This window comes from Kocuria himachalensis (assembly GCF_054784195.1).
On sequence record NZ_BAAGPL010000013.1, the window covers coordinates 12283 to 57930 of the forward strand.

36 protein-coding genes, 1 tRNA gene and 1 pseudogene are annotated in these 45648 nt (G+C 74.2%); 19 read left to right on the plus strand and 19 right to left on the minus strand.

All coding sequences use genetic code 11. The features are described 5' to 3' along the window. Window positions 1-41 precede the first annotated feature (41 nt). On the plus strand, window positions 42-1211 hold the full coding sequence (locus ACYVM4_RS08635; protein ID WP_460668254.1) for an endo-1,4-beta-xylanase: 1170 nt from the start codon (window positions 42-44) through the stop codon (window positions 1209-1211). A gap of 82 nt (window positions 1212-1293) precedes the next feature. Here the strand turns inward: ACYVM4_RS08635 and ACYVM4_RS08640 are convergent, their stop codons facing one another. Then, the gene (locus ACYVM4_RS08640) at window positions 1294-2460 is read right to left on the minus strand and encodes an ROK family transcriptional regulator (RefSeq protein WP_368822611.1); all 1167 of its coding nucleotides are present in this window, start codon (window positions 2458-2460) and stop codon (window positions 1294-1296) included. A 149-nt stretch (window positions 2461-2609) separates the two neighbouring features. On the opposite strand from ACYVM4_RS08640, the gene xylA reads away from it, so the two are divergent. The 3 genes from xylA to ACYVM4_RS08655 all read left to right on the plus strand — a co-directional run bounded on the left by xylA (window position 2610) and on the right by ACYVM4_RS08655 (window position 6444). Beyond that, window positions 2610-3833 (plus strand): xylose isomerase, encoded by a 1224-nt coding sequence (gene xylA / locus ACYVM4_RS08645; RefSeq protein ID WP_460668255.1) that lies wholly within the window; start codon window positions 2610-2612, stop codon window positions 3831-3833. 156 nt (window positions 3834-3989) lie between these two features. Beyond that, entirely contained in the window at window positions 3990-5414 is a 1425-nt protein-coding gene (xylB, locus tag ACYVM4_RS08650; protein WP_460668256.1) for a xylulokinase, read from the plus strand. After that, complete coding sequence (locus ACYVM4_RS08655) at window positions 5404-6444, plus strand: aldose epimerase family protein (RefSeq protein ID WP_460668257.1); 1041 nt, start codon at window positions 5404-5406, stop codon at window positions 6442-6444. Before xylB ends, ACYVM4_RS08655 begins: the two co-directional genes overlap by 11 nt. Before the next feature lie 4 nt (window positions 6445-6448). Here ACYVM4_RS08655 and ACYVM4_RS08660 read toward each other — a convergent pair whose 3' ends face one another. Next, window positions 6449-6955: a PTS sugar transporter subunit IIA gene (locus ACYVM4_RS08660; RefSeq protein WP_368822607.1), complete on the minus strand. Its 507-nt coding sequence runs from the start codon at window positions 6953-6955 to the stop codon at window positions 6449-6451. 206 nt (window positions 6956-7161) lie between these two features. Between ACYVM4_RS08660 and ACYVM4_RS08665 the strand changes: the two genes are divergently transcribed. Genes ACYVM4_RS08665 through ACYVM4_RS08675 form a run of 3 tightly spaced genes read left to right on the plus strand, consistent with a single transcriptional unit; the run spans window position 7162 to window position 11355 of the window. Beyond that, window positions 7162-7926, plus strand: a complete 765-nt coding sequence (locus ACYVM4_RS08665) for a LamB/YcsF family protein (RefSeq protein WP_460668258.1) — start codon at window positions 7162-7164, stop codon at window positions 7924-7926. After that, complete coding sequence (locus ACYVM4_RS08670) at window positions 7923-9623, plus strand: 5-oxoprolinase subunit B/C family protein (protein WP_460668259.1); 1701 nt, start codon at window positions 7923-7925, stop codon at window positions 9621-9623. The genes ACYVM4_RS08665 and ACYVM4_RS08670 overlap by 4 nt, the downstream gene beginning before the upstream one ends. A gap of 4 nt (window positions 9624-9627) precedes the next feature. Continuing rightward, the gene (locus ACYVM4_RS08675) at window positions 9628-11355 is read left to right on the plus strand and encodes an acetyl/propionyl/methylcrotonyl-CoA carboxylase subunit alpha (RefSeq protein ID WP_460668260.1); all 1728 of its coding nucleotides are present in this window, start codon (window positions 9628-9630) and stop codon (window positions 11353-11355) included. Between the two features lie 25 nt (window positions 11356-11380). Here the strand turns inward: ACYVM4_RS08675 and ACYVM4_RS08680 are convergent, their stop codons facing one another. Further along, window positions 11381-12343, minus strand: a complete 963-nt coding sequence (locus ACYVM4_RS08680) for an ABC transporter substrate-binding protein (RefSeq protein WP_460668261.1) — start codon at window positions 12341-12343, stop codon at window positions 11381-11383. A gap of 114 nt (window positions 12344-12457) precedes the next feature. On the opposite strand from ACYVM4_RS08680, the gene ACYVM4_RS08685 reads away from it, so the two are divergent. Next, a complete protein-coding gene (locus tag ACYVM4_RS08685) occupies window positions 12458-13192 on the plus strand; it encodes a GntR family transcriptional regulator (protein ID WP_460668262.1) in 735 nt (244 codons plus the stop codon). Here the strand turns inward: ACYVM4_RS08685 and ACYVM4_RS08690 are convergent. Together ACYVM4_RS08690 and ACYVM4_RS08695 are read right to left on the minus strand one after the other, a co-directional pair. Further along, complete coding sequence (locus ACYVM4_RS08690) at window positions 13155-13979, minus strand: putative hydro-lyase (RefSeq protein ID WP_460668263.1); 825 nt, start codon at window positions 13977-13979, stop codon at window positions 13155-13157. The genes ACYVM4_RS08685 and ACYVM4_RS08690 overlap by 38 nt on opposite strands. Further along, complete coding sequence (locus ACYVM4_RS08695) at window positions 13970-15223, minus strand: NRAMP family divalent metal transporter (protein WP_460668264.1); 1254 nt, start codon at window positions 15221-15223, stop codon at window positions 13970-13972. Before ACYVM4_RS08695 ends, ACYVM4_RS08690 begins: the two co-directional genes overlap by 10 nt. A gap of 202 nt (window positions 15224-15425) precedes the next feature. On the opposite strand from ACYVM4_RS08695, the gene ACYVM4_RS08700 reads away from it, so the two are divergent. Then, window positions 15426-16379, plus strand: a complete 954-nt coding sequence (locus ACYVM4_RS08700; protein ID WP_460668265.1) for a DNA-3-methyladenine glycosylase family protein — start codon at window positions 15426-15428, stop codon at window positions 16377-16379. 38 nt (window positions 16380-16417) lie between these two features. On the opposite strand, the gene ACYVM4_RS08705 is transcribed toward ACYVM4_RS08700, so the two are convergent. The 6 genes from ACYVM4_RS08705 to ACYVM4_RS08730 form a co-directional block, all read right to left on the minus strand. Beyond that, window positions 16418-17449 (minus strand): ABC transporter ATP-binding protein, encoded by a 1032-nt coding sequence (locus ACYVM4_RS08705; protein ID WP_460668266.1) that lies wholly within the window; start codon window positions 17447-17449, stop codon window positions 16418-16420. Next, window positions 17442-18509, minus strand: coding sequence for an ABC transporter ATP-binding protein (locus tag ACYVM4_RS08710; protein ID WP_460668267.1), 1068 nt, complete (start codon window positions 18507-18509; stop codon window positions 17442-17444). Before ACYVM4_RS08710 ends, ACYVM4_RS08705 begins: the two co-directional genes overlap by 8 nt. After that, window positions 18506-19474: an ABC transporter permease gene (locus ACYVM4_RS08715; protein ID WP_460668268.1), complete on the minus strand. Its 969-nt coding sequence runs from the start codon at window positions 19472-19474 to the stop codon at window positions 18506-18508. The genes ACYVM4_RS08710 and ACYVM4_RS08715 overlap by 4 nt, the downstream gene beginning before the upstream one ends. Beyond that, the gene (locus tag ACYVM4_RS08720) at window positions 19467-20390 is read right to left on the minus strand and encodes an ABC transporter permease (protein ID WP_368822596.1); all 924 of its coding nucleotides are present in this window, start codon (window positions 20388-20390) and stop codon (window positions 19467-19469) included. Before ACYVM4_RS08720 ends, ACYVM4_RS08715 begins: the two co-directional genes overlap by 8 nt. Before the next feature lie 83 nt (window positions 20391-20473). Continuing rightward, on the minus strand, window positions 20474-22111 hold the full coding sequence (locus ACYVM4_RS08725) for a peptide ABC transporter substrate-binding protein (RefSeq protein WP_368822595.1): 1638 nt from the start codon (window positions 22109-22111) through the stop codon (window positions 20474-20476). 226 nt (window positions 22112-22337) lie between these two features. Continuing rightward, window positions 22338-23498 carry an AI-2E family transporter gene (locus tag ACYVM4_RS08730; RefSeq protein ID WP_460668269.1) on the minus strand — a complete coding sequence of 387 codons (1161 nt, stop codon included), beginning with the start codon at window positions 23496-23498 and terminating at the stop codon, window positions 22338-22340. Window positions 23499-23753: 255 nt separating this feature from the next. Here ACYVM4_RS08730 and ACYVM4_RS08735 point away from each other — a divergent pair. From ACYVM4_RS08735 to nrfD, 4 genes and pseudogenes are all read left to right on the plus strand, one after another. Then, a pseudogene (locus ACYVM4_RS08735) lies at window positions 23754-24008 on the plus strand (heparan-alpha-glucosaminide N-acetyltransferase domain-containing protein); the annotation flags it as partial. A 351-nt stretch (window positions 24009-24359) separates the two neighbouring features. Next, the gene (gene fdh, locus ACYVM4_RS08740) at window positions 24360-27737 is read left to right on the plus strand and encodes a formate dehydrogenase (RefSeq protein WP_460668290.1); all 3378 of its coding nucleotides are present in this window, start codon (window positions 24360-24362) and stop codon (window positions 27735-27737) included. After that, complete coding sequence (locus ACYVM4_RS08745; RefSeq protein ID WP_460668270.1) at window positions 27737-28741, plus strand: 4Fe-4S dicluster domain-containing protein; 1005 nt, start codon at window positions 27737-27739, stop codon at window positions 28739-28741. Before fdh ends, ACYVM4_RS08745 begins: the two co-directional genes overlap by 1 nt. Further along, window positions 28738-29832: an NrfD/PsrC family molybdoenzyme membrane anchor subunit gene (nrfD, locus tag ACYVM4_RS08750; RefSeq protein ID WP_460668271.1), complete on the plus strand. Its 1095-nt coding sequence runs from the start codon at window positions 28738-28740 to the stop codon at window positions 29830-29832. Before ACYVM4_RS08745 ends, nrfD begins: the two co-directional genes overlap by 4 nt. 20 nt (window positions 29833-29852) lie before the next feature. Here nrfD and selD read toward each other — a convergent pair whose 3' ends face one another. Further along, window positions 29853-30872, minus strand: a complete 1020-nt coding sequence (gene selD, locus ACYVM4_RS08755) for a selenide, water dikinase SelD (RefSeq protein ID WP_460668272.1) — start codon at window positions 30870-30872, stop codon at window positions 29853-29855. A gap of 41 nt (window positions 30873-30913) precedes the next feature. Between selD and ACYVM4_RS08760 the strand changes: the two genes are divergently transcribed. The 4 genes from ACYVM4_RS08760 (at window position 30914) to ACYVM4_RS08775 (ending at window position 35302) form a co-directional block, all read left to right on the plus strand. Continuing rightward, window positions 30914-31008 (plus strand) — tRNA-Sec (locus ACYVM4_RS08760). A gap of 61 nt (window positions 31009-31069) precedes the next feature. After that, window positions 31070-32407 carry an L-seryl-tRNA(Sec) selenium transferase gene (selA, locus tag ACYVM4_RS08765; RefSeq protein WP_460668273.1) on the plus strand — a complete coding sequence of 446 codons (1338 nt, stop codon included), beginning with the start codon at window positions 31070-31072 and terminating at the stop codon, window positions 32405-32407. Between the two features lie 2 nt (window positions 32408-32409). Further along, the gene (gene selB, locus ACYVM4_RS08770) at window positions 32410-34197 is read left to right on the plus strand and encodes a selenocysteine-specific translation elongation factor (protein ID WP_460668291.1); all 1788 of its coding nucleotides are present in this window, start codon (window positions 32410-32412) and stop codon (window positions 34195-34197) included. Between the two features lie 121 nt (window positions 34198-34318). Further along, window positions 34319-35302 (plus strand): aldo/keto reductase, encoded by a 984-nt coding sequence (locus tag ACYVM4_RS08775; protein ID WP_460668274.1) that lies wholly within the window; start codon window positions 34319-34321, stop codon window positions 35300-35302. Window positions 35303-35363: 61 nt separating this feature from the next. Here ACYVM4_RS08775 and ACYVM4_RS08780 read toward each other — a convergent pair whose 3' ends face one another. From ACYVM4_RS08780 to ACYVM4_RS08810, 7 genes are all read right to left on the minus strand, one after another. Then, complete coding sequence (locus ACYVM4_RS08780; RefSeq protein WP_460668275.1) at window positions 35364-36371, minus strand: electron transfer flavoprotein subunit alpha/FixB family protein; 1008 nt, start codon at window positions 36369-36371, stop codon at window positions 35364-35366. 67 nt (window positions 36372-36438) lie between these two features. Beyond that, window positions 36439-37263: an electron transfer flavoprotein subunit beta/FixA family protein gene (locus ACYVM4_RS08785; RefSeq protein WP_460668276.1), complete on the minus strand. Its 825-nt coding sequence runs from the start codon at window positions 37261-37263 to the stop codon at window positions 36439-36441. Window positions 37264-37317: 54 nt separating this feature from the next. Continuing rightward, window positions 37318-38139 (minus strand): HpcH/HpaI aldolase/citrate lyase family protein, encoded by an 822-nt coding sequence (locus ACYVM4_RS08790; RefSeq protein ID WP_460668277.1) that lies wholly within the window; start codon window positions 38137-38139, stop codon window positions 37318-37320. Window positions 38140-38173: 34 nt separating this feature from the next. Then, window positions 38174-38662, minus strand: coding sequence for a MaoC family dehydratase (locus ACYVM4_RS08795; protein WP_368822584.1), 489 nt, complete (start codon window positions 38660-38662; stop codon window positions 38174-38176). Between the two features lie 10 nt (window positions 38663-38672). Beyond that, complete coding sequence (locus ACYVM4_RS08800) at window positions 38673-39833, minus strand: acyl-CoA dehydrogenase family protein (RefSeq protein ID WP_460668278.1); 1161 nt, start codon at window positions 39831-39833, stop codon at window positions 38673-38675. Then, a complete protein-coding gene (locus ACYVM4_RS08805; protein ID WP_460668279.1) occupies window positions 39830-41965 on the minus strand; it encodes an acetyl/propionyl/methylcrotonyl-CoA carboxylase subunit alpha in 2136 nt (711 codons plus the stop codon). The genes ACYVM4_RS08800 and ACYVM4_RS08805 overlap by 4 nt, the downstream gene beginning before the upstream one ends. Next, the gene (locus ACYVM4_RS08810) at window positions 41962-43569 is read right to left on the minus strand and encodes a carboxyl transferase domain-containing protein (protein WP_460668280.1); all 1608 of its coding nucleotides are present in this window, start codon (window positions 43567-43569) and stop codon (window positions 41962-41964) included. Before ACYVM4_RS08810 ends, ACYVM4_RS08805 begins: the two co-directional genes overlap by 4 nt. A gap of 122 nt (window positions 43570-43691) precedes the next feature. Here ACYVM4_RS08810 and ACYVM4_RS08815 point away from each other — a divergent pair, with 122 nt between their 5' ends. Continuing rightward, window positions 43692-44366 (plus strand): TetR/AcrR family transcriptional regulator, encoded by a 675-nt coding sequence (locus ACYVM4_RS08815; RefSeq protein WP_460668281.1) that lies wholly within the window; start codon window positions 43692-43694, stop codon window positions 44364-44366. Further along, window positions 44363-45556 carry an acyl-CoA dehydrogenase family protein gene (locus ACYVM4_RS08820; RefSeq protein ID WP_460668282.1) on the plus strand — a complete coding sequence of 398 codons (1194 nt, stop codon included), beginning with the start codon at window positions 44363-44365 and terminating at the stop codon, window positions 45554-45556. Before ACYVM4_RS08815 ends, ACYVM4_RS08820 begins: the two co-directional genes overlap by 4 nt. The last annotated feature ends 92 nt before the right edge of the window (window positions 45557-45648 follow it).

A 45648-nucleotide genomic window follows, 5' to 3' on the forward strand; every position in this document is an offset into this window, starting at 1 on the left:
CGCCCCTCCCCTCCCCCTCCCCCCACGAAGGAACCCCTGACATGAGCAGACGAGCCCCCCTCCTCCGCGCCGGAGCGGCCACCGCCGTCGCCGCCCTGTGCTTCACCGCGGTCCCCCAGGCCGCGACCGCCGCCCCCGAGACCCGCCCGCCCGGCCTGGCCGAGCAGGACACCCTGCGCTGGAACACGCCCAAGGACTTCCGCATCGGCAGCGCCGTGGCCGGCGGAGGCCACCACACCTCCGCCGACTACCCGGAGCCGTTCCCCTCCGACCCCGAGTACCGCTCGGTCCTGGCCCGGGAGTTCAGCTCCCTGACCCCCGAGAACCAGATGAAGTGGGAGTTCATCCACCCCGAGGAGGGCGTGTACGACTTCGGCCCCGCCGACGACATCGTCGACTTCGCCGAGGCCAACGGGCAGGTCGTGCGCGGCCACACCCTGTTCTGGCACAGCCAGAACCCCGACTGGCTCGAGAACGGGGACCACACCCCGGAGGAGCTGCGCGCCATCCTCAAGGACCACGTCGACACGGTGGTCGGCCACTACGAGGGCCGCATCCAGCAGTGGGAGGTCGCCAACGAGATCTTCGACGACAACGGGAACCTGCGCACGGAGGACAACATCTGGCTGCGCGAGCTGGGCCCGGACATCATCGCCGACGTCTTCCGCTGGGCCCACGACGCCGACCCGAACGCCCAGCTGTTCTTCAACGACTACAACGTGGAGGGCATCAACGCGAAGTCCGACGCCTACTACGCGCTGATCCAGGACCTGCTCGCAGAGGGCGTGCCGGTCCACGGCTTCGGGATGCAGACCCACCTCGGCCTCCAGTACGGCTTCGACGGGCGCATGCAGCAGAACCTCCAGCGCTTCGACGACCTCGGCCTGGAGACGGCGGTCACCGAGATCGACGTCCGCGGGCCGGTCGACGGGGACGACCGGATGAGCGACGCGCTGCGCCAGAAGCAGGCCGACTGGTACCGCATGGCCCTCGAGGCGTGCCTGGCCGTGGAGGACTGCAACTCCTTCACCGTGTGGGGCGTGCTCGACGAGCACTCCTGGGTGCCGAACACCTTCCCCGGCTACGGGGACGCCCTGACCATGGAGGGCGACCACGAGCGCAAGCCGGCCTACGACTCCCTGCAGGAGACCCTGGTCCGGTCGCAGCCGGGCGGCGAGGCGAAGTGGAAGCACCACCCCGCGTTCCGGTGAGCTGAGCGCCCGGCCCGGTCCGGCCCGCGACGGGGTCCGCTCGCACGAGCGGACCCCGCCGTCGTCCCCGGGCGGGTGCGGGTCAGTGCCGGTCGATCCAGCGGGCCGGGGAGGCGTAGATCGGCTCCAGCGCCGTCGCGGCCGCACCGGTCAGGGCCGGGTGGGCGTCCGCGGCCGAGCGCTGGATCCCGACGGGCCCCACCTCGGCCGTGAGCGCGTGCGCCTCGAGGACCTCGCGCAGCACGGGCTCCAGCTCCGCCGCGATGGGGGCGAAGTACCCGGAGAGCACGACCGTGGACAGGTCCAGGACGTTCATCGAGTTCGCGAGCACCACGCCCAGGGGCCGCCCGATCATCTCCATGACCGCTTCCCGGCTCTGCAGCCGCTCGGCCGTGGCCGCGACCAGGTCCTCGATCCGGACGTCCTCCGGCAGGCCGGTCCTCCCCCGCAGCGCGTGGTAGCTGGCGTAGGCCTCCAGGCAGCCGCGCCGCCCGCACCGGCAGAGCTCGCCGCCGGGGGTGATCGTGACATGGCCCAGCTCCCCCGCCCAGCCGTGCTCGCCCCGGAGGATGCGCCCCTCCAGGACCACGGCACCGCCGATCCCGGTCTCGCCGTGCAGGAAGAGGAAGGACGCGCCGGGCCGGCGCAGGACCTCCGTGCGCGCGGCCAGCATGCTGTCGTTGCCGGCGGTGAGCGCCGCCCCCCGGAACGCCGGGAGCTCCTGGAGCCGAGCGACCAGCGGGACGTCCTGCCAGGCGAGATTGGGGGCCGAGAGCACGGTGGCGCGGTCCGTGGAGAGCCGGCCGGGGACCGAGACGCAGATCCCGGCCACGGGCACGTCCCGCCGGGGGGACAGGGCGGCGTCGAGCAGACCGGCCAGCACGGAGGCGACCTCGTCCACGGACGCCCCGGCGAACGCCCCGAACCGGGACTCCTCGTGGAGGACGCGGCCCCCGAGATCCGTGACGAGGCACGCGAGGTGGTCGGCGGCGACCTCCAGCCCCACGCCCAGGACGGTCCCCCGGGCGACGGTCAGCGGGATCATGGGCCGCCCGGACACCCGCGCGGCCGCCTGCTGCCCCTCGACGAGCAGTCCCGCCTCGAGCAGCTCCTGCACCAGCTTGGAAACGGTGGGCTTCGTGAGCCCCGTGAGCTTGGCGAGCGCGGCCCGCGAGACGGGCGCCCCCGCCCCGGCGACGGCGCGCAGCACGGTGGAGAGGTTGTGCTCCCGCAGGTGGCTCGACTGCACGGACGGCTCTCCTCTGGTCCCGATGGGACCGGGTCCCACGCGGATCCCGGCCGACCCGCGGAACGAAAAGTTCGTCGCCGGTCTTTCCCCACGGTACTCCAGCTCTTATAGTAAGTAACGGTAACTAACCAACTGGGAAAGGAACTCCAATGCCCTCCGCATCCCCCGCGACCTCCCTCGCCTCCTCGCTCACCCCGTCCCCCGCGGACAAGTTCTCCTTCGGCCTCTGGACCGTGGGCTGGGCCGCCCGCGACCAGTTCGGCACCGCCTCCCGGCCGGACCTCGACCCCCTCGAGTCCGTGCGCCGGCTCCAGGAGCTCGGCGCCTGGGGCTTCACCTTCCACGACAACGACCTGATCCCCTTCGACGCCACCGAGGCGCAGCGCGAGAAGCTGATCGGGCAGCTCAAGCAGACCATCGACGAGACCGGGATGGTCTGCGAGATGGTCACCACCGACACCTTCGCGGAGCCGATCTTCAAGGACGGTGCGTTCACGTCCAACGACCGGCGGGTCCGGCGCTACGGCCTGCGCAAGGTGCTGCGCAACGTGGACCTCGCCGCCGAGCTCGGCGCCACGACCTTCGTGATGTGGGGCGGGCGGGAGGGCACCGAGTACGACTCCTCCAAGGACCTCTACGCCGCCCTGGACCGCTACGCCGAGGGCATCGACACCGTGGCCGGGTACATCAAGTCCCAGGGCTACGACATGCGCATCGGCATCGAGCCGAAGCCCAACGAGCCCCGCGGCAACATCTTCCTGCCCACCATCGGGCACGCGCTCGCGTTCATCGACCGGCTCGACAACGGGGACGTCGTGGGCGTGAACCCCGAGACCGGGCACGAGCAGATGGCCACGCTCAACTACACGCACGGCCTCGCCGAGGCCCTGTGGTGCGAGAAGCTGTTCCACATCGACCTCAACGGCCAGAACGGCCCGATGTACGACCAGGACCTGGTGTTCGGCCACGGCAACCTGATCAGCGCCTTCTTCACGGTCGACCTGCTGGAGAACGGGTTCCCGTCCATGCCGGGGGCCTACCAGGGCGCCCGCCACTTCGACTACAAGCCCTCCCGCACCGAGCACCTCGACGGCGTCTGGGACTCGGCCGCGGCGAACATGCAGATGTACCTGCTCCTGAAGCAGCGCGCCGTGGCCTTCCGCCAGGACCCCGAGGTCCAGGAGGCCATGGAGCAGTCCGGCGTCCTCGAGCTCGGCGAGCCGACCCTCGCGGAGGGCGAGGACCTGGAGGCCTTCCTCGCCGACCGCAGCTCCTACGAGGACCTCGACCTGACGGGGCCCTCGGAGCGCAACTACGGCTTCGTGCGCCTCCACCAGCTCGCCGTCGAGCACCTCATGGGCGCCCGGGGCTGAGGCACCCGGGGCCGGCACCCATCCCCCGATCCCGGGCGCCGGCCCCGTCCCGGCCCGGTCCGGCGCACGTCCCCCCTGCGCCGGGCCGGGCCTCCCGCGCCACCCTCCTCGCGGCACCCTCGCCGCCCCGTCCCGACCCTGCACCGAGGTTCCTTCATGGCACGCACGACCGTCCTGGGCATCGACTCCTCCACCCAGTCCACCAAGGCGCTCCTCGTCGACGCCGGCACCGGCGAGGTGCTCGCGCAGCGCCGCGCCCCCCACCCCGAGGGGACCGAGGTGGACCCGCGGGCCTGGCTCGCCGCGCTCGACGACGCCGCCGGCCCCTTCCTCGCGGAGGCCGCCGCCGTGTCCGTCGGAGGCCAGCAGCACGGGATGGTCGCCCTCGACGGGCACGACGCCGTGGTGCGCGACGCCCTGCTGTGGAACGACACCCGCTCGGCGCCGCAGGCCCGGCAGCTCGTCGAGGAGATGGGCGGCCCCGCCGCCTGCGCCGAGGAGCTCGGCAGCGTGCTGGTCGCGTCCATGACGTCCACCAAGCTGCGCTGGATGGCGGATCACGAGCCGGAGCACGCCGCCCGCACCCACCGGGTGCTGCTGCCCCACGACTACCTGTCGTGGCACCTCGACGCCGACAGGGCGTCCTTCTTCACCGACCGCGGCGACGCCTCGGGCACCGGCTACTTCTCCACGCGCACCGGCGCGTGGAACCACGACCTCGTCGAGCAGGCGCTCGGCCACGACCTGGAGCTCCCGCAGGTGGCCGCGGCGCCGCACGAGGTCATGGGCCGCACGGCCGCGGGGGCGGTGCTCGCGGCCGGCACCGGCGACAACATGGCCGCCGCGCTGGGCGTCACGCTCGGCCCCGGGGACGTGTCCTTGTCGATCGGCACCTCCGGGGTCGCCGCCATGGTCTCGGAGACCCGCACCGCGGACCCCAGCGGGCTCGTGACCGGTTTCGCCGACGCCACCGGCCGGTACCTGCCCATGGCCACGACCCTCAACGCCGCGCGGATCCTGGAGTTCGGGGTCCGGGTGCTGGGCGTCGACCACGCCGGTCTCGCCGACCTGGCCCTCGCGGGACGCCCCGGGGCGGGCGGCGTCACGCTGCTCCCGTACCTCGACGGGGAGCGCACGCCCAACCGGCCCGACGCCCGCGCCACCCTCCACGGGATGTCGTCGCGGACCGGTCGGGAGGACATCGCCCGGGCCTGCGTGGAGGGCCTGCTCTGCTCCCTCGCCGACGGCGTGGCCGCGCTGGAGCGGGCCACCGGCACCGCCGCGCAGCGGATCCTCCTGATCGGCGGCGGCGCGCAGTCCGAGGCCGTGCGCCGGCTCGCCCCGGCCGTGCTCGGCCGGCCCGTGCTCGTGCCCGCCCCCGCCGAGTACGTGGCCCTCGGCGCCGCCCGGCAGGCCGCCTGGGCCCTCTCGGGCGACGAGGAGCCCCCGGCCTGGGCGCTCGCCGGCGCCCAGCAGTACGAGGCGGAGCCGACGCCCGAGGTCGTGGAGGCCTACCGCACGCTGCGCGACCGGACCGCCGACTGGTCCCCGTCCCCGGCCGGAGCCTCCCGTGGGCGGTGAGACCGCCCCGCGGTCCTTCGGCACGCTGCCCGACGGCCGGGAGGTCACCGTCCACACCCTGACCGCCCCGGGCGGGCTGCGCCTGCGCGTGCTCGACCTCGGCGCCACCGTGCAGGCCCTGCACCTGCCCGACCGGGCCGGGGGCACGACGAACGTGGCCCTGGGCCACCCGGACGCCGCCGCCTGCGCCGCACTCCCGGAGGCCTTCCTCGGGGCGGTGGTCGGCCGGTACGCCAACCGGATCGCCGGCGCCCGCTTCGACCTCGACGGGCGCACCGTGGCCCTGGCAGCCAACGAGGGCGGCAACACCCTGCACGGAGGCCCCGACGGCTTCCACCGCCGCACCTGGCAGGTGGTGGAAGCCGCTCCGGACCGGCTGGTGCTGGAGCTGGTCAGCCCGGACGGGGACCAGGGCTTTCCCGGCGAAGTGGTCCTCCGGGCCGGGTACGCCGTCGCGGACGACGTCGTGACCCTGGACCTGGAGGCCCGCACCGACGCGCCCACCGTGGTCGGGCCCGCCAGCCACCTCTACCTCAACCTCGCCGGCGAGGGAACGGGGACGGTCGACGACCACCGGCTCACCGTTGAGGCCGACCGGTACCTCCCCGTGGGGCCGGACTCCCTGCCGCTGGGCGGGCTGGCGGACGTGACCGGGACGCCGTTCGACCTCACCGCCCCCGCCCGGATCGGGGACCGGTTGCGGGCGGAGCACCCGCAGACGGCGGCCGTGCGCGGGATCGACCACTCCTACCACCTGCGGGGGACAGGCCTGCGCCGGGCCGCGCTCCTGGAGCACCCGGCGAGCGGGCGGTCCGTGGAGCTGTTCACGGACCAGCCCGCCCTGCAGGTCTACACGGGCAACTCCCTGGACGGCGCCGGCAGCTCGGGGCGCCGGTACCGCCAGGGCGACGGCGTGGCCCTCGAGCCCCAGCGGCACCCGGACTCCCCCAACCGGCCGGAGCTCTCCGACCCCGTCCTGCGCCCGGGCGAGACCTACCGCTCCCGCACCGAGTGGCGCTTCCGGCACTAGCCGGTCAGTCCAGCGCGTCCTCCAGCACGGCCAGCACCTCGGACGCGCTCCCGGCGTCGAGGAGGCCCTGACGGCAGGACTCCTCGGTCAGGGCCTCGGAGAGCTCGGCCAGCAGCTCCAGGTGCTCCTCCCCGGACCGCTCCTCGGGGAGGGAGATCAGGAAGACCAGGTGGACGGGCTCGCCGTCCAGCGCGTTCCACTCCACGCCCTCCCGGCTGCGGGCGAACGCGACCATCGGCCGCTCGGCACCGGCGGACTTGGCGTGCGGCAGGGCCACGCCGTTGCCCACCCCGGTGGAGCCCTCCTCCTCCCGGGCCAGGGCCGCCGCGACGGTGCTGTCGGCGTCGTAGGCCCGCCCGGTGTGCGCGCCGAGCTCGGCGAGCTGCCGGATGACGCCGTCCCGGTCCGCCCCGTGGACGTCCAGGAGCACGGTCGACTCGCTGAGGTGCTCCAGGACGGAGCCGGAGCGCCCCGGGGAGTCGTCCGCGGCGCGGGGGGTCCTGTCACTCATCTGCTGTCCCATCGGTGGTGGCGGGCGGGCGGCGCGGCCCCGCTGTGCTGCCCGCGGCACCGCTGCACCCTCGTGCGGGCCAAGATACGGCGGCCGGGACCGGGCGTCCACCGATCCGGACGGAATCCGGTCCCGACGGCAAATATTGTTGAACAATCCGGGTGCACAGGGCATGCTGGAGGGACCGACGTGACAAGGAGCACAGCATGCCCCCCTTCGACATCGACCTCAACGCGGACTGCGGCGAGTCGCTCAGCGCCTGGGCCATGGCCGGCGACGAGGCCGTCCTGCAGGTGGTCACCAGCGCCAACGTGGCCTGCGGCTTCCACGCGGGGGATCCGACGGTCGCCCGCCGGACCTGCACCGTGGCCGCCAAGCAGGGCGTGGCCGTGGGCGCCCAGGTCTCCTACGACGACCTCAAGGGCTTCGGCCGCCGCTTCATCGCCGTGCCCCGGACGGAGCTGACCGACCAGCTGGTGTACCAGATCGGCGCCCTGCAGGCCCTGGCCCGTGCCTCGGACACCGCGGTGAGCTACGTCAAGCCGCACGGCGCGCTGTACAACGCGATCGTCCACCACGAGGAGCACGCGGGAGCCGTCGTCGACGCCGTGCGCGACGTCGACGACGCCCTGCCCCTGCTGGTGCTGCCCGGTTCCGAGATCGAGCGGCAGGCGCGGGCGGCCGGACTGCGCACGGTCCGTGAGGCCTTCGCCGACCGCGGCTACACGCCGCAGGCCACGCTCGTGCCCCGGACCGAGGCCGGCGCCGTCCTGCACGACGCCGAGGAGATCGCCGCCCGCGTGGTGCGGATGGTCGTCGAGGGCGTCGTCGAGGCCGTCGACGGCTCCCTCGTGGCGGTGGACGCCGAGAGCATCTGCGTGCACGGGGACACCCCGGGAGCGCTGGCCATCGCCGAGCGCGTGCGCCACGCCCTCGAGGAGGCCGGCCTGCGGGTCGGCAGCTTCCTGTGAGCGCGCCGGACCCTGCCGGGCCCCGCCGGGTCCGGCCGCTCGGCCCGCGCGCGGCGCTGGTCGAGTGCGCCGACCTGCACGACGCCGTGGCGGTGCGCGCCCGGCTCGCCGCCGCCGACCTGCCCGGGCTCGTGGACTGCGTGGCCGGCGCGGAGACCGTGGTCGTGCGCGCGAGCACCACCGCGGCGCTGCGGGACATCCTCCGCGCCGCCCGGGCCGCCCCCCGCGGGCGCGCCGCTGCGGGCGGGGCCCGCACCGTGACCATCGACGTGGTCTACGACGGCGAGGACCTCGCGACGGTCGGCGAGCTCACCGGCCTCGGCGCGGACGGGGTGGTCCGGGCCCACTCCGAGCAGGCGTGGACCGCCGCCTTCGCCGGCTTCGCCCCCGGCTTCTTCTACTGCGCGGGTGAGGACGGCCTGGACGTCCCGCGCCGGGACACACCGCGCACCGCCGTCCCCGCCGGGTCGGTGGCCCTGGCCGGCCGGTTCTCCGCCGTCTACCCCCGCAGCTCCCCCGGCGGCTGGCAGCTCATCGGGCGGTCCGCGGCCCGGATGTTCGACCTCGACCGCGACGACCCCGCCCTGCTGCGCCCCGGGGACCGGGTGCGCTACCGGCCCGTGCGCGACCTCGTGGAGATCACCCCGGCCGCCGCCGAGCCCGCGCCGGTGCGGGGACCCCATCTGAGGGTCGGGGCCCCCGGGCTGCAGACCCTCGTCCAGGACGGCGGGCGGTCGGGCTCCGCCGCGCTGGGCGTCTCCCCCTCGGGCGCGCTCGACGCCGCCGCGGCCGGATCGGCCAACCGGCTCGTGGGCAACGGCCCGGGGGCCGCGGTGCTGGAGAACCTGCTCGGCGGGCTCGAGCTGACCGCCCACGGGGAGCACGTCCTGGCGGTCACCGGCGCGCGGGCGGCGCTGACGGTCACAGGCCCGGCCCCGTGGCGGCCCCCGCTCGGCACCCCCTTCGCCCTGCGCGACGGCGAACGGCTGGTGATCGGCACCGTGACGGCCGGGGCACGGATCTACGTGGGCGTCCGGGGCGGCGTCGCGGTCCCGCCGGTGCTGGGCAGCCGCTCCGCGGACACCCTCGCGGGGCTGGGACCGGACCCGTTGACCGCCGGCGAGGCCCTGCCGGTCGGACCGGACCCGGGCACCGCCGTCCGGCTCCCCGAGCCGGTGCCCGCCCCGCCCGCGGTGTCCACGGTCCGCGTGGTCCCGGGCCCCCGCGACGACTGGTTCGCCCCCACCGCGGTGGCATCAGCCTTCGCGCAGGAGTGGGAGCTTGCCACCTCCTCCGACCGCGTGGGCGCCCGGCTGTCCGGCGAGCCGCTGGCGCGGGTTCGCACGGACGAGCTGCCCAGCGAGGGCACCGTGCCCGGCTGCGTCCAGATCCCGCCCTCGGGTCTGCCGGTCGTCCTGCTGCAGGACGGGCCCACCACCGGCGGCTACCCCGTGCTCGGCGTGGTCCACCCGGAGGACCTCGCCGTGCTCGCCCAGCTGCGCCCCGGCGGGCGCCTGCGCTTCTCGCCCGTGCCGGCGGCGCCCGGGCTCGGCGCGCCGAGCCCGGGAGACACCGCCGCCGGCGGCACGGATCGCCCGGCCCCCGTCAGCACCGCCACCGAGTCCTCCACGGAGACCTCCGCCTCGACTTCTCCAGAGACTTCTCCAGAGACCGCCACCGACACCTCCCAGGAGTAGCACCGTGCACAAGATCCTGATCGCCAACCGCGGGGAGATCGCCGTCCGCGTCGTCCACGCCTGCGCCGAGGCCGGCCTCGAGTCCGTGGCCGTCTACGCCGACCCCGACGCCGACGCCCCGCACGTCCTGCTGGCCGACGAGGCGTACGCCCTGGAGGGCACCTCGGCCGCCGAGACCTACCTGGACGGGGACGAGGTCCTCGCGATCGCGCTCCGGTGCGGCGCCGACGCCGTGCACCCCGGCTACGGGTTCCTCTCCGAGAACGCCGGCTTCGCCCGGGCGGTGATCGAGGCCGGCCTCACCTGGATCGGCCCCTCCCCGGAGACGATCCTGCTGCTGGGGGACAAGGTCGCCGCCCGGGAGATCGCCCGGCGCGCCGGCGCCCCGCTCGTGCCCGGCAGCGACGGCCCGGTCGAGTCGCCGGAGGACGCCCGCGCCTTCGCGCAGGAGCACGGCCTGCCGGTGATCGTGAAGGCCGCCCACGGCGGCGGCGGCCGCGGCATGCGCGTGGTCCGGGCGCTCGACCAGGTCGAGGACGCCTTCCTCTCGGCCGCCCGCGAGGCGCAGAGCGCGTTCGGCCGCGGCGAGTGCTTCGTGGAGCGCTTCCTGGACCGCCCGCGGCACGTGGAGGCGCAGGTCGTGGCCGACGCCCACGGCCACGTCGTCGTGCTCGGGACCCGGGACTGCTCCCTGCAGCGCCGCCACCAGAAGCTCGTCGAGGAGGCCCCCGCGCCGTTCCTCACGGACGGGCAGCGCGAGCGGATCGCCGCCGCCGCCGAGGGCATCTTCCGGGAGGCCGGGTACGTGGGGGTGGGCACCGCCGAGTTCCTCGTGGCCCAGGACGGGCTGATCTCCTTCCTGGAGGTCAACACCCGGCTGCAGGTGGAGCACCCGATCACGGAGGAGGTCTACGGCGTGGACCTGGTCCGTGCCCAGCTGTCCGTGGCCGCCGGGGACCCGTTGCCGGTGCTCGAGACCCCGGCCCCGCGCGGGCACGCGTTCGAGTTCCGGATCAACGCCGAGGACCCCGGCCGCGGCTTCCTGCCCTCGGGGGGCACGGTCGAGGCCGTCGACACCCCGACCGGCCCGGGCGTGCGCGTGGACTCGGGGGTGCACCGCGGCACCCGGGTGGCCACGACCTTCGACTCGCTGCTGCTCAAGCTCGTCGTCAGCGCGCCCACCCGCGCGCAGGCGCTCGTGCGGGCCCGCACCGCCCTGCGCGAGCTGCGGGTGCACGGGGTGGTCACCACGATCCCGTTCCACCGCGCCGTGCTGGACGACCCCGCCTTCACCGGGGACGAGGGGCTGGGGGTGTGGACCACGTGGATCGAGGACGAGTTCGCCGGTCGGCTCGCCCCGGACGCCGGCTACGCCCGCGCGGACGAGCCGGGCCGCACCCGCTTCACCGTGGACGTGGACGGGCGGCGCGTGAGCATCGGCATCCCCGACGCCCTCGCCGCGGCCCTGAGCTCCGCCCCCGCGGGGGAGGCCTCCCCCGCGGGGGCGGAGCCCGCCGACGACGGCGCCGTCACCGCGCCCTTCCCGGGCACGCTCGTCTCGTGGCTGGTGTCCGAGCAGGACACCGTGGAGGCGGGCCAGGACGTCGCCGTGCTGGAGGCCATGAAGACCGAGACCCGGGTGTCCGCGCCGCGGGCCGGGACGGTCCGGGAGCTCGCGGTGCGACCGGGGGACGCGGTGACCGCCGACCAGGTGCTCGCCCGCCTCTCCTGAACGGGCTCCACCACGGGCCCTCCGGTCACTCGGGGAGCAGCTCCTCCAGGGGCGGGGCCTCCTCGATGAGTCCGTGCTGGACGGCGAGGTCCGCGAGCTCCTGCACGGACTGCCGGTTCACCTCCGTGGGGTAGGCGGGCAGGACGAGCTGGTCGATCAGCTCCTCGTCGAGCTGCGTGTAGCTGGGCAGGACGGCGCGGACCTCGTCGGGGTTGTCCTGGGCGAACTGCAGCGACCTCTCGATGGCGGCCTGGAACGCCTCGACGGTCTCGGGCTCCTGGGCGACCGCGTCCTCGGTGGTGAAGTACACGGCCACCGTCAGGTTCTCGATCGGGAACGCGTAGTTGGAGACCGCCGAGCGCGCCCCGTCCTGCATGGCGATGGTCCGGAACGGTTCGATCGAGCCGATCGCGTCCACCTCGCCCCGGTCCAGGGCCGCCGGCATGTCGGGCAGCGGGATCTCGACGAAGTCGACGTCGCCGGGGTCCCCGCCCTGGGCCTCGATGGCGGCGCGGATGGTGGTGTCGCTGATGTTGTTCAGGGTGTTCACCCCCACGGTCCTGCCCTCCAGGTCCGCGGCGTCCTGGATGTCGCTGTCCGCGCGCACCAGGACGTCGGCGAAGTCCTCGCCCTGGACGCCGGTGGAGTTGTTGGCGTTGGCGATGATCTGCAGCGGCAGCCCCTGGGATCGGGCGACGATCAGCGACGTCACGTTGCTGAAGCCGAAGTCCATCTCCCCGCTGACCACGGACGGGACGATGGCCGCCCCGCCCTGGGCCTGGGTGATGTCGAGCTCCAGGCCCTCCTCCTCGAAGAAGCCCTGCTCGATCCCCAGGTAGAGGGGCGCCACGTCGGTGCTCGCGATGACGCCCACGCGGACCGTGGTCAGCTCGCCGTCCTGGGCCACTCCGCCGCCGGACTCCCCTCCCCCGCACGCGGTCACTGTCAGGAGGGCCGCCGTGGCGAGTGCTGCACCGGTCTTCTGCATCGAAGCCTCCAGGGAGTGGGACGGACGTCCTGAAAGCCTAGAGGACGGCCCGGACCGGCCACCAGGGCGCCGCCGCACGACCCGGGGACGCCGGGATGCCAGGATGGGGGATTGATGAACACCGTGGAGAACGAGTTCCTGATGACGGCCGTCGCGCAGGCCGGGCCCGCCCCGCAGGGCGAGGCCATCCCGTGGGCCGTGGACGTGCTGCGCCAGGCTGTCGTCGCCGGCCGGCTGCCGCCCGGGGCCCGGCTCTCGGAGACCCGGGTCAGCGAGGCGCTGCGGGTCTCCCGCAACACGCTGCGCGAGGCGTTCACCATCCTGGTCGGGGAGAACCTGCTCGTCCGGGTGCCCAACCGCGGCGTCTCGGTGGCCCGGCCCGGCGCGGACGACGTGCGGGAGATCCACCGGGTGCGGCTCGCGCTGGAGACCTCGGCGCTGCGCTGGTCGGAGCCGGCCCCGCAGCCGGGCCTGCACGCCGCCGTCGAGGACGGCCGCGCCGCCCACCGCCGCCAGGACGTCCCCGGCATGGCCGACGCGAACCAGCGGTTCCACCGCGGCGTCGTGGAGCTGGCCGGCTCGGCCCGCCAGGACGAGCTGATGTCCCGGACCCTCGCGGAGATGCGGCTCGTGTTCTACTCCATGCGGCAGGACCCGTCCTTCCACGCGCCCTGGATCGAGCGCAACGCCCGGATCCTCGAGCTCTTCGAGGAGGGCCGGCGGGAGGAGGCGGCCGTGGAGATGCACGACTACCTGGAGGCCTCCCGGCGGCAGCTGCTCGACGTCCTGGAGGGCCCGGCGCCGGCCGCAGTCAGGGCACCTGGTACTGCCAGTTGGGCAGGTCCGTGACCAGCATGCGGCCCGGGGCGTGCCCGAGGGCGAACGGCACCCCGGACTCGAGCACCGCCGCCTGCGGCGTCACTCCGCAGGCCCAGAACACGGGGACGTGGCCGTCCGGGATCTGCACCGCGTCCCCGTAGTGGGGGGCCGCGAGGTCCCGGATGCCCAGCTCCCCGGGCGCCCCCACGTGCACCGGGGCGCCGTGCACCGCGGGATAGCGGGAGGTGATGCGCACCGCGTCGGCCACCCGGGACGCGGGGATCGGCCGCATGGACACGACCAGCGGCCCGGACAGCCGCCCGGCGGGTGCGCAGGGGACGTTCGTGCGGTACATCGGGACGTTGACGCCCTGCTCGATGTGGGCGACCGGGATCCCGGCCTCCTGCAGGGCCGCCTCGAAGGTGAAGCTGCAGCCGAGGGCGAAGGTCACGAGGTCCTCGCGCCACACGTCCAGCAGGTCGGTGCGGGTGCCCGCCGCCTCGCCGTCCCGATAGACGGTGTAGAGCGGGACGTCGGTGCGGACGTCGCCCCCGCCCAGCAGCGGCCCGGTCACCTCGCCGGCCTCGAGCACGCCCAGCACCGGGCACGGCTTGGGGTTGCGCTGGGCGAAGAGCAGGACGTCGAAGGCCCAGTCCCGCGGGACGACGATCAGGTTGGCCTGCGCGAAGCCGTCGCACCAGCCCGACGTGGGCGTGACCAGGCCGCTGCGGAACATCGCCCTGGCGGCGCCCGGGGCCAGGGCGGCCCGGTGCTGCCGGGACTGCGCGTCCACCGCTCCCACCGCGCTCACGCCCACAGCGCGGCGATGCCGCTGAGGGACTGGTAGCCCAGGAAGATGGTGAGCAGCCACACCACGGTGCCGATCAGCGCGAGCCACTTCGGGTACTCGTAGCCGCCCAGCAGGTCCCGCCGGCGCCAGGCCACCCACAGCAGCACCGCGAAGCCCAGCGGGAGGATCAGCCCGTTCACGGCTCCCGCCACGATGAGCAGCGTGGAGGGCGCCTGCCCCAGGAGGACGAACACGGTGGCCGAGACCAGGATGAACGCGACGGTCATCAGGTTCCGGGTGCGGGGCTTCGTCCGGGAGGTCGTCAGGAAGGACACCGAGGTGTAGGCGGCGCCGATGACCGAGGAGATGGACGCGGCCCACAGGATGATCCCGAACAGGCGCAGGCCGACCTCCCCGGCGGCGGAGCGGAACGCCTGGGCGGCGAGGTTCTCGCCCGTGAGCTGGGCGCCGCCGGCGACCACGCCGAGGATCGCCAGGAACAGCAGGAAGCGCATGACCCCGGTGAGCACGATGCTCATCACGGAGCTGCGGGAGATCTGTTTGACGCTCTCCACGCCGGTGATCCCGGCGTCGACGATGCGGTGGGCGCCCGCGTAGGTGATGTACCCGCCCACGGTCCCGCCGATGAGGGTCGTGATGATCAGGAAGTCCACGGTCTCGGGCAGCACCACGTTGCGCAGCGCCTCTCCCACCGGAGGCCGCGAGACGAACGCGACGTAGCCCGTCACGAGGATCATGAGCACGCCGAGGACCACCACGATGCGGTCCAGGGCGACGCCCGCGCGCTTGCTGACGAACACGCCCACGGCGATCAGCGCCGTGAGGATGCCACCCCACGTGGGGTCGAGACCCAGCAGCGCGTCCAGGCCGAGCCCGCCGCCGGCGGTGTTGCCGATGTTGAAGACGAGCCCGCCGGTGGCCACGAGCGCGGCGATGAACCAGCCGAGGCCCGGCAGCACGCGGTTGCCGAGCTCGTGCGCCTTGAGCCCGGAGACGCCGATGATCCGCCACACGTTCAGCTGCACCGCGATGTCGACGACGATCGAGATGACGATGGCGAACGCGAAGGCTGCGCCCAGCTGCACCGTGAAGTTCGCGGTCTGGGTGATGAAGCCGGGGCCGATGGCGCTGGTGGCCATCAGGAAGAGGGCGCCCAGCAGGGCGGAGCGGTTCACGGCTCGCATCGCCGCAGGGCTGCTGACGGGGCTGCGGGCCTCCGGGACGGGTGGGACGGGGGCGGAGCTGGACATGCGGCCTCCTCGGTACGGGTGCGACCTGCGCCGGAGCACGGCACCGGCCACCCAGGACGTGGCCGCGGTCACTTTCGGGCCAGTCTAATGATTGTTGAACAATCTGCACAGGGCGGCCGCCGAACTTTCTGCCTGGACACGCGGCCGCCCCCGGGACAGGCTGGGGCCGGCACGTCCGCCCCTCGACCACCGGGAGCCCTGCATGCACGACGACGGATCCGCAGGTGCCGTGGACGTCCTGCTCCCGCCGCCGGCGTCCCCCGGGTTCCTCCGGGCCTTCCTGGCGTCCCAGGCCGTGCCCGGGTGCGACGACCTCGCGGGCGGCGCCCACCGGCGCCCCGTGGTCGTGGACGGAGCGGCGCGCACCGTGACCGTCGACTGGAACGGTCTGACGCCCGCCGGTCTCCCGGTGCGCGTCGGGCCCGGGGCGGCGGACGCCCTGGCACCCGTGCTGGATCGGGTGCGCCGCTGGCTCGGCGAGGGCACGGAGTCCCCCGCGGCGGACCGCGCCCTGGCGGCCGACCCCTCGCTCGCCCCCGACGTGCGCGCCTGGCCCCTGATCCGGCTGCCCGGTGCACCGGACGGCTTCGAGACGGCGGTCCTGACCGTGCTCGGGCAGCAGGTCTCCCTCGCCGCGGCGCGCACCTTCGCCGGGCGCCTGGTCCGCCACCACGGCACCCCCGTGGCCGGAGGCGCCATCGCCTTTCCGTCGGCCCAGCGGATCGCCGGGACGGACCCCGCCCGGCTGCAGCGGGACGTGGGCGTCACCGCCCGCAGGGCCGCGACCCTCCACGCGCTCGCCGTGGCGGTCCGGGACGGGCTCGTCCTCGACGCCCCGCCGGGACGGGACGGCACGCCGGCCGGGGAGGGCGCGGCGCTGCTGCGCGAGCGTCTGCTCGCCCTGCCGGGCGTCGGCCCGTGGACGGCGGGGTCCATCTCGATGCGCGTCCTGGGCGACCCCGACGTCTTCCTGCCCCAGGACCTGGTCCTGCGCCGCGTGCTCGGGGCGGCCGGGACGTCCGGCGCGGCCGCCATGGCGTCGGCCTGGAGCCCGTGGCGCAGCTACGCCGTGATGCGGCTGTGGGCCCGCGCGGCGTTCCCGGACTCGGCCGGGCCGCTCACCGGCGGTGGTCCCGGCGGTCCCGGCGCACAGTGAGCCCTGAGCGGCCCCGCGGCCGACCCCGCCGGCCGCGGCTACGCCGGGCCGGGCACGAGGTCCCTGCTCTCGGCGAAGTGGCAGGCCGAGGGGTGCCCCTGGCCGCGGTCGACGAGCTCCGGCACCTTCTCGGCGCACACGTCCTGCGCCTTCCAGCAGCGGGTGCGGAACCGGCACCCGGAGGGCGGGTTCGCGGGGCTGGGCAGGTCCCCGCTGAGCATGATCCGCTCGCGCCCCCCGCGCAGGGCGGGCTCGTGCACCGGCACCGCGGAGAGCAGGGCCTGCGTGTACGGGTGGGCGGCCCGGTGGTAGATCGCGTCCCGGTCGCCCGTCTCCACCACCTTCCCGAGGTACATCACCGCGACCCGGTCGCTGAGGTGGCGCACCACCGAGAGGTCGTGGGCGATGAAGAGGAAGGACAGGCCGAACTCGTCCTGCAGGTCCTGCAGCAGATTGATGACCTGCGCCTGGACGGAGACGTCGAGTGCCGAGACCGGCTCGTCGCAGACGATCACCTCCGGGCGCAGCGCCAGGGCCCGCGCGATCCCGATGCGCTGCCGCTGGCCCCCGGAGAACTGGTGCGGGTAGCGGTTGGCGTAGTCGGGCCGCAGCCCCACGCGCTCCAGCAGCTCCCGGACCGTGGCCGCGCGGTCCTGCCGCGCCACCGTGTTGGGGTGCACCTCCCAGGCCTCGGCCACGATGTCCCCCACCGTCATGCGCGGGTTGAGGGACGAGTACGGGTCCTGGAAGATGATCTGCACATTGCGGCGGTACTCCCGCAGCTGCCGCGAGGACATCGCGGCCACGTCCCGGCCCTTGTACAGGACCTGGCCGGCCGTGGGCTGCTGCAGCGCCATGATGAGCTTCGCCACGGTGGACTTGCCGGAGCCGGACTCCCCCACGAGCCCCAGGGTCTCCCCCGGGCCGAGGATCATGCTCACGCCGTCCACCGCCTGGACCTGGCCCACGGTCCGCCGCAGCACGACCCCCTGGGTGAGGGGGAAGTGCTTGGTGAGCTCGCGCAGCTCCAGGAGGGGCGTGTCCGTCGTCGTCGGCTGGGGGTCACTCATGCTCGAGCTCCTCGCTGTAGTGGCACGCGGCCGTCCGGCCCGGCACGACCTCGCGCAGCACCGGCACGTCCGCCGCGCAGTCCTTGCCCGGCGCCGCCGTCCGCCCGAACCGCGCCATCGGGCAGCGCGGGTGGAACGCGCAGCCGCCGGGGATGGCGGAGAGGTCCGGCGGCGTCCCGGCGATGGGCAGGAGCCGCTCGCCCTGGGACTCGAGGCTGGGCATCGAGGACATCAGCCCCCGGGTGTAGGGGTGTAGGGGCTCCGCGAGCACCTCGTCGACCGTGCCGTTCTCGACGATGCTCCCCGCGTACATCACCGCGACCCGGTCGGCCACCTCGTTGACCACCCCCAGGTCGTGGGTGATGAGGATGACGCCCATCCCGGTCTCCGTGCGGAGCTCGGTGAGCAGGTCCATGATCTGGGCCTGGACGGTGACGTCGAGCGCGGTGGTCGGCTCGTCCGCGATGAGGATGTCCGGGTCCAGGGCGATGGCCATCGCGATCATCACGCGCTGGCGCATCCCGCCGGAGAACTGGTGCGGGAAGTCGCCCACGCGCTCCCGGGCCGCGGGGATCCCCACGCGCTCCATGAGCTCGATCGCCCGGGCCCTCGCCTCCTGCCGGGAGGCGCCCCGGTGGGCGCGGAACGGCTCGCCGATCTGGTCCCCCACGGAGAAGACCGGGTTCAGCGCGGAGAGGGCGTCCTGGAAGACCATGGCGATGCCCGGTCCCCGCACCGCCCGCTGGTCCTTGCGGCTCATGCCCAGCAGGTCCTCGCCGTGGAAGCGGATCTCCCCCTGCGTGATGCGGGCGGGCGGGGTGTCGAGGATGCCCATCACGGCCTGGGCGCTGACGCTCTTGCCGGAGCCCGACTCCCCGACGATCGCGAGGGTCTCGCCGGCCCGGACGGAGTAGCTGATCCCGTTGACGGCCCGGACGGTGCGCCGCCGGGAGCGGAACTCCACCGCGAGGTCGTCGACCTCGAGCACGGGGGCCGCCGCGCTGTCCGGCGGCGCGGGCACGGGGGCGGGGGCGGGAGCGGGGACGGAGGAGGGGGTCATCGGCGCAACTTCGGGTCGAGGGCGTCGCGCAGCGCGTCGCCCATGAGGATGAACGAGAGCACGGTCAGGGACAGGAACAGCGACGGGAAGAGGATCAGGTGCGGGGCGTCGCGCAGCCTGTTCTGCGCCGCGTTGATCTGCAGCCCCCAGGAGATCTCGGGCAGCTGGAGGCCCACGCCCAGGAAGGTGAGCGTCGCCTCGGAGGCGATGATCGTGCCCACCGCGATGGTGGAGTAGACCAGGACGGGGGCCACCGCGTTGGGCAGGATGTGCTTGGTGAGGATCCGGCCGGTCCCCGCGCCCAGCGCCCGCGCCGCCTGGACGTAGTCGGCCTCCTTGACCCCGATCACGTTGGAGCGCACCAGGCGCATGGCCGTCATCCAGCCGAACGCGATCAGCGCGAGGGAGACCTCGAGCACCCCGCGCTCGGGCAGCACGGAGAGCAGGATGATGGCGCCCAGGATCAGCGGCAGGCCGTAGAAGATGTCGGTGACCCGGGCGAGGAGCGAGTCGAGCCAGCCGCCGTAGTAGCCGGCGAGCGCGCCCACCACCACGCCGATGGCCAGGGTGCCCAGGACGGCGAGGAAGCCGATGGCCAGGGAGATGCGGGCGCCGTGCACCACGTTGGAGTAGTAGTCGCAGCCCTGGACGTCGTAGCCGAACGGCGCCCCGGCCTGCGGCCCGTCTCCGGAGCGGTCGAGGCTGCAGGCCCGCGGGTCCACCGAGGTGAACGCCTGCGGGGCGAGGGCCATCACCGCGAACACGACGAAGAGCAGGGCCCCCGCCAGGAAGAAGGGGTTGCGGAGCAGGCCCCGCCAGGCGTCCCGCCACAGGCTGACCTGCTCGATGTCCCCGGCGGCCGCCGCGGACGCGATCTCGTCGGCGCGGTCGTCCACTCGGTCGGAGAAGGACTCGTGGTGGACGCCGCGCTCCTCGCGGACGGTCTCCGGACGCGGCTCATTCATAGCGGATCCTCGGGTCGAGGGCGGCGTAGAGAACGTCGACCACCAGGTTGAAGAAGATGTAGAAGAAGACGAAGAGGGTGACGATCCCGACGACGACGGCGCCCTCCTGCCGCAGCACCGCGTCGTAGACCGCCCGGCCCAGGCCGGGGACGTTGAACACCGACTCGGTGACGATGGCCCCGCCCATGAGGGCGCCGAGGTCGGCGCCGATGAAGGTGACGACCGGGATGAGGCTGTTGCGCAGGGTGTGCTTGCCGACCACGGACACCTCGCTGAGGCCCTTGGCGCGCGCCGTGCGCACGTAGTCGCTCTGCAGGTTCTCCGCGAGGCTCGTGCGGGTCAGCCGCGCCACGTAGGCGAGCGACAGCGCCGCGAGCACGAAGCCGGGGAGGACGTAGCTGTACCAGCCGTCCGAGATCCCGGCGATGGGGAACCAGCCGAGCCGCACGCCGAAGACGTACTGGGCGAGGAAGCCGAGCACGAACACCGGGATGGACACGACCACCGTGGTCGAGACCAGCACGAAGTTGTCGAAGAAGGAGCCGCGACGCAGGCCCGCCAGGACGCCGGCGAGGATGCCGATGAGGATCTCGAAGCCCACGGCGACCAGGGCCAGCCGGGCCGTCACCGGCAGCCGGTCCACGATCGTGTCGAGGACGGGACGGCCCGAGAAGTCGGTGCCGAAGTCGCCCTGCACCAGGCCGCCGAGGTACTTGGCGTACTGGATCAGCAGCGGGTCGTCGAGGTTGTACTCGGCGCGCAGCTGCGCCTGCACGGCCTCGGACAGCGGCCGGTCACCGGCCAGCGCCCGGATGGGATCGCCGGGCAGCGCGTAGACCATCGAGAAGATGAGCAGGGACGCGCCCAGCAGCACCGGAACGGTCAGCAGCAGACGGCGAAGGACGTACCGCCCCATGGGACTCCTTGTGTGTGCGGAGGTGTTGCGCGGACAGTGGGACCCGGGGCGCCCCGTGCGGGGCGCCCCGGATCAGGGTCGGATCACTCCGAGGTGACGACGACGTCCTCGACCTCGACGCGGCCGAAGCTGTTGACGTAGACCTCGCCCACCTTTTCCGAGTGGGCGTACTGCACCAGCCCGAAGAACAGCGGAGTGGCCGGCATGTCGGCCACGAGGATGTCCTCGGCCTCCTGGTAGGCCTGGATCGCGGCGTCGATCGAGTCGGCGGCGTTGCCCTCCTTCAGCTTGGCGTCGAACTCCTCGTTCGAGTAGAACGTCACGTTCGACCCGGCCGGCGGCAGGGCCGCGGTGGAGTAGGTCGGGCCGAGCATGTTCTCCATGACGGGGTAGTCCATGATCCAGCCGGAGCGGAACGGTCCGGTCATGCCCTTCTCGTCCTGCTTGGGCAGGTACTCGGCGAACTGGAGGTCGCCGCGCAGCTGGTACTCGACGCCCAGGTTCTCGCGGAGCTGGTTGCCGACGGCCTGCATCCACTCCTCGTGGCCGGCGCCGGCGTTGAACCACAGGTCCACGGGCTCGGACTTGTCGAAGCCGGCCTCGTCGAGCATCCGCTTGGCCTCTTCCACGTTCGGCTCGCACACGTCGCAGGCGTCCTCGCGGTGGCCGTCGATCACGGGCGAGACGAAGGACGCGGCCGGGGTGCGGGCGCCCTGGAAGATCGCGTCGGTGATGGCCTGCCGGTCGATCGCCATGGAGAAGGCCCGCCGGACCTCCGGGTCGGCGAAGCGCTTGTCGTAGGTCGGGAAGCCGAGCGCGGTGATGTCGCCGCGCGGGGTGGTCTTGAACCGCTCGCCGAACTGGTCCTCGGCGGAGCCGATGGCGTCCGGCGGGATCTGGTCGACCACGTCGAGCGAACCGGCCTGGAGGTCGTTGTAGGCGGTGTTGATCTCGGTGTAGACCCGGAACTCCACGCCCGCGGCCTTGGCCGGCTCGTCGCCGCCGAACTCCTCGTAGCGGGTGAGCGTGATGCCCTGTCCCTCCTGGAAGGCCTCGTCCGCCTTGAAGGGGCCGTTGCCGATCGGCTGCTCGCCGAAGCCCTCGGGGTCCTCGAAGAACGCCTCCGGCATCGGGAAGAACGCGGTGTAGCCGACGGTGGTCGGCCACTGCGCGTAGGGCTCGCTCAGGGTGACCTCGAAGGTCTGGTCGTCGACGACGCGCAGGCCGGACATCTCCGTGGCCGCGGGGCTCGCGCCCTCCTTGCCCTGCAGGGCGTCGTAGCCCTCGACGTTGGAGAAGAAGTAGGAGTTGCCCTGCGCGTTCTCGCTGTTGGCCACGTAGTTCCACGAGTCCACGTAGCTCTGCGCGGTCACCGGGGACCCGTCGTGGAACGTCCAGCCGTCCTTGAGGTTGACCGTCCACGTCGTCTGGTCGTCGGACTCGATCGACTCCGCGACGCCGGTGTAGACGGCCTCGTTGGACTCCCGGTCGTACTCGACCAGGCCGGTCCACAGCGCGTCGACGACCTGGCCGCCCTCGGTCTCACCGGTGTTGCCGGGGAGCAGCGGGTTCTCGGGCTCGCCGATGTACACGCTGAAGGTGCCCCCGCCGTCGGCCGCGGCGTCTCCGCCGCCTTCTCCGCCGCCGCCCCCGCCGCACGCGGTGAGCAGCAACGCTCCGGTGAGCACCACTGACGTGCCCGCGATCCGCTTCGTTCTCATCGTTTCCTCCATGGGTCGATACGGGCCCGCCAGGAGTGCTGGGTTTGCAGTCCGAGGGGGACGGGGCCGCGCCGGGGCGAGCACGGGGCTCGCACGTCGTGGAGCACGGGGCTCCGGGCCCGACGTGACGGAGATCACCGTCCGTCGCGCCCAACATGAAACTTATGTTGTCCGGACGTGCCTCCTGGTCGGACACGCCAGAGAAAACAGAAACCGTGGGTATCGGTTACCCATTCGTAACACCGGACCCGTGACCGGCGGGGTCCGACGGGGCGACCTGCCGCGACGGGACGCCCCCCGGAGCGGACAGGACCGGCTGGGCGGGTCCCTCGTACCAGATCAGCAGGACGGACCACGCGACGGCCGTCAGCGGCACCGCCAGGACGGCTCCGACGATCCCGGCGAGGATGCCGCCGCCGGCGAGGGCCAGGAGCACCACCAGCGGGTGCAGACTCAGGGCCTTGCCCATCACGATCGGCTGGAGCACCCTGCCGTCGAGCTGGTTGATGGCCACCACGACCGCGATCACGACCAGCGCGACCACGGGCCCGTTGGCCACCAGCGCCACCAGGGCCGCCAGCACGCCGATCAGCGCGGCGCCCACGATCGGCACGAACCCGCCCAGGAAGATGAGGACCGCCAGCGGCAGGGCCAGCGGCACCCGCAGGATCAGCAGCGTCACCCCGATGACGACTGCTTCGAGGAGGGCGACCACCGCGGTCCCGCGGACGTAGTTGCCGAGGACCTGCAGGGTGGTGGTCCCCGAGCGCACCAGCTTCTCCCGGTGCTCCCCCCGGAAGGGGCGCAGGAAGAACTCCCACATCCTCCCGCCGTCCTTGAGGAAGTAGAAGAGGACGACCGCCACGAGCAGGACCCCCGTGAAGACCTCCGCGGCGGCAGAGATCCCCAGCAGCGCCCCGACGCGGAACTGGCTGCCGGAGGCGAACGCCACCATGGAGGTGAGGCCGTCGTCGAGGGCCTGCTGGCCGATCGGGAACGGCCCCGACACCAGGAAGGCCCGCAGCCGTTCCAGCCCGGCCACCCCTGCCGTCACCAGCTCGTCCCACTCGCTGCGGACGGCGAAGACGATGCCGGTGACCACACCGCCGAGCACGAGCACCGCCGCGAGGAAGGTGATCCAGGTGGCCGGCGAACCGCGCACGCCGTGCCGTTGCAGGTGCCGGACGACCGGGTGGAGCGCCGCCGCCAGGATGAGGGCGATCATCAACGGGATGACGAGGAGCTTGAGCCGGATGAGGGCGTAGACGACGATCACCGCCGCGGCGAGCAGGACGATCATCTGCCCGGCGCGGACGGAGGCCCGGCCGAGGGCGTCGGCCCACAGCGCGCTGCTCCGCAAACCGCCCCGGGAATGCACACCCGCCATGGGAACCAGTCCTCGTGAGATGCCGCTGATGCCTCGTGTCCATGATGCGCCCGGCGCCGCCGATCTCCAAGAGCCCCGGAGCCCGCCCCCACCACGTCCGCGCGGCGCCCCGAAGGAGCATCAAACCCAATGTGACGTGCGACAACGCCTCCTCCTGAAGTGGACAGGAGCGGGTCCGGCCCCTGGGGTCGCCAAGGGCCCCCGGGGGATTCGGGACCGCCGCCGAACCGGGTTCCCCGACCCGGCCTCATCGCCGTGGACGCGGCCCACGGCCTGGCGCTGATCGGCATGATCGCGGTCCACATCCTGCCCGTCCACGACCCCGAGACCTTCGAGCCCACCCTGCAGTGGACCCTGTTCGGCGGGCGCGCCGCGGCGCTGTTCGCCCTGCTGGCAGGGCTGAGCCTGGCGTTCTCCGCGGGCGGGCGCTCCCCGCACCGGGGTCGCGCGCTGACGGCCACCCGCGCCGGAGTGCTGGTGCGGGCCCTGCTCATCGCCTCCGTCGGGCTGGCGATCAACCAGGTCATGCCGTCCCCGGCGCCCGCGGATCCGGGCGCCCCCCTGGCCCCGGTGCTGCTGACCGGCACCTACCCGGCCGTGCCCTACCTGACGCACCTCTGCGCCGGCCTGCTCCTCGGCCGGACCGATCTGCAGGAGGTCGTGGTGCGGGTCCGGATCACCGTGGTCGGCGTGGTCCTGGCGCTCGTCGCCTGGTTCGCCTACTGGGCGCCGGGCCCGCCCTCCCGGACGGCGGCGTCCACGCCGGGCCAGCAGGTCCTGCGCACCGGCGGGCGTCCGCGCACGCGCCGCCCGCCGGTGTGGCCCCTGCCACTCTGCGGCTCGGCGGGCTATGCTCCTGACATGTCACGATTCAGTCCTCTGGAGTGGCCGGTCCTCCGGCAGATCCGTTCGGGCGACCTGCTCGGTCGCGGCCCTGCGGTGACCTCGGAGCGCACCCGGTCCACGACCCCGCGCACGAGCACCGCGGACCGGGTCGTGCAGAGCGTGTGCCCGTACTGCGCGGTCGGCTGCGGCCAGCGGGTGTACGTCAAGGACGAGAAGGTCGTCCAGATCGAGGGTGACCCGGACTCGCCGATCTCCCGCGGCCGCCTGTGCCCCAAGGGCTCGGCCAGCGAGCAGCTCGTCAACGCGCCCGGCCGGCAGACCGAGGTGCTCTACCGCGCGCCCCGGGCCACCGAGTGGCAGCGCCTGGACCTCGACACCGCCGTCGAGATGGTGGCCGACCGCGTCCTCGAGGCCCGCCGCAACGGGTGGCAGGACGCCGACGAGCAGGGCCGTCCGCTGCGCCGCACGATGGGCTTCGCCGCCCTGGGCGGCGCCACGCTGGACAACGAGGAGAACTACCTGATCAAGAAGCTCTTCACCGCCGCGGGAGCGATCCAGATCGAGAACCAGGCCCGTATTTGACACTCCGCCACGGTTCCCGGTCTGGGAGCCTCGTTCGGTCGCGGTGGCGCGACGCAGTCCCTGCAGGACATGGCCAACGCCGACTGCATCGTCATCCAGGGCTCCAACATGGCCGAGTGCCACCCCGTGGGCTACCAGTGGGTGACGGAGGCCAAGGCCCGCGGCGCCCGGGTCATCCACGTCGACCCGCGCTTCACCCGCACCTCGGCCGTCGCTGACAAGCACGTCCCGATCCGGGCCGGCTCCGACATCGTGCTGCTCGGCGCGCTGATCAACCACGTGCTCACCCATGACCTGTGGTTCGAGGAGTACGTCCGCGCCTACACCAACGCGGCCACGATCGTGAACGAGGACTACCGCGACGCCGAGGACCTCGACGGGCTGTTCTCCGGGTTCGACCCGGAGACCGGCCACTACGACACGTCCACCTGGGCCTACGACGAGAAGAAGGACGGCTCCGGAAACGGCGACGGCAAGGTGGACGCGCCCGCGGGCGACCCCGAGGACGGGGCCGAGGCAGGGGCAGAGGCGGTCGCCGAGGCCGCCGGCCAGCAGCTCGGCAGCGGCGGCGCCCCGATGGAGCACGCCCGCATGCAGCGCGACGACACCCTGCAGGACCCCCGGACGGTGTTCCAGATCCTCAAGCGGCACTTCGTGCGCTACACCCCGGAGATGGTGCAGGAGGTGTGCGGGATCGGCCCCGAGGACTTCGCGTACCTGGCCCGCTCCATCACCGAGAACTCCGGGCGGGAGCGGACCACCTGCTTCGCCTACGCGGTGGGCTGGACCCAGCACAGCCTGGGCGCGCAGTTCATCCGCACCGCCTCGATCCTGCAGCTGCTGCTGGGCAACATGGGCCGTCCCGGCGGAGGGATCATGGCCCTGCGCGGGCACGCCAGCATCCAGGGCTCGACCGACATCCCGACGCTGTTCAACCTGCTGCCCGGCTACCTGCCGATGCCGCTGGCCGGCACCCACGACACGTTCGACGACTACCTGGCCGCGATCGCGTCGAAGAAGCAGAAGGGCTACTGGGCCGAGGCCGACGCCTACACCACGAGCCTCCTCAAGGCGTGGTGGGGGGACGCCGCCACCGCGGACAACGACTGGGCCTACGACTACCTGCCGCGCCTCACCGGGGCCCACGGCACCTTCCAGACGCTGACGAAGATGCTCGAGGACGAGGTGGAGGGGTACTTCCTGCTCGGCCAGAACCCCGCGGTGGGGTCCTCCAACGGCCGGATGCAGCGGATGGCCATGTCCCACCTCAAGTGGCTGGTGGTGCGGGACCTCAACCTCATCGAGTCGGCGACCTGGTGGAAGGACGGCCCCGAGATCGCCTCGGGCGAGCTGCGCACCGAGGACATCGAGACCGAGGTGTTCTTCCTGCCCGCCGCCACGCACGTGGAGAAGTCGGGCACGTTCACCCAGACCCAGCGGCTGCTGCAGTGGCGCCACCAGGCCGTGGCGCCGCCGGGCGAGTGCCAGAGCGAGCTGCAGTTCTTCTTCGACCTGGGCCGGCGGATCCGGGAGCGACTGGCCGAGTCCGAGGACGAGCGCGACCGCCCGCTGCTCGACCTCACCTGGGACTACCCCGTCGACGAGCACGGCGAGCCGGACCCCGAGGCGGTGCTCGCCGAGATCAACGGCCGCCACCTCACCGGCCCGGACGCCGGGAGACCGCTGTCCTCGTACACCGAGATGCGCGCGGACGGCTCGACCGCCGGCGGCTGCTGGATCTACACCGGGGTCTACGCCGACGGCGTCAACCGCGCCGCCCTGCGCAAGCCGGGCCAGGAGCAGGACTCCGCCGCCCTGGAGTGGGGCTGGGCGTGGCCGGCCAACCGCCGTCTGCTCTACAACCGCGCCTCGGCCGATCCGGAGGGCCGACCCTGGAGCGAGCGCAAGAAGCTCGTGTGGTGGGACGAGGAGCAGGACCAGTGGGTCGGGGACGACGTGCCCGACTTCCCGCTGCACCTCGCCCCGGGCACCCGTCCCGATCCGGACGCCGGGGGCGCGGCCGCCCTCGCCGGCGACGACCCGTTCATCATGCAGGCCGACGGCAAGGGCTGGCTGTACGCGCCCAAGGGCGTGCTGGACGGACCGCTGCCCACGCACTACGAGCCGCAGGAGTCGCCGGTCGCCAACGCCCTGTACCGCCAGCAGCGCAACCCCTCCCGGGTGCTGTTCGCCCGCCAGGACAACCTCAGCGCCCCGAGCGCCGGGGAGCCGGGGGCGGACGTGTACCCCTACGTGTTCACCACGTACCGGCTCACCGAGCACCACACCGCCGGCGGCATGAGCCGCTGGCTGCCCTACCTCTCGGAGCTGCAGCCGGAGATGTTCTGCGAGGTCTCCCCCGAGCTCGCCGCCGAGTGCGGGCTGGAGCCGTACGGCTGGGCCACGATCGTCTCGCCCCGGGCGGCGATCGAGGCGCGGGTGCTCGTCACCGAGCGGATGACGCCGCTCGTGGTGGGCGGGCACACCGTGCACCAGATCGGGCTCCCGTACCACTGGGGCGTGGGCGACGACGCCGTGGTCAGCGGCGACTCCGCCAACGACCTGCTGGGCCTGACGCTCGAGCCCAACGTGCAGATCCAGGACTCCAAGGTCGGCTCCTGCCACATCCGCCCGGGCCGCCGGCCCCGGGGTCCCGAACTGCTCGACCTGGTCGGGGAGTACCAGCAGCGCGCGGGCGCCACCGTGGAGACCGGCAACACCCGGATCGACGCCCCCGACGCCGTCCCGGCGACGGACCCGGCGACGGACCCGGCCACCGACCAGACCACCGACCCGACGAGGGAGCACTGATGGGCCAGCTGGCCGGACCGACCGATCCCACGGCCGACGCGCACTGGGAGCACCAGCACGCGCGGAAGGGCTTCTTCACGGACACCTCGATCTGCATCGGGTGCAAGGCCTGCGAGGTGGCCTGCAAGGAGTGGAACCAGAACCCGCAGGACGGGGACCTCCAGCTGCTCGAGTCCTCCTACGACAACACCGGTTCCCTGGGTGCGAGCACCTGGCGGCACGTGGCGTTCGTCGAGCAGGACAACGAGCGCATCGAGGAGGCCCGCGAGTCCGGGCGCAAGCTCGTGAGCCTGGGCATGCCGCGCGTCGGCCCGCCCGAGGCGCGCCCGCAGCCGGCGTCGGATGACACGGCCCCTCCGGACACCCCGGAGTTCCGCTGGCTGATGTCCTCCGACGTCTGCAAGCACTGCACGCACGCCGGGTGCCTCGACGTCTGCCCCACCGGGGCGCTGTTCCGCACCGAGCACGGCACCGTGGTGGTGCAGGACGACGTGTGCAACGGGTGCGGCACCTGCGTGGCCGGCTGCCCGTTCGGCGTGATCGAGCGGCGCACCGACGGCACGGCCGCACCGCGGACGGAGCGGGACGGACAGCCGGGCAAGCCCGACAAGCCCACGGTGAAGAACGTGGGCGTCGCCCAGAAGTGCACCCTGTGCTACGACCGCATGGTGGACGACCAGACGCCCGCGTGCGCGCAGACGTGCCCGACGACGTCCATCAAGTACGGCGAGCACGACGACATGGTCGAGACGGCCCGACACCGGGTCGCCGAGCTGCACGCGCAGGGCCGCACCGAGGCGAGGCTCTACGGCGCCAACGAGCTGGACGGCGTCGGCGGCACCGGATCGGTGTTCCTGCTGCTCGACGAGCCGGAGGTCTACGGCCTTCCCCCCGACCCGCGGGTGCCGACCGCGGACCTGCCCCGGATGTACCAGCGGGCCGGCCTGGCTGCGGCAGGCATGCTCGCCGCCACTGTCCTGGCCTTCGCGGGAGGCCGTTCGTGAGCCTGTCCGAGTTCGACAGCTACCGTCCGCCCGAGCCGCCGCGCCGGCGGCGGCGGGACGGCCCGCGCCGCCGGGGCGCCGGGCAGGGCGGTGGCGGCGACGGCTCCCGGGAGATGCCGATGGTCCCGGAGCCGGAGTTCGGCTCCTACTACGGCCGCCCGGTGGTCAAGCCGGCGCCCTGGGGCCACGAGGTGGCCGCGTACCTGTTCCTCGGCGGCGTGGCCGGCGGCTCGGCGCTGCTCGCGCTCGGCGGCCAGCTCACCGGCCGGGACGAGCTGCGCCGCAACGCCCGGCTGGGCTCGGTGACCGCGCTCGGCCTCGGCGGAGCGGCCCTGGTCGCGGATCTCGGCCGCCCGGAGCGCTTCCTGCACATGCTGCGCACGTTCAAGCCGACCTCGCCGATGAGCATGGGCACCTGGATCCTCAGCGCGTTCGGGGCCGGCATGGGGACCGCGGTCGCGGCCGAGGTCGACCGGATGACCGGCTCCCGGCTGCCGCTGGGCCCGCTGCGCCGGGTGCTGCGCGCCGTCGAGGGGCCGGCCGGTGTCGAGGCCGCGGTCTTCGCCGGTCCGCTCGCCGCCTACACCGCGGCCCTGCTCTCCGACACGGCGACGCCCACGTGGAACGCCGCCCGCGAGGACCTGGCGTTCGTCTTCGTGAGCTCGGCGAGCCTCGCCTCCGGCGGTCTGGCGATGGTCACGACGTCGGTCGGCGAGGCCGGCCCCGCCCGGCGGCTCGCCATGCTGGGGGTGGCGGGGGAACTCGTCGCCACGAAGCTCATGGAGCGCCGGATGGACCCGGTGGCGGCCGAGCCGCTGCACCACGGCCAGGCAGGGACCATGCTGGCGTGGAGCGAGCGGCTGGCGGTCGCCGGCGGTCTCGGCACGCTGCTGGGCGGACGGCACCGGGCCGTCGCCGCGGTCTCGGGACTGGCCCTGCTGGCCTCCTCGGCGCTGACCCGGTTCGGCGTGATGGAGGCCGGTCTCCACTCGGCCGTGGACCCCCGCTACACGATCGAGCCGCAGAAGGCGCGGCTGGCCGCGCGCCGCGCCGCCGGGATCACCGACGACGCGATCACCACCGTCGGCTGAGCCCCGTCCCGGGACGGGGCTCAGCGCACCGTGATGCCGGACCCGGCGACCGTGTGTCCGACCACGGGGTACCCGGGCACCTCGCCGACGACCAGCAGGCCGCCCGAGGTCTGCGCGTCGGCCAGCAGCAGCAGGTCGTCCTCGCCAACACCGGGCGCGGCCTGCAGGTGCGGGCGCACCCAGTCGAGGTTCCGACGGGTCCCGCCGGAGACGTAGCCGTCCCGCAGCGCCTGGGCCGCGCCCTCGACGAGGGGCACGGCGCTCCGGTCGAGCACCGCGCCGACCCCGGAGGCACGGCACATCTTGTGCAGGTGCCCGAGCAGGCCGAAGCCGGTGACGTCCGTGGCCGCCCGGGCCCCGGCCGCCAGCGCCGCCCCGGCCGCGTCCCGGTTGAGCATGGTCATGGTGGCGATCGCCTCGGCGAACACCTCGCCGGTCGCCTTGTGCCGGTTGTTGAGCAGCCCCACGCCGATCGGCTTGGTGAGGGTGAGGGGCAGCCCCGGCGCGGCGGCGTCGTTGCGCAGCAGCCGGTCCGGGTCGGCGACGCCGGTCACGGCCATGCCGTACTTCGGTTCCGGGTCGTCGATGGAGTGCCCCCCGATCACCGGGCACCCCGCCTCGGACGCGACCGCCAGTCCGCCGCGGAGCACCTCGGTCAGCAGCTCCATCGGTAGCCGGTCCCGGGGCCACCCGACCAGGTTGATCGCCATGACCGGGCGCCCGCCCATGGCGTAGACGTCCGACAGCGCGTTCGCGGCGGCGATCCGGCCCCAGTCGTAGGCGTCGTCGACGACCGGGGTGAAGAAGTCGGCGGTGGACAGCACCGCGAGGCCGTCGCGCACCAGGACGGCCGCGGCGTCGTCGCCGTCGTCGAGACCGACCAGCACGTCGGCCCCCGACTGGCCGGTGAGGCCCCGGACCGCGTCCTCGAGCTCGCCCGGAGGGATCTTGCAGGCGCACCCGCCGCCGTGGGCGAAGCCGGTCAGCCGGACCGCTCCGGGCGCGGGCAGGGGCGGTTTCGACGTCCGGGTCTGTTCCATGCCGTCAGCCTACTGGGGACAGCGGTGCTAGGTTGGGTGCCGGAGGCGTCCGGGTCCTGGTGGGCCCCCCGGTCTTCAAAACCGGTGAGACCGAGCACCTCGGTCTGGCGGGTTCGATTCCCGTCCGCCTCCGCCAACCTCCGCACTGCCCACCCGTACTGCCCACCGCACCGCGTGCCGCCCGACGAGGAGGGACTGTGGCCCCGGACGACCCTCGCCGGCTGATCCCGCGCACCGACCAGCTCCTGGCCCTGCCGCCCGTCCGCCGGGCCCGCGACCGGCTGAGCGAGGGCGTCGTCCGCGCGCTGGTGCGCGAGACCCAGGACCGGGCGCGGCGCGGTGAGATCGCCCCCGACGAGGTCGAGCCGGCGGTGCTCGCCGCGCTCGAGACCCGCTCGGCCTCGAGCCTGACGCCGGTGCTCAACGCCACCGGCGTGGTGGTGCACACCAACCTCGGCCGCGCCCCGCTGTCCGCGGCCGCCCTCGACGCGCTGGTCACGGCCGGCGGGTACGTCGACGTGGAGCTCGACCTGGGGACCGGCACCCGCTCCCGCCGCGGCGCCGCGGCCCGGGCGGCCCTGCTCGCCGCCTGCCCCCCGGCCCAGGACGCGCTGGTCGTCAACAACGGCGCGGCCGCCCTGGTCCTGGCCACCACCGCCCTGGCCGCCGGCCGCGAGGTCGTGATCAGCCGCGGCGAGCTCGTCGAGATCGGGGCCGGCTTCCGGCTACCGGAGCTGATCGAGTCCACCGGCGCCCGGCTGCGCGAGGTGGGCACGACCAACCGGACCCACCTGCGCGACTACGCCGGGGCGATCGGCCCGGAGACCGGGTGCCTCCTCAAGGTGCACCCGAGCAACTTCCGGCTGGAGGGGTTCACCTCGGGCGTCGAGGTCGGCGAGCTGCGGCCGCTGGCCCGGGCCCACGGCGTGCCCCTGGTGGCCGACCTCGGCAGCGGGCTGCTGACCCCCGACCCGCACCTGCCGTCCGAACCCGATGCCGCCTCCGCCCTCGAGGACGGCGCCGACATCGTCATCGCCAGCGGCGACAAGCTGCTCGGCGGACCGCAGGCCGGGCTGGTGCTCGGCCGCTCGGACGTCGTCGCCCGGCTGGCCGCCCACCCCCTCGCCCGGGCGGTCCGCGCCGACAAGCTCGCGCTCGCCGCGCTGGAGGCCACGCTCACCGGGGGCCCCGCCCCGGTCGTGCGCGCGCTGCACGCGGACCCGGACCGGCTCCGCGACCGGGCCGAACGGCTCGGCGCGGCCGTCGGCGCACCGGTGGTCCCGCACGACGGCCGCGTGGGCGGCGGCGGCGCACCCGGCGTGCCCCTGCCGGGGTGGGCGGTGCGGCTGCCCGAGGCGGCGGCCCCGCTGCTGCGCTCCGGCCGCCCCGCCGTGCTCCCCCGGGTCCACGACCGGGCGTGCCTGCTCGACCTGCGCTGCGTGCCCGAGACCGACGACGAGCGTCTGCACGCCGCGGTGCAGGCGGCGCTGACCGCCCTCGCCGCGGTGGACGGCACCCCCGGCGGGACCCCGTGAGCGTGCACGTCGTCGCCACGGCCGGGCACGTCGACCACGGCAAGAGCACCCTGGTGCGGGCCCTCACCGGCATGGAGCCCGACCGGTGGGAGGAGGAGCGCCGCCGCGGGCTGACCATCGACCTGGGCTACGCCTGGACCACCCTGCCGTCCGGGCGCGACGTGGCCTTCGTGGACGTCCCGGGCCACGAGCGCTTCCTCGGCAACATGCTCGCCGGCCTCGGCCCGGCGCCCGTCGTCTGCTTCGTGGTCGCGGTCGACGAGGGCTGGCAGGCCCAGTCCGGCGACCACCGCGACGCCGTCGCGGCCCTCGGCATCGAGCACGGCGTGGTGGTGCTCACCCGCGCCGACCGGGCGCCCGGGCGCACCGGCGAGGTGCTCGCCCAGGTCCGCGCGGAACTGGCCCGGACCGGTCTGCGCGACGCGCCCGCGGTCACCGTCTCGGCCCTCGAGGGCACGGGCCTCGCCGAGCTGCGGGCCGTCCTCGACGACGTCCTGGCACGGGCGCCCGCTCCCGCCGAGGGGCGGCTGCGGCTGTGGGTGGACCGCTCCTTCACGATCACCGGTTCCGGCACCGTGGTGACCGGCACGCTGACCGCGGGAACGCTCCGGCAGGGCGACCGGCTGCACCTGCTCGGGCACGGCGGGTCCGTGCCGGTCGTGGTCCGCGGCATGCACAGCCGGAACACCCCGCACACCGCGCTGGAGCCGTACACCCGCGTGGCGCTCAACCTGCGCGGAGTGTCCGCCGCGGACGTGCACCGCGGCGACGCCCTGGTCACCCCCGGCACGTGGCCGCTCACCGGCGTCCTCGACGTCCGCCGCGCCACCGGCCCCGCCCTCACGGACACGGCCGAGCACCTCGTGGTCCACGCCGGCACCGCGGCGGTGCCCGCCCGGCTGAGCCCGTTCGACGACGACCACGCCCGGTTGGTCCTCGACCGGCCCCTGCCCCTGGTCCTCGGGGACCGTCTGGTGCTCCGCGACCCCGGCAGCCGCTCGGTGCTCGGGGGGGCCCAGGTCCTCGACGCCGATCCGCCCGCGCTGGGGCGTCGCGGCGACCGGGCGCGCCGGGCCGCCCGGCTCGCCGGCATGGACGTGCGCGGGGACGTCGGCGTGGAGGTGGCCCGCCGCGGCGCGGTGCAGGCGCAGCACCTGCGGCGCCTCGGGCTGCTGTCCGCCGCGGGCACGGCCCCGCCCGGTGACGTGCGCGTGCTCGGCGACTGGTGGGTGCACGCCCCCGTGCTCGAGTCCTGGACGCAGCGGCTGCGCACCGCGGTGGACGAGCTGCACGCCCGTGACCCCCTGGCCGCGGGTCTCTCGCGGGGCGCGGCCCGTGACCTGCTCGCGCTGCCGGACGCCGCGCTGGTCGACCCCGTGGTCCGCGGCGCCGGCCTGAAGCAGGACGGCGGGCACATCCGGTCCCCGCACCACCGCGGCCTCGGCGCCCACGAGACCGCGGTGCTCGAGCTGGAGCGACGGCTCGGGGCCGAGCCCTTCCGGAGCCCGGAGGCCGACGACCTGACGGCGCTGCGGCTCGGCGCCCGTGAGCTCGCGGCGGCCGAGCGCACCGGCCGGCTGCTCCGCCTGGGGGACGGTGTCGTGCTGCTCCCCACCGCCCCCGCCCTGGCGATGCGCGAGCTCGCCCGGCTGCCGCAGCCCTTCACCACGAGCCAGGCGCGCCAGGCGCTCGGCACCTCCCGGCGCGTCGCGATCCCGCTGCTCGAGCACCTCGACGCCCGAGGCTGGACCCGGCGGCTGGACGCCGGCCACCGGACCGTGGTGCGCTGAGCCCACGGGCCCGTCCGGCCGGGAGGGTTCTGCCAGGACCGGGAGCGGGCCCGTGACATCGCCGTCGTCGTCGTCCGTCGTCCTCGCCCGTCATCGCCCGTCGTCGAGAAGGAGAACCGTCATGAGAACCGTCCGTCTGGGGAACTCGGGCCTCGAGGTGAGCGCCGTGGTGCTAGGCATGATGAGCTACGGGGACCCGGCCAGGGGAGCGCACGGGTGGAGCGTGGGGCTCGACGAGGCCCGGGCGTTCGTGCGCCGGGCGCACGACGCCGGGATCACGACGTTCGACACGGCGAACGTGTACTCGCTGGGCTCCAGTGAGGAGATCACCGGCACGCTGCTCAAGGAGATCGCCCCGCGGGAGGAGGTCCAGATCGCCACCAAGGTCAACGGCCGGATGCGGGACGCCCGCAACGGCGGCGGCCTGAGCCGGGTGGCGATCATGCACGAGATCGACGCGTCGCTGAAGCGCCTGGGGACCGACTACGTCGACCTGTACCAGATCCACCGGTTCGACCCGCGGACCCCCGTCGAGGAGACGATGGAGGCCCTCCACGACGTCGTGAAGGCCGGCAAGGCCCGCTATCTCGGCGCCTCGAGCATGTGGGCGTGGCAGTTCGCCCGGATGCAGCACGTCGCCGAGCTGCACGGCTGGACGACGTTCGTCTCGATGCAGGACCAGTACAACCTGCTCGAGCGCGAGGAGGAACGGGAGATGCACCCGTTCTGCCGGGCGACCGGGGTGGGAGTCCTGCCGTGGAGCCCGCTCGCCCGCGGCAGGGTGGCGCGGCCGTGGGGCTCCGCCGGCTCCGGGTCCCGGGAGAGCACCGACGCGTTCGGCCAGGGCCTCTACACCCAGGACGTGGAGGCGAACCGGGCGATCGTGGACGCGGTCGCGGCGGTCGCCGGCGAGCGCGACGTGCCGATGGCCCAGGTCGCCCTCGCGTGGGTCGCTGGCAGGCCCGCCGTCACGGCGCCGATCGTCGGCGCGACGAAGGAGCACCACGTCGACGACGCCGTGGCCGCCGTCGAGCTGGACCTGTCCGAGGAGGAGACCCGCCGCCTCGAGGAGGCCTACACCCCGCGGCACCCCTCCGGATTCTGAGCTCCCCGGCACCCCGGGGCTCCACGGGCCGGCCCGCGTCAGGACCGATCCGCGTCAGCGCCTACCCGCGCAGCGCCCGGAGGTGCTCGACCGCCTGGGGCAGCACCTTCCGGAGGTCGCCCACGATGCCGAGGTCGGCGATCTCGAAGACCGGTGCCTGCTCGTCCTTGTTCACGGCCACGATTGTCCCCGCCGTCTGCATCCCCGCGCGCTGCTGGACGGCCCCGGAGATCCCGCACGAGACGTAGAGCTGCGGGGAGACGGTGCGGCCGGTCTGGCCCACCTGCGCCTCGGGGCCGATCCACCCGGCGTCCACCGCCGCGCGGGAGGCCCCGATGGCCCCGCCGAGGGCGTCCGCGAGGTCCTCGAGCGGACCGAAGTCCCCGCCCGTGCCGCGGCCGCCGGCCACGACCACGCGCGCCTCGCCCAGCGCCGGGCGCCCGGTGGCCGGCAGCTCCGCCCGCCCCACCACCCGAGCCGCGGGCACGGTGTCCTCGAGCGCGTGCGTGCGCACCTGCGGGCGCTGCGCCGCGGCCGGCGCGGCACCGGTGTCGTCGGCGGGAACGTCAGTGGTGACGTCCGCTGTGGGCCCGGCGGGGATCTCGACCGAGTTGGGGCGGAGGGTCACGATCAGCACCGGGCTCGTGGCCCGGCACCGGGTGGTCCATCCCCCGGCGAGGACGGACTTGGTGGCGACGAGGTCGGTGTCGAGGGCCACCACGTCGGTGACCACCCCGGCCCCGAGCCGCACCCCCAGGCGCGCGGCGACGTCCTTGGCCTCGGGGGTGCCGGCGAGCAGCACCACCGCGGCGCCGGTCTCCCGGGCGGCGGACTCCGCGAGCGCGACCGCCGGCGTGGTGAGCCGGTCGCCGGGCCCGCCCTCCGGGACGTGCACGGTGCCCACCGCGTGGGCGGCCAGCTCGCCGAGCAGGGCGTCGGCGGGCACGTCCGGCACGACGACGTGCGTCTCGCCCAGCGTGCCCGCCAGCGCGAGCAGCTCCCGGTCGGCGCGGCGCAGCCGGTCCGTGGCGCCCAGCACCACCAGGGCTGCGGTCGTGGTCGTGGTCATGGTCGTCCTCCTCCTGCCCGGCGGGCGGGCGCGTGCGATGGGGATCCAGCGGGGCGCGGCCGGGCGCTCAGACGAGCTTCCGGGCCACGAGGAACTCGGCGAGGCGGATGCCGCCCTCGCCCTCGTCGACCAGGACCTCCCCGGCGGTCCGGGGCGGGCGCGGTACGGCGTCGAGCACCTCGGTGAGCGAGCCGGCGAGGCCCACGGCGCCGGCGTCCAGGCCGAGGTCGGCGACGGACCACGTCTGCACGGGCTTCTTCTTGGCCGCCACGATCGCCTTGAAGGTGGGGTATCGCGGGGTGTTGACCTGGTCCGTCACGGCCACGAGCGCCGGAAGGTCCGCGACGACCTGCAGGGCTTCGGTCTCGGTGTGCCGGACGGCCGTGAGCGAGGTCCCGTCCTCGGCCAGCCCCAGGGAGCTCGCGAAGCCGACGTGGGCGAGACCGAGCCGCTCGGCGAGCTGGCCGGGGACCAGGGACGTCTCGCCGTCGGTGGAGGCCATGCCGGTGAGCACGAGGTCCACGGCTCTCCCCTCCCCGGCGGCGATCCACTGCACCGCCGCTGCGAGCACCCGTGCGGTGACCCAGGCGTCGGAGCCGGCGAGGGCGTCGTCGAGCACGTGGAACCCGGCGTCGGCGCCCAGCTGGAGGGCGCGCTTGAGCGCGGCCGTCGCGCCCGCCGGCCCCAGGGTGAGGGCGAGCACGCGGTGCCCAGCCGCCGCGCCGCCGTGCGTCTCGACGATCTGCACCGCGGCCTCGAGCGCGTACTCGTCGAGCTCGGAGAGGATCCCGGACGAGCGGTCGAGCAGGGGCGGGCTCCCAGCGAGGACGCGGTCTCCCGCGGCGTCCGGGACGTGCTTGACGGGGACGACGATCGTCAGGGGCTGGCTCATGGTCTCCTCCGGACGGGACAGGGACGGGGTGGTTCGTGCGGGCGGACGGGGTGCTCAGGCGTCCGCGCGGCGCACGAGGCGCTCGGCGTGGCGGATCAGGGGCTCGTCGACCATCCGCCCGCGGAAGGTGAAGACGCCGGGGGCGCGGCGGGCGGCGTCGAGCAGCTCGCGGGCGGCCTCGAGCTCCTCGGCGTCGGGCCGGTAGGCGGCGCGGATGGTCTCGACCTGTCCGGGGTGGATGCAGGCGGTGGCCGCGAAGCCGGAGGCCACGGCGTCGAGGGCCTCCTCGCGCAGCCCGTCGTGGTCGGCGATGTCGACGTGCACCGCGTCGATCGCGGGCCGGCCGGCGGCGCCCGCCGCGAGCAGGACGGCGGAGCGGGCGGAGCGGGCCACGTCCCGGTAGGCGCCGTCCCGGCGCCGGGACGAGCTGCCGCCGAGCGAGGCCACGAGGTCCTCCGCGCCCCACATCAGCGCGACCACGTTGGGGGCCCGGGCGATCTCCGCCGCGTTGACCACGCCCTCCGCGGTCTCGCACAGCGCGACGACGCGGTGCAGGCCCAGCTCCGCGGCGACGGCGAGCCGTTCCGCGGAGGCGGTCTTGGGCAGCATCACGGTGGTGTACCCGGTGTGCCGCAGGGCGACGAGGTCGTGGGCGAAGTCCTCGGTGTCCTCGGCGTTGATCCGCACGATCGTGCGGGCCGGGTGCAGGGGCGTGGCCACGAGGGCGTCCCGGGCGGCGGGCTTGGCGGACGGGGCCACGGCGTCCTCGAGGTCGAGGATCACGGCGTCGGCGCGCGCGGCCGCCTTGGCGTAGCGCTCGGGGCGGTCGGCCGGGCAGAACAGCAGGGCCGGGCCGAGGCTGAACGGGTCGGTCATCGGGGCTCCTTCGCGGGAGTGTCGCTGCGGGGTGTCACTGCGGAGCGGCGTCGCGGGACCACACGAGCACCGAGCGGGTGCACTCGGCGACCACGGCGCCCTCCTGGTTGCGGCCCACGTGCTTCACGCGGACGATGCCCTGCCCGGGCCGGGAGGAGGACGGGCGCGCGCCGAGGATCTCGGAGGACGAGTACAGGGTGTCCCCGTGGAAGAGCGGGTGCGGGAAGGCGACCTCCTCGAAGCCGAGGTTCGCCACGATGGTGCCCTGGGTCAGCTGGGCCACGGACGCCCCCACGAGGGTCGAGAGGGTGAACATGGAGTTCACGAGCCGCCGGCCGAAGGGCTGGCGCCCGGCCCACGCGGCGTCCAGGTGCAGGGACTGGGTGTTCATGGTGAGAGTCGTGAACAGCACGTTGTCCGCCTCGGTGACGGTCCGGCCCGGGGCGTGCTCGTAGACCGTGCCCACCTCGAACTCCTCGAACCACAGCCCGCGCTGGCGGACCACCCTGCGCTCCTCGCTCACGGCCGCCTCCTCACAGTCCGAGCTCGCGGGCGATGAGCATGAGCTGCACCTCGGTGGTGCCCTCGCCGACCTCGAGGATCTTGGCGTCCCGGTAGTGGCGGGCCACCCGGAACTCGTTGATGAACCCGTAGCCGCCGAAGACCTGGGTGGCGTCCCGGGCGTTGTCCATCGCGGCCTCCCCGGCCACGAGCTTCGCGATCGCGGCCTGCGTCTTGAACGGCCGGCCGGCGAGCATCCGGGACGCGGCGTCGTAGTAGGCCAGCCGCGCGGTGTGCGCGCGGGCCTGCATGCGGGCGATCTTGAAGGAGACGGCCTGGTTCTCCCCGATGGGGCGCCCGAAGGACTGCCGCTCCTGCGCGTAGCGCACGGACTCCTCGACGCAGCCCTGGGCCGCGCCCGTGGCCAGGGCGGCGATGGCGATGCGGCCCTCGTCGAGGATGGACAGGAAGTTGGCGTAGCCGCGGCCCTCCTCCCCCAGCAGGTTCCCCTCGGGGACCCGGACGTCTTGGAGGGACAGCGGGTGGGTGTCCGAGGCGTTCCAGCCGACCTTGTCGTAGGCCTTCTCGGCGCGGAAGCCGGGGGTGTCCGTCGGGACGATGATCGTCGAGATGTCCTTCCGGACCCGCCCGTCCGGCAGCTCCGTGGTGCCGGTGACCGCGGTGACGTTCACCAGGCGGGTGATGTCCGTGCCGGAGTTGGTGATGAACTCCTTGGCGCCGTTGACCACCCACTGCCCGTCCTCCCGTTTCGCGGCGGTGCGGGTGCCGCCGGCGTCCGAGCCGGCCTCCGGCTCGGTGAGGCCGAACCCGGCGAGCGCCCGGCCCGCGGCGAGGTCGGGGAGCCACCGCTGCTTCTGCTCCTCGGTGCCGAAGCGGAAGATGGGCATGGCGCCCAGCGACACGCCGGCCTCGAGGGTGATGGCCACGGACTGGTCGACCCGGGCGATCTGCTCCAGCGCCAGGCACAGGGCGAAGTAGTCCCCGCCCATCCCCCCGTACGCCTCGGGGAAGGGCAGCCCGAACAGGCCCATCTCCCCCATCTGCGCCACGATGTCGTAGGGGAACTCGTGGGCCGCGTCGTACCGCGCGGAGACCGGGGCGATCACCTCGTCGGCGAAGTCGCGGACGGTGTCGGAGAGGTCCTGGTACTCCTCGTCGAGCTCGAAGTTCATGTGCTCTGCTCCTGGTCGGTCGGGCGGGGATCGGTCGGCGGGTGGCCGCCAGGTGCTGCCGGGGCGTCGCCGGGCGTCCCGTCCGGGCTGTCGTCGGGCACGTCGTCACGGGAGGTCCCGGGGACGACGTCGGGGACCACGCGGGCGAGCAGCTGGTGCAGCCGCACCTGCTCGCCGGCCCGCACGGAGACCTCGACGGTGCCGGCGGTGGGCGCGGTCAGGCGGTGCTCCATCTTCATGGCCTCGACCACCACCACGGTCTGGCCCTCGGCGACCCGGTCCCCGGTGGCGGCCGGGACGGCGACGACGGTGCCGGGCATGGGCGAGTGCAGCTCCGGGACGGCGGGCCCGGCCGTGCGCTCCAGGGCGGCGAGGGTGCGCTCGAGCTGCTGCTCCCGGGACAGGACGGCGAGTTCGTGGGCGTTGCCGTCCTCGCCCACCCAGACGCTGTCCCCGCCCGCGCCGGCGGCCACGTGGACCACCCGCGACGTCCCGCCGGTCTCGAGCAGGTGCGCGGCCGGACGGCCCGGCAGCGTGGTCAGGCGCACGGCGGGGTCCACGACGGTCCGGCGGGGCTCCTCGAGCCCGTGGGCCAGCACCACCGCGGGCCGGGCGCGGCCGGCGGCCCGCCAGCCGTCCGGCCGGGACCAGGGGCTCGTGTCCCCGGCGGGGCGCGGGTCGGCGGGGTGGTGCCGGGCGAGGTGGGCGGCCGCGGCGGCGAAGTGGCTCTCGTCGGGGGCCGTGAACTCCAGCCCGGGCAGGCGCCGCTCGACGAGGGTGGTGTCCATGTCCCCGGCGCGCACGGCGGGGTCGGCCAGCAGGGCGCGCAGGTACTCGGTGTTGGTGCCCACCCCGAGCACCACGGTCTGCGCCAGGGCCAGGTCGAGCCGGTCGAGGGCCTGGTCCCGGTCGGCGCCCCAGGCGACGACCTTGGCGAGCATCGGGTCGTAGTCCGAGCCCACGATCAGTCCCGGCGCCAGGGAGGAGTCCACCCGGATCCCCGGGCCGGTGGCCTCCTCCAGCGCCAGCACGATGCCGGCGGTGGGCAGGAAGCCGCGGGCGGGGTCCTCGGCGTAGAGCCGGGCCTCGACCGCGTGGCCGGTGAGCACCACGTCCTCCTGCGCCAGGCCCAGCGGCTCCCCCGCGGCGACGCGGAGCTGCTGCGCCACGAGGTCCACGCCGGTGACCAGCTCGGTGACGGGGTGCTCCACCTGCAGACGGGTGTTCATCTCCATGAAGAAGAAGGTCTCGGGCTGGGCGGCGGGCACCAGGAACTCCACGGTGCCCGCGCCGGTGTAGCCCACGGAACGGGCCACCTGGCAGGCGGCCTCCCCGATCCTCTCCCGGGTGGCGGGGTCCAGCAGCGGTGAGGGCGCCTCCTCGATGACCTTCTGGTGCCGCCGCTGCAGGGAGCACTCCCGCTCCCCCAGGTGCACCACGGCGCCGTGGGCGTCGGCGAGGACCTGCACCTCGATGTGCCGGGGGGACTCGACGAGCTGCTCGAGGAGCAGGGTGTCGTCCCCGAACGCGGCCGCGGCCACCCGCCGGGCCGTGGCCAGGGTCTCGGGCAGCTCGCCGGGGGTGGCCACCACGTGCATGCCCTTGCCGCCGCCCCCGGCCGAGGGCTTGATCAGGACGGGAAAGTCCATCCCGGCGGCCGCGGCGACCAGGGCGTCGTCGTCGAGGCCGGGCTCGGAGACCCCGGCGACCGTGGGCACCCCGGCGGCGGACACGTGCCGCTTGGCGCGGATCTTGTCGCCCATCGTCTCGAGCGCCTCCACGCCGGGGCCGATGAATACGATCCCCGCGGCGGCGCACGCCCGGGCGAAGGCGGCGTTCTCGGACAGGAAACCGTAGCCGGGGTGGATCGCCTGCGCGCCGGTGGCGCGCGCGGCCCCGAGCACGGCGTCGATGCGCAGGTAGCTCTCGGCCGGTGCCGCCGGGCCCACGCACACGGCCACGTCGGCCTCGCGCACGTGCACGGCGTCGCGGTCGGCCTCGCTGTAGACGGCGACCGAGCGGATCCCCAGGGCCCTGAGCGTGCGCAGGATCCGGCGGGCGATCTCCCCGCGGTTGGCCACGAGGACGACGTCGAAGCGGCGCGGGGGCGTGCTGGTGGTCACAGGGATCACATCCGGAAGAGGCCGAAGGCGGGCTCGGGCAGCGGGGCGCGGGAGCAGACCTCGAGGGCCAGCCCGAGCACCTCGCGGGTGTCGGCGGGGGCGATCACGCCGTCGTCCCACAGCCGGGCGGTGGAGTACCAGGGACTGCCCTGGGCCTCGTACCGGGCCCTGATGGGCGCCATGAACGCCTCGCGCTCGGCCGGGTCCCACTCCTGTCCGCGGGCGGCCAGCTGGTCGGCCTTCACGGTGGCCAGCACCGAGGCGGCCTGGGTGCCGCCCATCACCGAGATCCTCGCCTGGGGCCAGAGGAACAGGAACCGCGGGGAGTAGGCCCGCCCGCACATGGAGTAGTTGCCGGCGCCGAAGGATCCGCCGATCACCACGGTCAGCTTCGGCACCCGGGTGGTGGCCACGGCGGTGACCATCTTGGCGCCGTGCTTGGCGATGCCGCCGGCCTCGTAGTCGCGGCCCACCATGAAGCCGGTGATGTTCTGCAGGAACAGCAGGGGGATCCCCCGCTGGTCGCACAGCTCGACGAAGTGGGCGCCCTTCATCGCCGACTCCGCGAAGAGCACCCCATTGTTGGCCACGATCCCCACGGGGTGGCCGTGGACGTGGGCGAAGCCGGTGACCAGCGTGGTGCCGTACTCGGCCTTGAACTCGGAGAAGCGGCTGCCGTCGACGAGCCGGGCGATGACCTCGTGCACGTCGTAGCCGGAGTTGGGGTCCACCGGCACCACCCCGGGGAGCTCGTCCTCGGCCACGGCCGGGCCCTCGACCTCCGCCACCGGCCAGGCCCGCGGGCCCGGCGGCGGCAGGGTCGCCACGATGTCCCGGACGATCTGCAGGGCGTGGACGTCGTTCTCCGCGAGGTGGTCGACCACCCCGGACGTCCGGGCGTGCAGGTCCCCGCCGCCGAGCTCCTCGGCGGTGACCTCCTCGCCGGTCGCGGCCTTCACCAGCGGGGGGCCGCCCAGGAAGATGGTGCCCTGCTCGCGGACGATCACGGTCTCGTCGCTCATCGCCGGGACGTAGGCCCCGCCCGCCGTGCAGGAGCCGAGCACGGCCGCGATCTGCGCGATGCCGGCCGCCGAGAGGTGGGCCTGGTTGTAGAAGATCCGCCCGAAGTGCTCCCGGTCGGGGAAGACCTCGTCCTGCAGCGGCAGGTACGCCCCGCCCGAGTCGACGAGGTAGACGCAGGGCAGCCGGTTCTCCAGGGCGATCTCCTGGGCGCGCAGGTGCTTCTTGACCGTGACCGGGTAGTAGGTGCCGCCCTTGACCGTGGCGTCGTTGCACACGACCATCACCTGCCGGCCGTGGACCAGGCCGATCCCGGCGATCACACCGGCCCCCGGACACTCGTCGTCGTACATCCCCTCCGCGGCCAGGGCGCCGAGCTCCAGGAACGGGCTGCCCTCGTCCAGCAGGTGCTCGACCCGCTCGCGCGGCAGCAGCTTGCCGCGCGCCACGTGCCGTTGGCGGGAGGCCTCCGGCCCGCCCTGCGCCGCCCGCTCCAGGCGCCGGGCCAGCTCCTCGGCGAGGCCCTGCTGAGCGGTCGCGTTGGCGGCGAACTCCGCGCCGCCCGGGTCGGCCTGGGTGCTCAGCACGCGCATCCGTCTCCTCCGTTCCGGGCCGGCAGTCCGGGACACCACTTCGGTTAATCTTGACTAACTTGAAGTTCAGGTTAGTGGCGCCTCACTAGAATGTCCAGGTATCCGACCCGAGAGCAGGACCCGTGCCCCAGACCGAGCGCAGCCCCGGCCCGCCCACCACCGTGCGCGGGCAGGCCAAGGCCCAGCGGCGCCAGGACCTGCTCGCCGCCGCCGCGACGCTCTTCGCCGAGCGCGGTTACGCCGGCGTCTCGATCGACGACATCGGCGCCGCCGCGGGGGTCAGCGGACCCGCCGTCTACCGGCACTTCCCGAGCAAGCAGGCCGTCCTGGGCGCGGTCCTGCTCGAGGTCAGCTCCGACCTGCTCGACCGGGGCCGCGAGGTGGTGGCCCGCTCCCCCGATCCGGCCCGGCGGCTGCGGGCGCTGATCTGCTTCCAGGTGGAGTTCGCGCTGCACCGTCCCGCCGTGATCGTGGTGCAGGACCGGGAGCTGCCGAACCTCACCGAGGGGGACCGCCGTGCGGTCCGCGTCCTGCAGCGCGGCTACGTGACGCTGTGGGTGGACGCCCTGCGCGAGCTCGCCCCCGCGCGCGACGTCGCGGAGCTCACCCTGCGCGCGCAGGCCGCCTTCGGGCTCATCAACTCGACCCCCCACTCCCTGCGGACCGCGCACCGGCTGCGCGCCCCGCAGGACGCGGGACGGCTCGACGTCGCCCGGGCCGCCCTCGAGGAGATGACCTGGGCCGCGCTGCGCACCGCGTTCGACCCGATCCCCACCAGCACAGGAGGCACCCCGTGACCGAGACCCCGGCCGACCGGCCCTTCCACCGGCCGTTCTACGAGGAGGAGCACGAGGAGTTCCGCGAGGTGGCCCGCGAGTTCACGACCCGCGAGGTGGCGCCGCACTACGCCGGGTGGGACGCCCAGCACCTGATGCCCCGCAGCATGTGGACGGCCGCCGGCGAGGCGGGCCTGCTCGGCCTCGCCGTGCCCGAGGAGTACGGGGGCATGGGCCTGACGGACTACCGGTTCCGCGCCGTGCTCGACGAGGAGCTGGTCCGGCAGGGCGCCCTCGGCGTGGCCCTCGCGCTGCACCTGCACGACGACTGGGTGCTGCCCCACCTGCTCGCCCACGGCACCGACGAGCAGAAGCGGCGGTGGCTGCCGGGCATGCTCACGGGGGAGCTCGTCACCTCCGTGGCGTGGACCGAGCCGGGCGCGGGCTCCGACCTGCGCGGGGTGCGCACCCGGGCCGTGCGCGACGGCGACGAGTGGGTGCTGACCGGTCAGAAGACGTTCATCGGCAACGGGATCAGCGGGGACGCCGCCCTGGTCCTGGCACGCACGGACGGAGGGGCCGGGCGCGCCGGGGAGGACGGCCTCAGCCTGTTCCTGGTGCACAAGGCGGACTCCCCGGGCTACGAGACCGGCAAGCAGCTCGACAAGATGGGGGTCAAGGCCTCGGACACCGCCGAGGTGTTCTTCGAGGACGTCCGGGTCCCCGCCGAGAACCTCGTCGGCACCGAGGGCGGCGGGCTGAGGCAGATCCATCAGGTGCTGCCCCAGGGGCGGCTGGCGGTCGCCGTGGCCGCGAGCGCCGTCGCGCGCTCGACCCTCGAGAGCACCCTCCGGTACACCGGCGAGCGCACGGCCTTCGGCTCCCGGGTGCTCGACTTCCAGCACACCCGGTTCGAGCTCGCGGAGCTCACGGTCGAGGTGGAGGTCGTCGAGGCCTACGTGCAGCGGGCGGTGCACGCGTTCAACGCCGGGGCCCTCGACGTGGTCGGCGCGTCCAAGGCCAAGTACTGGGCGGGCGAGCGGGCGAAGGCCGTGACGGACCGGTGCCTCCAGCTGCACGGCGGGTACGGCTACATCCTCGACTACCCGGTGGCGCAGGCCTACCTCGCGTCCCGGCTGCTGACGATCTTCGGGGGCACCAGCGAGATCCTGCGGGAGACGATCGGGCGGGCCGTGGCCGGCGACGGCTGACCACCGCGGCGCCCGCGACCACGGGTCCCGGGCGGGAACCGTCCGGGACCCGCCCGGCAGGCGGGCTCGGTCCGCGCACGGCGGCGGCCCCC

Bases quoted from the DNA above. Each gene is read 5' to 3' on its own strand.
- ACYVM4_RS08635 (WP_460668254.1), top strand. From the start codon at position 42: ATGAGCAGACGAGCCCCCCTCCTCCGCGCCGGAGCGGCCACCGCCGTC.
- xylA (WP_460668255.1), top strand. From the start codon at position 2,610: ATGCCCTCCGCATCCCCCGCGACCTCCCTCGCCTCCTCGCTCACCCCG.
- xylB (WP_460668256.1), top strand. From the start codon at position 3,990: ATGGCACGCACGACCGTCCTGGGCATCGACTCCTCCACCCAGTCCACC.
- ACYVM4_RS08660 (WP_368822607.1), bottom strand. From the start codon at position 6,955: ATGAGTGACAGGACCCCCCGCGCCGCGGACGACTCCCCGGGGCGCTCC.
- ACYVM4_RS08665 (WP_460668258.1), top strand. From the start codon at position 7,162: ATGCCCCCCTTCGACATCGACCTCAACGCGGACTGCGGCGAGTCGCTC.
- ACYVM4_RS08680 (WP_460668261.1), bottom strand. From the start codon at position 12,343: ATGCAGAAGACCGGTGCAGCACTCGCCACGGCGGCCCTCCTGACAGTG.
- ACYVM4_RS08685 (WP_460668262.1), top strand. From the start codon at position 12,458: ATGAACACCGTGGAGAACGAGTTCCTGATGACGGCCGTCGCGCAGGCC.
- ACYVM4_RS08695 (WP_460668264.1), bottom strand. From the start codon at position 15,223: ATGTCCAGCTCCGCCCCCGTCCCACCCGTCCCGGAGGCCCGCAGCCCC.
- ACYVM4_RS08700 (WP_460668265.1), top strand. From the start codon at position 15,426: ATGCACGACGACGGATCCGCAGGTGCCGTGGACGTCCTGCTCCCGCCG.
- ACYVM4_RS08705 (WP_460668266.1), bottom strand. From the start codon at position 17,449: ATGAGTGACCCCCAGCCGACGACGACGGACACGCCCCTCCTGGAGCTG.
- ACYVM4_RS08710 (WP_460668267.1), bottom strand. From the start codon at position 18,509: ATGACCCCCTCCTCCGTCCCCGCTCCCGCCCCCGCCCCCGTGCCCGCG.
- ACYVM4_RS08715 (WP_460668268.1), bottom strand. From the start codon at position 19,474: ATGAATGAGCCGCGTCCGGAGACCGTCCGCGAGGAGCGCGGCGTCCAC.
- ACYVM4_RS08720 (WP_368822596.1), bottom strand. From the start codon at position 20,390: ATGGGGCGGTACGTCCTTCGCCGTCTGCTGCTGACCGTTCCGGTGCTG.
- ACYVM4_RS08725 (WP_368822595.1), bottom strand. From the start codon at position 22,111: ATGAGAACGAAGCGGATCGCGGGCACGTCAGTGGTGCTCACCGGAGCG.
- ACYVM4_RS08730 (WP_460668269.1), bottom strand. From the start codon at position 23,498: ATGGCGGGTGTGCATTCCCGGGGCGGTTTGCGGAGCAGCGCGCTGTGG.
- ACYVM4_RS08745 (WP_460668270.1), top strand. From the start codon at position 27,737: ATGGGCCAGCTGGCCGGACCGACCGATCCCACGGCCGACGCGCACTGG.
- selD (WP_460668272.1), bottom strand. From the start codon at position 30,872: ATGGAACAGACCCGGACGTCGAAACCGCCCCTGCCCGCGCCCGGAGCG.
- ACYVM4_RS08775 (WP_460668274.1), top strand. From the start codon at position 34,319: ATGAGAACCGTCCGTCTGGGGAACTCGGGCCTCGAGGTGAGCGCCGTG.
- ACYVM4_RS08780 (WP_460668275.1), bottom strand. From the start codon at position 36,371: ATGACCACGACCACGACCGCAGCCCTGGTGGTGCTGGGCGCCACGGAC.
- ACYVM4_RS08785 (WP_460668276.1), bottom strand. From the start codon at position 37,263: ATGAGCCAGCCCCTGACGATCGTCGTCCCCGTCAAGCACGTCCCGGAC.
- ACYVM4_RS08790 (WP_460668277.1), bottom strand. From the start codon at position 38,139: ATGACCGACCCGTTCAGCCTCGGCCCGGCCCTGCTGTTCTGCCCGGCC.
- ACYVM4_RS08800 (WP_460668278.1), bottom strand. From the start codon at position 39,833: ATGAACTTCGAGCTCGACGAGGAGTACCAGGACCTCTCCGACACCGTC.
- ACYVM4_RS08810 (WP_460668280.1), bottom strand. From the start codon at position 43,569: ATGCGCGTGCTGAGCACCCAGGCCGACCCGGGCGGCGCGGAGTTCGCC.